The following is a 57,221-nucleotide window of genomic DNA, read 5'->3' as shown; positions in this document are numbered from 1 at the left end:
GGGCGGCGATGACGTGATCGCCAACTCGAACGGTCTCGACGTGGTCATGGGGGGCGACGGAGAGGATGTCGTTCTGGTCGGTGTGGATGCTACCGAGGTCTTTGGTGGCGAGGGTGACGACTTCATCCTTGGCGGTCTCGACCATGACTTCCTCATGGGCAATGAGGGCAGCGACTGGATCGAGGGGGGCGACGGCTTTGACGTGATTGCTGGTGACAACTCGGAGCTGTTCTTCAATTCCACCATCCTTGGTCATGACGTGATGTTTGCCGGCGCCAACGAGAACGACTTCGACGCTGAGTCCGGCGACGACATCATGGTTCAGGGCGAAAGCGTCATGCGCAACGAGGGCATGTTCGGCTTTGATTGGGCGATCCACAAGGGCAGCCCGGTCGCCGCGGATTCCGACATGCGGATTCCTATCTTCACCACCGTCGCCGACGACATTCTGCGCGACCGCTTCGACCAGACCGAAGGTCTGTCCGGATGGATCCATGATGATGTGCTGCGCGGCGACGACCGCGGTAGCACCGAGGAGATCGAGGTCGAGTTCAGCCTCGACAACCATGGCCTGACGCAGGCTGGCGTCAACCGGATCGATGGGTTGCGGGAGCTTCTTGGCATCAGCATCGAGGATGCGCCAACCGATCCAGACATCGATCTGGAAGAGGTGGTGGCCTGGGCCGAGGGCAACATGCTGCTGGGCGGCGATGGCAACGATACCTTCGAAGGGCGCGGTGCCGACGACTTCATCCATGGCGATGCCTGGTTGAACGTGCGCCTCAGCATTCGTGAGCTCGACGCCCAGGGTAATGTCGTGGAGGGGACCGAAGCCTTCACTGTCGACAGCCTCACGGACATGGTGACGCTGGGCGGCGAGACGAAAGAGCTGTCCAACTTCCTGTTGGAAGGGGGCATCAAACCGAAGCAGTTGAAGATCGTCCGCGAGATCAAGTACGACGAAAACAGTACCAATGACACCGATACGGCGATCTTCGCGGGCAACCGCGACTGGTACGAGATCACCCATGTCGGCGATCGGACCTATGTCGCACGGCGCGAGATGGAGGAGGTCGATCCGCAGATCGATGAAGGCACCGACACGCTCATCGGCATCGAGCGGATCCAGTTCGCCGACGGCATCTACACCATCCGCGAAACCGGCAACGTCGATCCTACCGGCCGCCTGGTCATCGAGGGGCTTCCGGCCCGCGAAGACCAGCCGCTGACGGTCAGTGCCGATAACATCCGGGATCTCAACAACCCGGACGGCAGCGTCGATCCGACCCAGATGACTTTCCGCTGGCAGATCGAGCGTAACGACGGAACCGGCGACTATATCGACATCCCCAATGTCAATGGTCTGACCTTCACGCCGAGTGACGAGCATGACGGCCTCCGTATCCGTGTGCTGGGCTCCTACTACGATGCGGGTGGGGTGCTGGAGATCGTCTCCTCGCAGCCGACGGACCCGGTCATCGGCGTCAACGACGAGCCGACGGGACCGCTGTTGATCAGCGACATGTCCCCGACCGAGGGGCAGGAGCTGACTGCGACCGTGGCCTTCAGTGATCCGGATGGCATGACCGATGCCTTCGAGGAAGGGCTGCTTACCTACCAGTGGCAGTTCTCCGCGGACGGTGTCAGTGGCTGGAACAATGTTCCGGCAGAGGACGGCGGCAACGATCGTAGCTTCGTTCCCGGCCCGGAGCTGGTGGGCTATCGACTGCAGATGGTGGTCGACTATTTCGATGATTTGTTGAACGAGCACCAGGTGGTCTCCGACGTCACCCAGGTGGTGGGCAACTACATCGAGACCGACGATGCGGTGGTCAATGGCACCACCGGCGGCGACGCCGAGGGCGGCGCGACTCAGGGCGATGACATCATCATCGGCGGCGCCAGTGCCAACGAGCTGAACGGCCAGGGCGGCAACGACACTCTCAACGGTGGCGATGGCGACGACCGTCTGCTCGGAGCCAATGGCGATGACACCCTGGATGGCGGCTTGGGCGATGATCAACTGATCGGCCACGCCGGCAGCGATACCGCGATCTACCGCAACGGGCACGGTAGCGACACGATCAACCTGGGGCCCGGTCAGGACCGGCTGCGGATTCTCGAAAGCACCTTCGGTGCCGACGATGTGGTCGAGGTGCAGTTGAGCGGTGGTTCGGTCAACAACGTGAACGGCACCACCACGGTAGTTAACGTCGAGGCCACTGAGCTCGATCTCGCCGGTGGCAACGACACTTTGATCTACGCGACCGCCGAGGATGTCACGCTGAATCTGCTCACCGGTGCGGCAACGGGCTTCTCCGTTACCCGCGGCGTGGAGAACATCACTGGCGGAACCGGCAACGACACGCTATCGGGCAACAGCCTCGATAACCGGCTCGATGGTCGCGACGGCAATGATTCCCTGCATGGCGGCTTCGGCAACGATACCGTCCTCGGCGGCGTCGGCGGCGACGACCTCTATGGCGAGGAAGGCGACGACATCCTCGAAGGCGGCGATGGCGACGACCGTGTCGATGGCGGTGCCGGGCGGGATACCGCCTCGTACGCCGCGGCGGCGGCGGGGGTCACGGTCTCGCTGCTCGGGCAAGCTGGACGAGCCAGTTTCGAGGAGCAGGATACGATTGGGGCGGGCACTGACCGGCTGATCGATATCGAGAACCTGGTGGGAAGTGGCCATGATGACAACCTGACCGGCAATGATGGCAACAACGTCATCGACGGCGGCGCCGGTGCGGACATGATGGACGGCGGCGCGGGCGACGACACCTTCGTGATCGATGCTGACGGCGATGTCGTGAGCGGTGGTGACGGTATCGACACGATCCGCGCCTCCATCGCGATCAACCTGCACCCCGGCCTGGACGATCAGGTCATTGGGGGGCACACCGTGGAGAATGCGGTGCTGCTCGGCAGTCAGGATCTCGATGCCCGCGGCAATGGAGTCGATAACCAGTTTACCGGTAACGCCGGTAATAACACCCTGCATGGTGCCAACGGCACGGATACGGTTGTGCTGGAGGGCTCGATCACCGATTACACCTTTGCTCCTGCCGGGAACAATCTGACGGTGACCAGTGTGGCGGGCGGCACCGACACCCTCATAGCCATCGAACGGGTGGCGGTCGAGGGCAGTACCTACAACATCGTCACGCCTCCGATGTCCGGCTCCAACGAGGCCGATCTCATGCTTGGCTTCGGCGGGAATGACAGCCTGAGCGGGGGTGCGGGAGACGACATTTTCCTGGGTGGCGGCGGCGCGGACACGATGATCGGCGGCGCTGGAAACGATACCTTCGTTGTCACCGATGACGGCGATGTCGTGAACGGAGGGGGTGGCGTCGATACGCTTCTCTCGTCCATCTCGGTGAACCTGCATCCCGGCCTGGACGATCAGGTCATCGGCGGGCACACCGTGGAGAATGCGGTGCTGCTTGGCGGCAGTGACCTCAATGCGCGGGGTAACGGCGTCGACAATCTGCTCACCGGCAATGCGGGCGACAATACCTTGGTCGGGGCCAATGGCAACGACGAGCTGATCGGCAATGGCGGTGGCGACACCCTGCGGGGTGGCAACCAGGATGATGTGCTGGATGGCGGCGAAGGCAACGACGTCCTCAACGGCGGCGGCGGCATCGATACCGCGCGTTTTGCCGGGTCGGCAGGGGACTACACCTTTGGCGTAAGCGGCGCGGGACTCTCGACCGTCACGCACCTCGAAAGCGGCGACGAGGACACGCTGATCGGTATCGAGAGGCTTCAGTTCGGCGAAGGAGAAATGCTGAACATCGTCAGCGGCGACGGTGATGTGACATCGGCGGACCCGGGGATCATCTTCGGCGGTGATGGCGACGACAGCATCGTCGGCAGCAACGGCGACGACGTCATCATCGGTGGTGCCGGCAACGATACGCTGCAGGGGCACGACCTGGGTGACGGCGACGATGACGTGGTGGAGCCACAGCTCGACGACGATACCTTCATCTGGCGCCCCGGCGACGGTATGGACAACATCAATGGCGGTGGTGAAGGTGCCGAGGGCGATACCTTCCAGGTCGTCGGTAACGCTCAGGCGGAGACCTATCGCATCTATACCTACGATGAAGCGGTGGCCCGGATCGCCTACGCCGGCAGCGACGAGAATGAGATCATCGTCACGCGGCAGGTCCAGGGTGAAGCCGAGACCATCATCGCCGAGCTCACGGAGATTGAAGAGATCGTCGTCAACGGCGGTGGAGTCAGCGATAGCGGCCAGTTCGGCGGTGACACCGTCGAGATGTACGGCAGCTTCGACGTCGCCACGAGCCTGAGGCCCGACACGATCACGATCCTGGGGTCGAATGGAGACGACACCGTCGATATTTCGTCGCTGCTCTCCGACCACCGAATCGTGTTCAAGGGCGCCGGCGGCAACGACACCATCGTTGGCACATTGCGGCCACAGGATGTGGTCGAGCTGATGCCGGGCACCACAATCGACGATTACGTCACCACCACCAACGAGGACGGCTCGACCACGATCTCGACAGAAGGCCATTCCGTGACCTTCCGCAGCAGTGGCCAGCCACCGGTCTTCGGTGCAGGCACCGAGGATGTCGAGGGTAGCGTCGCAGCACCTGAAGACGACCACCACGACAATGGCGTTGTAGCTCCTCCGGCCGAACAGACCGGTCACGATGATCAGGATGACGTTCCTGCGAATGATGCCGATCAACCGTCTGCCGACGAGGCAGAGGTCGTGGTGCCGACTCCTGCTGCAGTGGTCGCGGGTAGCGAAAGCGCTGATGCATTGGTCGGGACGGCGGACGGCGAGACGCTCATGGGGCTCGGCGGTCGGGATGTCGTCTTCGGCCATGATGGCGACGACGATATCCTTGGCGGTGCCGGCGACGACATGCTCTACGGCGATGGCGGTGATGACCGTATGCTCGGCGAAGCCGGTAGCGACTTCATCAATGCTGGTGCCGGCGACGACACGGTCTTTGGCGGCGACGGTGACGATATGCTGGTAGCCGAAGCCGGTGACGGTGACGACACCTACTACGGCGACGACATGGTGGGAGCCGATGGCAGCGACACGCTGGACATGTCGGCGATCACGGCGGCAATCACCGCGGATCTCGGCACCGGTTTCATGGGACGTGGCAGTGTCTCGAGCGCTGCAACCGGCAATGATGGGCTGTGGGGTGTCGAGAACATCGTCACGGGGTCGGGAGACGACACGGTGACGGCGAGCGGCGCGGCCAACGTAATGGATGGCGGTGCAGGCAACGACACCTTCCGCTTCCTCACCGCGGCAGATGCGAACGGCGATACCATCATGGGATTTCAGCCGGGCGACCGTATCGACCTCAGTGGCCTGGACGCGAATGGCTGTGCCTCGGGGAGCCAGAGCTTCACATTGGTGAACGAGGCCTTCACCGGCGCCGGGCAGCTCATGTTCAGCCACCAAACGCTCGATGGCGAGGACTACACCGTCGTGCAGGGCAATACGAGCGGGGACGATGATGCCGACTTTGCCATCAGCATCAAGGGTCGACATGAACTGGGAGTGAGCGACTTCAACCTCTAACGAACGACAGCGACAACAATAACGATCCCTGCGGGCCGGGTATTCCCGCCCGCAGGGATAGCCCGTTCGACTTAGGGGCAGGGGGAGTTCACATGCGTAAAAGAGACGCCAAGACGTCGGCGAAGCGCAAGAGCGCAGAACAGCTGACCAAAGGTTTCCGAGGCATCCTGGTCTTTCTGTTCAGCATGTCGGGGATCATCAACATCCTCGCATTGACCGGTGCCTTCTACATGCTGCAGATCTATGATCGGGCGCTGACTAGCGGGAGTATTTCGACGCTGATCGCCATCTCCATTCTGGCGCTCGGCCTGTATTGCTTTCAGGGAATGTTCGACATCATTCGTTCCCAGATTCTTGTACGCGTGGGTGCGCGCCTCGACAAAAGTATCGCGCCGATGGCCCATCGGGTCGCTATCGACATGCCGCGCTTCGGGTTTTCGACAGCTGAATCACTGGAGCGTGGTCGCGACGTCGATACCGTGCGCGGTTTCCTCGGCAGCCAGGGACCCATAGCATTGCTGGACCTTCCCTGGATGCCGCTGTTTTTGGTCTTCGTCTACCTGCTGCACCCCTACCTTGGCGCGTTGGTGTTTCTCGGCGGCTTTATCCTTGCCATGCTCGCGATTGCCACCGAACTGATGACCTCGAGGTTGAGTAGCGCCATGCAGCAGGCGGTTGTCACGCGCAATACCATTGCCGACTCCAATGCCCGCAATGCCGAAATCCTCAAGGCGATGGGCTTCGCCGGTCGCGCGGTGGCCCGCTTCAATCGCGCCAACGACGATCATCTGGAGTTGCAGACGCGAACCAATGATGTCAGCGGGACCCTCGGGGCCGTCTCGCGCGTTTTGCGGATGATCCTGCAGTCGGCTGTTCTCGGCCTCGGTGCCTTGCTCACGATCCAGGGGGAGCTTAGCGCCGGCGCGATCATAGCCGCTTCCATTGCCTCCGCGCGGGCGCTTGCCCCCATCGATCTGGCGATCGGCAACTGGAAGAGCGTCGTCGCTTCGCGAACCGCCTTTTCACGACTGAAGGAAACGGTCGTGGCGCTGGCGGAGGCTGATGAACCGATGGAACTGCCCAACCCTAGCTCCTCTCTCAAGATCGAGAACATCACCGTCGCCGCACCCGATTCCGGACAGGTCCTGCTCAGCGAGGTGAGCTTCGAACTGAAGGCAGGCCAGGCTATCGGGATCATCGGTCCCAGCGGGGGAGGCAAGACGACGTTGCTGCGTGCGTTGACAGGAATCTGGCCCGTGCTGCGTGGCAGCGTGCGGCTCGACGATGCGGAGCTCTCGCAGTGGCATGACGAAGATCTCGGTCAGTTCATCGGCTATCTGCCGCAGGAAGTCGCACTGCTTGATGGCACGATCGAAGAGAACATCTCGCGGTTTCAGGAAACACCGGATTCCCAGGCAATCGTGGCAGCGGCGATGGCCGCAAGCGTCCACGAGATGATCGTGCGCTTGCCAAACGGTTATCGAACGCAGCTCGGTTCGCTCGGTGCGTCTCTGTCGGGTGGCCAGCGGCAGCGGATCGGACTCGCCCGCGCACTCTTCGGCAATCCCTTCATCGTCGTTCTGGACGAACCCAATTCCAATCTCGACGCCGAAGGCGAAGCAGCGCTGACAGCGGCAATCGAAGGCGTGAGGCAGCGTGGCGGTATCGCCGTCGTGGCCGCCCATCGCCCAAGTGCTCTGGCCGCCGTCGATCTCGTGTGTGTTATTCAAAACGGCCGGTTGGCCGCTTTTGGACCGAAGGACGATGTCATCGGCAAGTCCAACGTGCGTGAAGTGCATTCTGCCAAGACGTCGCGGAAGGAGGCACTGGGACCATGATTAACGTCAAGGGTACGAAACAAGCACTGCCGGAGGATGACGCCGCTCAGCGCTACGTCCTGAAGAACGGGGACGAGGTCTCCCGGACGCCTCTGGTGGTCGTCAGTCTACTGACGGGGGTCGCGGCTTACCTGAGCTCGATCTTTTCCTGGGGCCGGGAGCGCGATCCCCAATCGCAGCCGGAAGAGCCGGACGCGTCGGCTGGCGTTGCCGCGGAGAGCGACAGTCCAGTGGACTTGGTGCACGAAACTGCTCCACCACAAGCATTCACTGATACGGCCGATGACGCCCCTCCCGGCTCCGTAGCACCAGGGGTCGTCGATGCCCCGCGGTCGATGCCTTTTCGTTACCCGGGTGAGCACGACAGCGTCTCCGTAATCGCTGGATCGGCAAGCGGCAATGCCGGCGTTGCATGGACGGATCGCGTAAGCAGCGGTGCCGGCACACCGTCTATCGATATGGCTAGTCCCGGCGGTCATCGCGCGCCACTGGGTAGCGACGGCCCCTCGGGCGGTGAGTTACCGCCGAATGAGGGCTCGTCCGCCGGAGTCGATGGCCCCACGGACGGTGGCGGCTCTCCGGATGGTGAGTCACTCGCCCCCGAAGGTGATGACGATGACGCGATTCGACCCGATGGCAACCGTGCGCCACGCGTGTCGGGCCCCGTCTATCTGTTGGACGTGGCGCCGTGTGTGGCGCTGCCGATCGCCTTCGATGCGTTGCTGAGCAAGGCAGAGGATCCCGATGGCGACGCCCTCTCGGTGCAAAACCTGGCTGTATCCTCCGGCACGCTGACACAAGCGGAAGACGGCTGGGTGTTCCAGAGCGACAGCGGGTATGCGGGGCCTGTGACCCTTTCCTATCAGATCACCGACGGCGAGCTTACGGCTGATGCAGTCGCGCGTTTCTCCGTTGTCGAGCCGCCCGCTATCCCGGGAACCGCGGCCAACGACATGCTTCTCGGCAGCCTCTATGCCGATGAGATCGATGGTGCAGGGGGCGATGACATCATTGATGGACGGGCTGGCGACGACGTCCTGACCGGAGGAAGGGGGGACGACCACATCGTCGCTGGAGGCGGTGATGACGTGGTCGTCGGCGGCGATGGCGAGGATATTATTTTCGGCGGTGCGGGAAATGACCATCTTTTTGGCGACTCCGGCGACGACAGGCTGTTCGGTGGTGACGGCGATGACGTGCTCTTCGGTAACGCCGGCGCGGACCACCTGCACGGTGGAGACGGCGACGACCTGATGTTCGGGGGCGATGGCGATGACGTGATGGCCGATGGGGTGGGTCGCGACGAGGTTTTCGGCGGCATGGGAAACGACCGGGTCGTGGCGGCACTCGACGCGGACAATGACGTGTACGACGGCGGCGCCAATTCGGACACCCTCGACTACAGCCAAGCGGAGTCAGGACTCTTGGTCGATCTCGTGAACGGCGTTGCCAACGGAGTGGAAATCGGCCATGACGCCATCAGCGGATTCGAGAAAGTGCTCGGTAGTCGAGGTGCCGATCAGTTCATCCTTGGAGGTGAGTCGATCGTGCTCACCGGCGGTACTGGTGATGATGTCTTCGCGTTTGTCAGCGGCGATGTGGATCAACCGAATGCCGTTTCGCATGCGGTCATGGACTTCGGGGTCGGAGATCGTATCCGGCTGTCTGAGTACGAAATTTTCTGGAAAGCCGACGACGAGCCACAAGGCCGTTTCGAACATATCTACCGCGATGAAGGTGGTGACGATCTGCCGATACGCTATCGCCACGATCGGGACGACGGACACGAGTGGACCGTGATCGAGACCGACTTCGAAGGCGATGAGATGTGGGTGACGGCCGTCTCGCTGCAGGGGATGTACGAGCTGTCGTGGTCAACAGAGCGTGATGATGGTCTCGAATGGCTATCATAGGAGCCTAGAATGCACACCAAGGATCATGCCGGCGGTACCGACACGTCCTCGCCGAACCCGAAAAACGCTTATCGACTCGGCCCACGCATCTGTGCGGGTGCGGCACTCGCTCTGCTTCTGCTGTTGGGAGCCGGCGGCTGGGCCGCGAGCGCTCAACTCAGGGGGGCCGTAATCGCGCAAGGGGCCGTGACGGTGGACCAGAACCTGAAGTCGATACAACATCGTGATGGCGGCATCGTCAGCGAGATAGGCATCAGGGAAGGCGACTTCGTTGAAGCGGGAGAAGTGCTGCTGCGACTCCAGGACACACAGACTAAAGCTGAGCTTTCGATCGTGCGCTCCAAGCTCGTGGAGTTGGCCATCAGGCGAGCGCGGCTGCTGGCAGAGCGAGACGGACTTGCGGCAATCGAATTCCCGCCAGACCTGGACGCCGGCGAGGCTCCGGATGTGTTCCTCGGCGAAACACGCCTCTTCGACGGCAATAGAGCGAGTCGCCAAAGCAAGCAGCAGCAGCTCGAACTCAGCGTCGAGCAAATCGAGGAAGAGATCAAGGGGCTGGAAGCGCAGCGGCAATCAAAAGACGAGGAGTTCCATCTAGTCGCGACCGAATACGAGGCGAACAAGGGACTCGTTGGAAAGGGGGTGATCGCACGAACACACCTCGTCCCGGTCGCTCGTGACAGAGCACGGCTGGCCGGTGAACGCGGTGAGATTCACGCCTCCATTGCCAGAGCCAAGACTCGCATGAGCGAAATTCGCCTCCAGATTATCGCGATCGATGAGAACGCTCGCACCGAAGCGCAGCGGGAGTTAAGTGTCGTGGAAGCAGAATTTTCGGAGCTGCGTGACCGGCGTATCGCCATCGAGGATCGGCTGGCGCGAACGGACATTCGTGCTCCGATTTCGGGAACCGTGAATGAGCTGAACATCCACACCATAGGAGGCGTGATCACGCCGGCCGAAGAGCTCGTCACGATCGTGCCGGAAGAAGCCAGACTGAAGGTCGAGGTGAAACTTGCCCCGGTAACCATTGACCAGCTCTGGGTCGGACAGCCGGTCAGGCTCCGTTTCACTGCCTTCAACCAGAGAACGACGCCGGAACTCAAAGGCGAAATCATCTATGTCTCTCCCGCGACGACACGCGACGACATGACTGGCGAGACCTACTATCTTGGCGATGTCGACGTTTCTGCAGAAGAGCTTGAGAAGCTTGGCGCCATCACGCTACTTCCCGGTATGCCAGTCGAGGTTTTCATCACGACCGAAGAGCGCACGGCACTGACGTATTTTATCAAGCCAATTACCGACCAGTTCAGCAGGGCCTTCCGGGAAGAGTGAAGGCGGATTGTTGAGTGGTGACCTGGCGTTGTCTTGTTGGTATCGGCGGACGGACCGGCGGCTCTTGTGCGAGTCCTGAGCGCCTAATTGATCAAGGCCGGCCGACCGCCCATGGTCCAGGGGCGCAATCCCGGACGCTGGATGATCTTGGCCATGCCGATGAGCCGCGTTCACGTCTGCGCCACAGGGCTGGCATCTGTCCTTCCCGGGGGCGATGTCGTAGTGTGGCGTTTTGGTCGTGTGTTCAGGAAAGCATCATGCCGTTGTCTCTCTGGTTGTCATTGGCGGCCATCTGCGCCATGGGCGCCATGTCGCCGGGCCCCAGCCTGGCCCTGGTGTTGCGTCATACCCTGGGTGGCGGGCGTGTGCCGGGTGTCATGGCGGCGCTGTCGCATGCGCTGGGGGTGGGGCTCTATGCGCTGATGACGGTCTGGGGGCTGGGGGCGCTGATCGTGCGCTTCCCGACGCTTTTCCAGTTGATCACCTGGGGCGGTGCGGCCTATCTGGCCTGGCTGGGCATCAAGGCCTGGCGGGCCGGGCGTGGCGGTGCCCTCGAGGCCGGCGCCATGGCCACGTCGAACCGTCAGGCGGCCCGCGAGGGGATGCTGGTGGCCCTGGGCAACCCCAAGCTGATTCTGTTCTTCGTGGCCCTGCTCAGCCAGTTCGTGACGCCCGACATGAGCCTGCTCGAGCGGGCCATCATCGTGCTGACGGCGATGGTCATCGATGGCGGCTGGTATGTGCTGGTGGCGCTGGGACTCTCGCATTCGCGGGTGCTGCCCTGGCTGCAGGCCCGCGCCCACTGGATCAACCGCATCACGGGGGTGCTCCTGCTGGCACTGGCGCTGCGGGTGGCGATGGGCCCCTTGATGGGCAGCTGATTCGTCCGCTTCAGGACGTCGGCTGGCGTTGGCTGTCGCGCCTGATGCGCAGGATGGTCACCACATTGGTGATGAAGATCAGGCCCTCGGCGATGCTGCCGCCGATCGAGCCGGCCAGCAGGTTGCTGATGACCCAGCAGAAGGCCGCCGCGGCGAGCATGATCCGCATGGCGATGCCGCGCAGCATGAACATGCCGTAGGTGCCCAGCAGGCCTGCCGCGAGCGCCGGTATATCGGCCGGCCCGTGCCAGGTCAGGGCGGCGATGAGCAGGGTGGCCAGCAGGATCGCGACCATGATGGCAGTATGGCCGGCATAGCGGCGTGCCAGGATGATGCGCAGGATGATCAGCGCCGAGATGCCCGAGGCCACCCAGCTCTCGAAGAGCGCGAACTGGACTGCAAAGGCCACATTGGCAAAGATCAGGATGACCAGCAGGCGGTCATCGCGCTTGCTGGAAAAGGCCACCAGACATAGTGCCAGGGCGGTCAGGCTGACGGCCTGGCCGAGCAGCCAGCGCAGACTTAGATCTTCCAGGGCAAACTCCATGACAGGCACCGTGTAGCGGGGAGGTCGGGTGGACGATGCCCACTCTATCACGTCCCGGGTGTTAGTCCTGGAGCCTGGCCAGGATGGCGTCCTCCGGGGCATCCGGGGGCAGGCTGCCGAATACCGGGCTGGCCTCGATCAGGCGCGAGCGGCAGAAGGTCTCGCCGACCTCGGCCGGCGCATGCTGCATCAGCAGGGCGCCCTGCAGGCACTGCGCCAGACTCTGGGTCAGCCGGCGGGCCTGGCGCTCCAGCGTCTCTGCCGGTGCCTCGAGCAGTTGAACGAGGGACTGCATGGCCGTGTCGAGCGCGGCCGAGGCGCCGCGTGCCTGCTCGAGCTCCTGACGCAGCGCCACCAGGGCTTCCGGGTGGCGCTGGAGCACGCGCAGCACGTCCAGGCAGATGACGTTGCCGGACCCTTCCCAGATCGAGTTGACCGGGGCTTCGCGATACAGGCGTGCCATGGGTGACTCTTCGACATAGCCGATGCCGCCCAGGCACTCCATGGCCTCGGCGAGAAAGCCCGGGGCGCGCTTGTTGTGCCAGTACTTGGCGAGTGCCGGCAGGAGCCGTGCCAGGGCCGCTTCGTGAGCATCTTGGCGCGCCGCACCGTCGAAGGCGCGTGCGCTGCGCAGGCACAGGGCCACGCCGGCCTCGACCTCCAGGGCCATGTCGGCCAGCAGGGTGCGCATCAGGGGCTGCTCGGCCAGACAGCGGCCGAAGGCCTGGCGCGTCTGCACATGCCGCCAGGCCTCGGAGAGCGCCTGACGCATCATGCCCACCGGGGCCGTGGCGGCATCCAGGCGCGTCTGCTGGACCATCGAAAGAATGGTGGCGATACCGCGTCCGGGCTCGCCGAGTGGCTCGGCCCAGGCATCGCGGTATTCGATTTCCGCGGAGGCATTGGCGCGATTGCCGCACTTGTCCTTGAGGCGCTGAATCTCGATGGCATTGCGCTCGTTATCCGGCGTGAAGCGCGGCACCAGAAAGCAACTCAGGCCTTCGTCGGTCTGCGCCAGGGTCAAGAAGGCATCCGACATGGGCGCACTGCAGAACCACTTGTGGCCATTGAGTCGCCAGCCATCTGCCGTCGTGCTGGCGTGGGTAGTATTGCTTCGCACGTCGCTGCCGCCCTGTTTCTCGGTCATGGCCATGCCGCAGGTCAGGGCGGCCTTGCGCTCGGCGGGTAACACTCGGGGGTCATGGTCCCAGCTCAGCAGGCCGGGCGACCAGCGCGCATGCAGGTCGGCCGAGTGTCGCAGTGCCGGGAAGGCCGCATGGGTCATGGTGATCGGACAGCAGAAGCCGGGCTCGGCCTGGGTCAGCAGATAGAGCGCCGCTACATGGGCCTGGTGGCCACCGCGGCCTTCTTCCTGCCAGGCGACGGCATGCCAGCCAGAATCCATGGCCAGGTGCATCAGCTCATGGTAGGCCGGGTGGTAATCGACCTCATCGAGGCGACGGCCATGGCGGTCGAAGAGTCGCAGCTCGGGCGGGTGGCGGTTGGCCGCGTCGCCGAGCCGGCGCACCGCCTCGCTGCCCGCGGCCCGGCCCAGCGGCGCCAGCCGCTCCATGACCCAGCTCGGCGCCTCGCGGGCCAGGGCGTCGCGCAGCGGCCTGTCCTGCGTCAGCAGGTCCTGGTCGCCGCTCGGCGGGGGCTGATTGTGCACCTCATGGCTGGCCAGGCGAGAGCGGGGGGCATGATCCGACATCACAGGCTCCAGTGGCGGGGTCCACTCTTCAGCATGGTGGGCGCGGACGGTGGGGTCAAAGGGCGCGGTCCGGTGTCAGTGACGGCCTGCGTGCGAGACGTTAGGCTGATAGCGTCGTCCGCGGAGAAATCGTCATGCCCCAGTATTCCGCCGGCCTGCCCGATGCACCGGCCGTTCAGCGTATTTCCGAGGAGCGCGTGCAGGTGGTCGATGCCCGCAATCGCCCCTGCGGCAGCGCCCCGCGAGCGACCATGCGGCGCTACCGGTTCTGGCATCGGGCCACCTATATCGTGGTGCGCAACGCTCGCGGTGAACTCTGTGTCCAGCGTCGCACGCTGTCCAAGGAGGTCTTTCCCGGCGGGATCGACCTGGCGGCCGGCGGCGTCGTCGGCGCCGGCGAGGCGGTCCACCGGGCGGCGCAACGCGAGCTGGCGGAGGAGCTCGGCATACATCGCGAACGCCTCAGGCACCAGCTGGAGTTCGTGCATGCGACGGGAGGCAACTTCATCTTCGGCAGTGCCTTCCTGGTCGATTACAGCGGCCCGCTGAGCCTGCAGGCCGAGGAGGTCGCCGAAGCCTTCTGGCTGCCGCCCGCGGAGGCGCTGGCGCTGGAAGGCGTAACACCGGATACCCGTCAGGTGGTCGAGGCGCTTGTCGCGGATGGCAGCTTGTATGCCGAGCCTTGAGCGCCGCGTTGTCACCTGTTGCGGGAAGGGGCTGGCGCCGGCCGGGTCGGCGTGGCATCGTGAAGTAACAGACAGCGAGCCCGAGCCATGAGCATTCACGATCATGATTGCCGCACGCACAGCGGCGAGCCCTTCAATCTAGGCGCCTTGCGTGGCCAGGTGCTGCTGGTCGTCAATGTGGCCAGCCGCTGCGGTTTTACCTCCCAGCTCGGCGAGCTGGAGCGCCTCTACCGTCGCCACCGCGACCGGGGCTTCACCATCCTGGCCTTTCCCTGCAACCAGTTCGGCCGACAGTCACCGGAATCCGCCCAGGGGTTCTGTTCCTTCGGCGAGCAGACCTACAGCGTCACCTTTCCGCTGATGGAAAAGGTGCGCGTCAATGGGCGCCATGCGCATCCTCTGTTCGTCGAACTCAAACGCGAGGCGCCCGGTGTGCTGGGTACCGGCGTCATCAAGTGGAACTTCACCAAGTTCCTGGTCGCCCGGGACGGGCGCGTGGTGCGCCGCTTTTCGCCGAAAACCCGCATCGCGGATCTGAACGAGGCGCTGGAGTCCATCCTGGATGAGCCCTGGTAGCCCGCGCATGAAGTCTGATGGGCCGTCGTTCACGGGCGTCGTGAACCCCTTGTGTAACTAGATGTCCTTGACCAGCCTGAGGGCGTCATAGATGGCGGCATGGGTGTTGCGCGACTCCACCGCATCGCCCAGGCGGAACAGCTGGAAGCCCCCTTCGGCATGGCGCACCACCGACTGCGGGTTGCCGGCGATCAGGTCGTCATAATCCACCTCGCCGCCATTCGACGCATGTTCCTTGAGCTCGAAGTACACATCGGCCATGGGCGTGATGCCGTAGTTGACCACCACCTGATCGACACGACGCTCATGATCCAGGTCCATGTAGTCACTGGTGATACGCGCCAGCAGCTCGCCATCCGCCCGTTCCACGGACTTGAGCCGGTAGGTGGGCGTGAAGGTTACATTGGGGCGTTGTAATTCGCGCATGTAGGGCACCAGGGTCATGGCCATGATCTCCGACGAGAAGGTTCGGTCGGGCGTCATGATCTCCACTTCGGCACCGGTGTGAGCGATGATCTCGGCCGCCTGCAGGGCGGCATGGTCACCGGCATCATCGAACAGCAGCACCTTGTTGCCCGGCGCAACGTGGCCCGAGAGGATATCCCAGGTGTTGACCACCAGCTGGTGGCCCTGGGTCGGCATGTTCTCGATGGGGTAGCCGCCGGTGGCCACGATCACCACGTCCGGGTTCTCCGCGAGCACTTCCTCGGCCTCGGCGAAGACGTTGTAGCGAATCGCCACGCCCAGCGCCTCGCAGCGCGACAGGCGCCAGTCGATGATACCCATCATGTCGCGTCGGCGTGGGCTCTGGGCGGTCAGGCGTATCTGGCCGCCGGCCTCGCTGGACGCCTCCAGCACCAGTACCTCGTGCCCGCGCTCTGCGGCCACTCTGGCGGCCTCCAGTCCCGCCGGACCGGCGCCGATGATGACCACCCGGCGGCGCTGATCGGCGGGTGGGATGGTATGCGGCATGGTGGTTTCACGCCCGGTGGCCGGGTTGTGAATGCAGTAGGCGGCGCCGCCCTGATAGATGCGGTCGAGGCAGTAGTTGGCACCGACACAGGGGCGAATTTCCGCCTCGCGATCTTCCGTCAGCTTCTGGACGATATGCGGGTCGGCCATGTGCGCCCGGGTCATGCCGATCATGTCGACCAGGCCGGAGGAAATGGCATGACGGGCTGTGGCGACATCCTGAATCTTGGCACCATGGAAGGTCGGGAAGTCGACCTGACGGCGGATCTCACCGGCAAAATCCAGATGGGGGGCACTGCGCATGCCCTGTACCGGGATGACATCGGTCAGGCCCGGGTCGGTATCGATGTGTCCGCGCACCACATTGAGGAAGTCGACCAGGCCACTGTCCTTGAGGCGCTGGGAGATGGTCATGCCGTCCTGCGGCGTCAGGCCACCCTCGAGCATCTCGTTGCCGGTATAGCGCAGGCCGACGATGAACGCCGGTCCCACCCGCTTGCGAATGGCCTCGAGCACTTCGAAAGTGAAGCGCAGTCGGTTGTCCAGACTGCCGCCATAAGGGCCCTCGAGGGTATTGGTCAGCGGCGACCAGAACTGATCCATCAGGTGGCCGTAGGCCTGCAGCTCGATACCGTCGAGCCCCGCCGCATGCATGCGTTCGGCGGCATCGGCGTAATCGCGGATCAGGCGTTCGATATCCCAGTCCTCGACCTGCTTGGGGTAGGCACGATGCGAGGCCTCGCGATGGTGCGAGGGCGAGACCGCCGGCAGCCAGTCACCCTTGTCCCAGCGCGTGCGCCGGCCCAGGTGGGTGAGCTGAATCATCACCGCCGTGCCGTGTTCATGGCAGGCATCCGTCAGCTCGCGCATCCAGGGCACGACCTCATCCTTGTAGGCCAGGATGTTGTTGAACACCGGCGGACTGTCCCTGGACACCGCCGCCGAACCGGCCGTCATGGTCAGGCCCAGGCCTGCCCTGGCGCGCTCGACGTGATAGGCACGATAGAGCTCCTTGGGCATGCCGTCTTCCGGGTAGGCCGGTTCATGGGACGTCATCATCAGACGGTTCTTGATGGTCAGGTTCTTGAGCTGAAACGGCTGCAGCAGCGGATCGGTGGCCACGGTCAGGCCCTCCATCTTGTTGTGTTCTTGACAACGTTAGAATCGCCTGTACATGATTGTCAATCATATGTTCATCGATGTACATAAAAGGCGTCGGAGGTGCTGCACATGCTGAAAGACCTGGTGGTTGGCGTGATTGGCGGGCAGGGCTGGGTAGGGCGATCCCTGGGGCTGGCGTTGCTCGAGCAGCGGTTGTTGGCACCCGAGCAACTGGTGGTGTCATCCCGTTCGGCACACACCGGTGCCTATGCCGATTGGCCCGGCGTGCGCTGTGTTCAGGATAACCGGCAGCTCGCTGACCTGGCGGATGTCATCGTGTTGTCGATTCGTCCACAGGATCTCGCGGATATCGACATCCCGGTCGGCGACAAGCTGGTGATATCGCTGCTGGCCATGGCCTCCCTGGATGCCGTCGCCGGCCAGCTCGGCACCCAGCGGGTGGTGCGGGCCATGCCCAATGCGGCCGCGGAAATCCAGCGTGGCTACTTTCCCTGGTATGCGTCACCGGCCATCAGTGACGGCGATCGCGGCATCGTGCAGGCGTTGCTGGAAAGCTGCGGCACGGCACGCGAGGTGTCGTCCGAAGACGCGATTGACTACCTGACGGCGGTGAGTGGTGCCGGGCCCGCCTATCCGGCCCTGCTGGCGCAGGCAATGCTGTCGCATGCTCGCCAGGCCGGGCTCGATGACGACATCGCCCGGGAAGCCGTGATGCAGACCCTGGTGGGCGGCAGCCTGTTGCTGGAACAGCAGGCGGCCGAGCCCGGCGAGATGGTCAAGCGCCTGGTGGATTATCAAGGCACCACCGCCGAGGGGCTGCGCACCATGATCGAGGGCGGCTTCGAGCGGGTCGTCCACGAGGGGCTGCAGGCGGCCTATCGAACCGCCAGGGGAGAATGCCCCGCGCGTGATGGCGAGTCCGACCACGAATGAAAGATAGCTGGGCGGCCATGCATGAAAGTCCCCGGCGGGCGAATTCATCCGGGCGGATGTCGGTCAGTCAGCTCGGGTCGGGTTGACAGCCGTGCCGGGCGTGGAAGCGTCGCAGGTCGCGGTCTTCCGGGTGATGACCAGTGAAAATCTCCACGTAGTAGGGCACGCGTTGCATGCGCAATGCCACCGACTCCTGACAGTTCATGGAGATGTAGCCGATCTGGGTCAGATAGATGCTGCGGCCGCGGACATTGGCCTCCTGGGGCGAGTAGCCGAAGCGTTCGAACATCTGCTTCAGGGCTTCGATACGTACTTCATCGGCCGCTTCAATATCCTGTGTGACGCCCGGTGACTGCAGGGCCCAACTGCGGATGGCGAATTCCAGCTGCGAGTCGAAGAGTTCAGGGTTCAGCCAGCAGTCGAAGACGTTGAGCGCGGCCTCGGTAATGGTCTCGGCATAGGCTTCTGTCTGGCCGACCAGCCCCCGCGTATTCGTCTCCCGCCAGCGCTCGATGAGGGCCTGCAGCAGCGCTTCCCGGTCCGTGAAGAACCAGTAGAAGCTGGTGCGCGAGAGCCCGAGGCGCTTGGCCAGCGGAAGAATCTTGACGCTGTCCACACCAGACTCGAGCAGTAGTTCGAAGGCGGCATTCAGCCAGGCTTCGCGTGAGCCTTTCCATTTGGTGGGACGCTGGTCGGTATCGGGCATCGAAGGGGCCTGGCGCGTTCGCAAGTGGAGAGCGTGGTCACAAGAGCCCTGCAGCCGTGCTCTGGATCAGTCGGCAAGTGTACACTGGTGTATTTTTCATGTACACGAAGAGGCCGCGAACCAGGTTTACTCCGGTGCTTCGCCCCGGGCGATCATCAGGCGCTCTATCAACTCGTTCCAGCGATGGCGGGTCATCAGGGTCGTCAGCCCGGAAAACAGCGCCCAGCTCTTGCGCCGCCAGCCCTTGAGCCGCAGGTTGTGTGCCACCAGCAGGCGCATCAACTTGTGGTCGTCGAAGTTGCGCCATTCGCTGGCCACCGACATCTGCTGGCGGGATAGCACCGGCGCGAGCTCCAGTCGAAACACCCACTCCAGCTCCCGGGTACTGAGGTCATGGCGTTCGATGACCTCGATCATGCGCGCGTAGTCGCTCTCCCTGGGCTCGCGCTCCAGCCACAGCGGCGCCAGGGCCAGCCATAATTCGCCACGTTCGTCGACGAGGGTCTGGGCATCCATGGCGGTCTCCTGCGAGGGTGATGAAGTATCGCTTCAGGACCTGCATGCTGCCCCAGCCGGCGGGCCGACTCAACCGGCGTTGCCCGGATCGTTTGACCAGGTACGCGGATGAGGGCGGACACTGCGGCCCAGTGGCGCTAGAATGGCGTGATCGAGCATTCAGCGCTGGAGCGTGCGTGGCGCGGCATCCGGCCAAACCGGCATTCAATGTAGAGGTCTGACGTGATCATCAAACCCAAGGTACGCGGTTTCATTTGCACCACCACTCACCCTGTCGGCTGCGAGCAGAACGTACGCGAACAGATCGAGGCAACTCGTGCGCGCGGTCTGGACAAGCAGGATGGCCCGAAGAAGGTCCTGGTCATCGGCGCGTCCAGTGGCTACGGGCTGGCGGCACGTATCACCGCCGCCTTCGGCTATGGCGCGGATACCCTGGGCGTGTTCTTCGAGAAGCCGGGCACCGAGAAGAAGCCGGGCACCGCAGGCTGGTACAACGCCGCGGCCTTCGACAAGTTCGCCAAGCAGGAGGGCCTCTACAGCAAGGCCATCAACGGCGATGCCTTTTCCCACGAAGCGCGCGACAAGGCCATCGAGCTGATCAAGCAGGACCTCGGCCAGGTCGATCTGGTGGTCTACTCGCTGGCCTCGCCGGTGCGCAAGCTGCCGGACAGCGGCGAGCTCAAGCGTTCGAGCCTCAAGCCGATCGGCGAGACCTACCACGCCACCGCCATCGACACCAACAAGGACGCTATCATCGAGGCAGAAGTTGAGCCGGCCACCGAGCAGGAAATCGCCGATACCCAGGCGGTGATGGGCGGTGAAGACTGGGAGCTGTGGATCGATGCGCTGGACAAGGCGGGCGTGCTGGCGCCGGGTGCCCGGTCGGTGGCCTTCAGTTACATCGGCACCGAGATCACCTGGCCGATCTACTGGCACGGTGCCCTGGGCAAGGCCAAGGAAGACCTGGATCGTGCCGCCAGCGAGATCGACAAGCGCCTCGGCGAGCAGGACGGTGGCGCCAACGTGGCGGTGCTGAAGTCCGTGGTGACCCAGGCCAGCGCGGCGATTCCGGTGATGCCGCTGTACATCGCCATGGTCTACAAGGTGATGAAGGAGCAGGGCCTGCACGAGGGCACCATCGACCAGCTCAATCGCCTGTTCGCTGAGCGCCTGTATGGCGGTGAGGCGGCGACCGATGAGGCCGGCCGCCTGCGCCTGGACGACTGGGAACTGCGCGACGACGTCCAGCAGGCCTGCAAGGCGCTGTGGGCCGAGGTCACCACCGACAACCTGTTCGACATCACCGATTACGCGGGCTACAAGCATGACTTCCTGAAGCTCTTCGGCTTCGAGCGTGACGACGTCGACTACGACGCGGACGTGGACCCGGTGCGCTCCTTCGACGTCGTCGAGCTCTGATCATTCGAGAGAGGCCAGATGATGCCCCGTATTCCGCTGAGGTCCTGTGCTGCATGGTTGCTGCCGCTTATCGCCGTGCTGCTGCTGACCGGGTGCCAGAGTGCCTATTACGGTGCCCTGGAAAAGGTCGGCATTCACAAGCGTGAGCTGATGGTGGATCGCGTCGAGGAAGGGCGCGATGCCCAGGTCGAGGCCGAACAGCAGTTCGCCTCGGCACTGGAGCAGTTCCGTGCCGTGGTGCGCGTGCCGGACAGCGAGCTGTCAGAGACCTATGAGCGCCTCGAAACCTCTCATGAGCGCAGCGAAGCCGCCGCCGAGCGCGTTCAATCGCGCATCGACGACATCGAGTCGGTCGCCGAGGCGCTGTTCGAGGAATGGGAAGACGAGCTCGACCTCTATCAGAGTGCCGAGTATCGCCGCCTCTCCGAGCAGCGCCTGCGCCAGACCCGCCAGCGATACGCGCAGATGCGCGATGCCATGCAGGAGGCCGCCGACAGCATGCAGCCGGTGCTGCTGGTCATGCGCGACAATGTCCTGCTGCTCAAGCACAACCTCAATGCCCGGGCAATCGGCGCATTGCGTGGCGAAGTCGATGGACTGGAGCGTGAAGTGGCGGCATTGCGTGAGCGCATGCAGGCGGCCATCTCGCGTTCCAATGCGTTCATCGAGACGCTGCACGATATCGATGATGGGCGTTGAGGAGGCCGGGTCTCCCTTTGCCAATGCCCTGACGCGACACGTGGGGATGGTGGTGCTGCCCGGCTTCTCGATGCTGGCCCAGGCCTGTGCCAGCGAGCCGCTGGATATCGCCAACCGGCTGGCCGGGCGGACGCTCTATCGGCTGTCGACCTTCGCCGTCGACGAGCGGCCGGTGGCCAGCGGCTCCGGCCAGACCCTGCTGCCCCAGTCGGCTGTCGGCGGTTCCGCCGCGTCTCTCGACCTGTTGCTGGTCTGCGCGCCCGGGCCGCTGGCCGGCAGTGTGCCCACCCACCTGCTCGATTGGCTGCAACGCCTGGCTGCGGCCCGCGTGGTATTGGGGGGCGTTGGGGGTGGCACGGAAGTGCTGGCACGCACCGGCGTACTGGACGGTTATCGCGCCACCTTGCCCTGGCCGCGCTTCGAGGCCTTCGCCCGGGACTATCCGCGGGTCCGGCTGTCTCAGCAGCTCTTCGAGATCGACCGCGACCGGCTGACCTGCGGTGGCGGTACCGCGGCCATGGACATGATGATGACCCTGGTCGGTCACCATCATGGCAACGAACTGGCCGAGCGCATCTCCGAGCACTTCGTGCTCGAGCGCATTCGCATGGGCGACGAGCCTCAGCAGGTGCCACTGCGCACCCGCCTGGGCCACGCGCCGCAGAGCCTGGTGGACGCCGTCTCGCTGATGGAATCCAACATCGAGGAGCCGCTGACGACCCATGAGCTGGCCGAACACCTGGGGATATCGCGGCGCCAGCTGGAGCGCCTGTTCAAGAAGTACCTGCAGGCGGTGCCGAGCCGCTATTACCTCAACCTGCGCCTGCAGAAGGCTCGGCGGTTGTTGCGCGACAGCGATCGACCGGCCGGTGACATCGCCCTGCAGACCGGCTTTTCCTCGGCGGCGCACTTCTCCACCGCCTATCGCAACCACTTCGGCATGACGCCGCGGGAAGAGCGGCTGACATGACAGCAGCCGGCAGTGGAGTGGGCCATACCCTGCCCCGGGGCCGGCTGACAAGGGCCTAATCGGAGATCCGGGATGCGTGCACTGCGACCTCATCTTTTCCTGTTGCTGGTGGTGGCGATCTTTTCCGGCAATATCCTGGTGGGCAAGGCACTGACCGAGCTGCCGCCGTTTACCATTTCGCTGGGGCGCGTCTTCATCGCCCTGCTGGTGGTGCTGCCGCTCGGCTTTCATCAGGCGCGTCGTGCCATGCCGGTCTTTCGCCGACATTGGCGGCCCCTGCTCGGGCTGGCGCTCACCGGCGTGGCCTTTTTCAATGCACTGATCTATGCCTCCCTGAAGTTCACCTCGCCGACCAATGTGGCGATTCTCGAGAGCCTGATTCCGGTGGCGACCCTGCTGTTCAGTGCCATCGTGTTCGGCGAGCGCTTTCGCTGGCTGCAATGGGGTGGCGTGGGGCTGTCCTTTGTCGGTGCCGTGCTGGTGATCATGTCGGGCAAGGCCAGCGTGGCCATGGCGGGTGGGCTCAACCCGGGGGATCTGATCATGCTGCTGTCGGTGATGATCTGGGTCGGCTACTCGATGCTCGTCAAGCGCTACATGGCACTGTTTCCGCGCTATGGCGGCCTGCTGGTGATGCTGGTCATTGCCAACCTGGCGCTGGCGCCGGTGGCCTTGCTCGAGGGCGCCTGGCAGGTATTACCCCAGCTTGCCGGCGACCAGGCACTGGGGCTTCTCTATCTGGGGATATTCCCCTCCGTGGTGGCGCTGCTGCTCTACAATCATGCGCTCGCCACCCTCGGTCCCACGGGCGCGGCGGTCTATCTGAATCTGCTGCCGGTATTCACCATGTTCGGCGCCTTCTGGTGGCTGGGTGACCCGATCCTGGCCACCGAGCTCCTGGGGGCCGTGGTGGTCGTGGTCGGTGTATGGTTCACCCTGGTGCCCCCGCGACCGGCTCGGTAGCAGCGTCCCGAAGGCCTGTCGTATTCGGCGCCAAAGGGTCTGGCGGGCCTCAAGGAACGAGTACCGGCCTGCCTTCTTTCACAATTCGTCGTCCCATTGCTGAAAGCCACCCGGCGCCGGGCTCCTTATACTCGAATGATCCATGACTCGAAGGAGCGATGCTTCATCCTTCCGAGCCTTCTCGAGCAAAAGGAGCGTGACATGACTCAGACCCCGACCCGCAGCGACTTCGACCAGTACATGGTGCCCAACTATGCGCCGCAGCAAACCATTCCGGTGCGTGGCGAGGGCAGCCGTCTGTGGGATCAGCAGGGCAAGGAGTACATTGATTTCGCCGGTGGCATCGCGGTGAACGCGTTGGGCCACTGCCATCCGGTGCTGGTCGATGCGCTCAAGACGCAGGCCGACAAGCTCTGGCATCTGGCCAATATCTACACCAATGAGCCGGCTCTCGAGCTGGCGCGCAATCTGGTCGAGCGCACCTTCGCCGACAAGGTCTATCTGTGCAGCTCCGGCGGCGAGGCCAACGAGGCCGCGCTCAAGCTGGCGCGTCGCTGGGCCCATGACCAGCATGGCGAGCACAAGAGTCGCATCGTCTCCTTCGGCAAGTCCTTCCACGGCCGCACGCTGTTTACCGTCAGCGTCGGCGGTCAGCCCAAGTATTCCCAGGGCTTCGGCCCGGTGCCCGGCGGCATCGAGCATGGCGAGTTCAACGACCTTGAAAGTGTGCGTCACCTGATCGATGACGATACCTGTGCGGTGATGGTCGAGCCGATGCAGGGCGAGGGCGGCATCATTCCCGCCGACCCGGCCTTCCTCGAGGGGCTGCGAGAACTCTGCGATGCCCACGATGCGCTGCTGATCTTCGATGAGGTGCAGACCGGCGTTGGCCGTACCGGCTCGCTGTTCGCCTACATGCAGTACGGCGTGACCCCCGACATCCTGACCAGCGCCAAGGCGCTGGGTGGCGGCTTTCCGGTGGGCGCCATGCTGACCACTGACCGCATCGCCCCGGCGCTGACGCTGGGCACCCACGGTTCTACCTATGGCGGCAATGCGCTGGCCTCGGCGGTGGCCCTGGCGGCGCTGCAGCACATCGACACGCCCGAGGTGCTCGAGGGCGTGGCGCGCAAGCATGAGCTGTTCCGCGAGCATCTGGAAACGATCAATCGCAAGTACCAGGTGTTCAAGGAAATCCGTGGCATGGGGCTGCTCATCGGCGCCGAGATGCGTCCGGAATACGAGGGGCGCGCCAAGGAAATCCTGCCTCTCGCCATCGAGGAAGGGCTGATGGCGCTGATCGCCGGCCCCAATGTGCTGCGCATGGCGCCCTCGCTGGTGATTCCCGAGGCCGACATCGCCGAGGGCATGGCGCGTCTCGAGCGAGCCATCGCGCGTCTGGTGGGCGAGCAGTGAGCCGCGCTTCCGCCATGCCGCAAGTCGACACCCGAGGAGGTCATGCCATGTTGGTGGTACGTCCTGCCCGGCCGGCGGATCTGCCGGCCCTGGAGCGCCTGGCGGGCAGCGCGACGCCGCGCCTGACCAACCTGCCGGCGCATCGTGACCGTCTGGAGGAGCGCATCGCGCGCTCCCAGCGCGCCTTCGACGCCGAAGTCGAGTTTCCCGGCGATGAGCATTACACCTTCGTGCTGGAGGACCTGGAGCGGGGCGAGGCGGTAGGCACCGCCACCATTCGCGCCCAGGCCGGTGCCCAGGAGGCTTACTACACCTATCGCCAGGAGACGCTGATCCACGCCTCGCAGCAACTCGATGTACGCCGCGAGGTGCCGACTCTGTCGTTGTCCCATGAGGTGTCGGAAGCCAGCCTGCTGTGCGCCTATTCACTGGATCCGCACTATCGCGGCACCAGTGCCGAGAGCCTGTTGCGCCGCGCACGCCTGATGTTCATCGCCCAGTATCCGGAGCGCTTCGCCGAGGTGCTGGCCATGGCCTTCCCCGGCTACCTGGACAGCGAGCAGCAGTCGCCGTTCTGGAACAGCGTGGGTCGCCACTTCTTCGTGCGCGACTTCCAGGAGATCAACTACATCGCCGGCGTGCGCTCGAAGAGCTTCATCGCCGAGGTAATGCCGCAGTTTCCGCTCTATCTGGCCCTGCTCTCGCCTCAGGCGCGGGCTGCTGTGGGTCGTGAGCACCCGGCCTATGAGTCGGCCGTGGGCGAAATGCTGGCCGAGGGCTTCCTGCGTTCGCGGCATGTCGACATCTTCGATGCCGGCCCGGTGGTCAAGGGCGAGCGCTCGCGCCTGGAGAGCTTCCGTCAAGCGGCCTGGCACCCGGTGCGCGTGCGTCCGGCCCACTCGCTGCCCGATGCCGAACCGGCCATGGTGGCCAATCAGCGCCTCGGCGATTTCCGCTGTGTGGTGGCGCGTTACGCCCTGTCGCCGACCGGCCAGCTCATGCTGTCGCCGGAGCATGCCGAGCTGCTGGGCGTCGAGGAAGGCCGTGCCGTCCTGGTCGCGCCCCTCGCCCTGGCCGGCAGTGAGCTGGATCCCGGTTACGACGAAGGAGAGCTGTAATGCGCATTCGACCGATTGCCGAGTCCGATCTAGAAGGACTGCGCGTGCTGGCCCGTGAAACCGGCGTCGGCTTCACCTCCTTGCCGGATAACACCGAATTCCTGGCGGCCAAGATCGCCACGGCGGTGAGCGCCTTCAATGGCGAGACGCCGGAGGAAAGCCGGCTGTACTTCTTCGTCCTCGAGGACGAAGTCGAGGGCAAACTGGCCGGTTGCTGCGCCATCGAGAGTCAGGTGGGGCGCGAGATTCCCTTCTACCATTATCGTGTGGGCACCCTGGCGCACTCTTCGGTGCAGCTCGATCTGCATCGCACCATCGATACGCTCTTTTTGAGTTCCGACCATACCGGGGATGCCGAGGTGGCCTCGCTGTTCCTGCGTGCCGAATATCGGGGGGCCGACCGGCGCCATGAGCGCAACGGCGCCCTGCTGTCGATGATGCGCTGGCTGTTCATGGCCGAGTTCCGCCAGACCTTTCCCGACAAGGTGCTGGCCGAGATGCGCGGTCTGTTCGACGCCGACGGCCGCAGCCCCTTCTGGGAATGCCTGGGCAGTCACTTCTTTCCCCTGGATTTCAGCGAGGCCGATCGCCTGACCGGCCTGGGGCAGAAAAGCTTCATCGGCGAGCTGATGCCCAAGTTCCCGATCTATACGCCCTTCCTCTCCGAGGAAGCCCGCGCCTGCATCGGCCAGGTCCACGATGATACCCGCCCCGCACTGGCGATGCTCAAGAAGGAAGGGCTGCGCTGGGAAGGCTTCATCGACATCTTCGATGGCGGCCCCACCGTCGAGGCCTATATCGACGATGTACGCGGGGTTCGCCTGTCGCGGCCCTGCCGGGTCGAGATCAAGGCCGGCGAGCTGGAGCAGACACCGCGTCCGCGCTGGCTGGCGGCCAACACCGTGATGGCGGATTTTCGCGCCGCCTGGGTCGGCCGTGGTCCCGATGAGCACGGCACACTCACCCTGAGCGAGGCCGAGGCCGAGCGGCTGGAAGTCAGCGCCGGCGACACTCTGCGCATTCTGGATACCGACGAGGAGGCATGATGAAGGCGACGCAACAGCTACTGATCGGCGGCCACTGGCAAACCGGCGAGGCCGCGGCAATCGTCAAGCATGACCCCGTGAGCGGCGAATCGCTGTGGTCCGGCGGCGCTGCCAGCGAGGCCCAGGTGGGCGCTGCCGTGGAGGCCGCCCGTTCCGCCATGCCCGACTGGGCGCGCATGCCCCTGGAAGAGCGCAAGGCGCTGGTCGAGCGTTTCCGCGAAGTGCTGGAAACCCATCGCGAAGACCTGGCCACGGCGATTGCCCACGAGACCGGCAAACCGCTGTGGGAGGCGCGCACCGAGGTGGGCGCCATGATCGGCAAGGTGGCGATCTCGATTCGCGCCCAGCAGGAACGCGCCGGCGAGCGCGAACGCGACCTGGGGGATGCGCGTGCCGTGCTGCGTCATCGTCCGCATGGCGTGATGGCGGTCTTCGGCCCCTACAACTTCCCCGGGCACCTGCCCAACGGCCACATCGTGCCGGCGCTGCTGGCCGGCAACAGCGTGGTCTTCAAGCCCAGCGAGCAGACGCCGCTGACCGCCGACCTGACCCTGCAGTGCTGGCGTGAGGCCGGTCTGCCGGACGGTGTCATCAACCTGGTACAGGGTGCGGCACCGGTGGGGCAGGCGTTGTCACAGCACCCGGGCATCGACGGCCTGCTGTTTACCGGCAGCGCCAAGGTCGGTGGCCTCTTGCAGCGTCAGTTTGCCGATCAGCTGGGCAAGATCCTGGCGCTGGAGCTCGGCGGCAACAACCCGCTGGTGGTCAAGGACGTGCCGGATCAGGACGCTGCCGTGCTGACCATTCTGCAGTCGGCCTTCGCCTCCGGCGGGCAGCGCTGTACCTGCGCCCGGCGCCTGATCGTGCCGCGCGGCGCGGCCGGCGACCAGCTGCTGGAGGGCCTCGCCGAGGCCATCGGCAAGCTGCGCGTGGCCAGCCAGTTCGCCGAGCCGGCGGGCTTCTACGGCGGCCTGGCCACCCTGGAGGCCGCGGATGGTCTGCTGGAAGCGCAAGCAGACCTCGAAGCGCGAGGCGGCCGCGTGCTGTCGCGCATGGCGCGTCTGGAGGAGGGCACCAGCCTGCTTTCGCCGGCGCTGATCGACGTCACCGGCGTCGAGGTGCCCGATGAAGAGCACTTCGGCCCCCTGCTCAAGGTCTATCGCAGCGCCGACTGGGACGAGGCGATCGCCATGGCCAACGATACCCGCTACGGTCTGTCCGCCGGGCTGATCGGCGGCGAGCAGGCCGACTGGGATGACTTCCTGCTGCGCATCCGCGCCGGCATCGTCAACTGGAACCGTCAGACCACCGGTGCCTCGGGCGATGCGCCCTTCGGCGGGGTGGGCGACAGCGGCAACCACCGGCCGAGCGCCTACTATGCCGCCGACTACTGCGCCTATCCGGTGGCGTCCATGGAAAGCCAGGACCTGCATCTGCCAGACCAACTGCCGCCGGGGATCACGCTATGACCGAGATGATTCAGGATGTGCGCGAAGTCAACTTCGATGGCCTGGTCGGCCTGACGCACAACTACTCCGGGCTGGCCCATGGCAACATGGCCTCGATGACCCATCAGGGGCTGATCGCCAATCCCCGCGAGGCCGCGCTGCAGGGCCTGGAAAAGATGAAGTCGCTGATGGAGGCCGGCTATGCCCAGGGCGTGCTGCCGCCTCAACAGCGGCCGGACCTCGGGGCGCTGCGCGAGCTGGGCTTCACCGGCAGCGATGCGCAGGTGCTGGCCCGGGCGGCCGACGAGGCGCCTCAGGTGCTACGCGCGGTGTGCTCGGCGTCCAGCATGTGGACCGCCAATGCGGCCACGGTCACGCCCGGCCGGGATGCCGCCGATGGTCGCGTGCACTTCACGCCGGCCAACCTGCAGTCGAGCTTCCATCGCTACCTGGAGCCGCCGACCACCGGGCGAGTGCTGGCGTCGATCTTTGCCGACTCTGCGCACTTCGCCCATCATCCGGCGCTGCCGGCCACCCCGGCCTTCTCCGATGAGGGCGCGGCCAACCATACCCGGCTGTGTGCCGAGCATGGTGAAGCCGGCGTGCATCTGTTCGTCTACGGGCGTCAGGCCTTCGGTGGTGATGGTGTCGAGCCCGCTCGCTTCCCGGCCCGGCAGACCCTCGAAGCCAGTCAGGCGGTGGCTCGTCAGCACGGCCTGAGCGAGGCGCAGACCGTCTTCGCTCAGCAGCATCCGGACGCCATCGACGCCGGCGTCTTCCACAACGACGTCATCGCCGTGGGCAATGGTCCCGTGCTGCTCTACCACGACATGGCCTTCCGGGACGAGGAAGCTACCCTGGATGCCCTGCGCGCGAAGATGCCCGAGCCGCTGATCCCGGTGCGTGTGCCCAGCGAGGCGGTCAGTCTCGAGGATGCCGTGGCCTCCTACCTGTTCAACTCGCAGCTGCTCAGCAACCCCGACGGCAGCATGACCCTGGTGGTGCCCGGCGAGTGTCAGGAGCGCGAATCGGTATGGCGCTGCATCCAGGATCACCTGCTGGCCGGTAACAACCCGATCAGCGAGGTAGTGGTCAAGGACGTCAAGCAGAGCATGCGCAATGGCGGTGGCCCCGCCTGTCTGCGCCTGCGCGTGGCCCTCTCGGCCCGCGAGCGCGCGGCGATTTCCGGCCGTGTGCTGCTCGACGACGCCCTGCATGGCGAGCTGACGACCTGGGTCCAGCGCCACTACCGCGACCGCCTGAGTCCGGCGGACCTCGCCGACCCGCAGCTCGCCGAGGAATGCCGCGTCGCCCTCGACGAACTGTCGCGACTCCTCGGGCTCGGCAATGTCTACCCCTTCCAGCTCGGCTGAGGCATGACCTCACCGGTTCTGGCCTATCAGGCCGCGCTGGAGGCGGGCTTTGTCGCCGATGAGGCTCAATGGCAGGCCGTGAGGGTGCTGGAGGAGACGCACCAGTCGCTGGCGCGGGGCGAGCCCCGGGTGCCCGGGGTCTATCTCTGGGGCACCGTGGGGCGTGGCAAGACCTGGCTGATGGATGCCTTTCAGCGCAGCCTGGGCGTGCCGGTCATTCGCCAGCATTTCCATCACTTCATGCGCTGGGTGCATCGCCGCCAGTTTCAGTTGACCGGCACGGCGGATCCGCTGGCGCGGCTGGCCGCCGAGCTGGTCGGTGAAGCCCGTGTGCTATGCCTCGATGAGCTGTTCGTCAACGATATCGCCGATGCCATGCTGCTGGGGCGCTTGCTGACCGAACTGTTCGAGCAGGGCGTAACGCTGGTCACCACCTCCAATCAGGCGCCGGCCGACCTGTATGCCGATGGCTTCAACCGCGAGCGTTTCCTGCCGGCCATCGCGGCGATCGAGCAGGGCACTCGGGTGGTGCACCTGGAGGGGGAACAGGATCATCGGCGCCATCCCGGGGCGCCGGAACCTCGCTACTGGGTCCGCGGCGAGGCCGAGTACAGCGTGCTGCCGGCCGTGTTCGAGCGGTTGAATCACGGCCGGCCCGCCAGCGACGAGGCGATCAGCCTGGGGCATCGCGCCATCCGGGTGCGTGCCCGTGGCGATGACACCCTGTGGTGTGACTATGATGCGCTCTGCGAGCGGCCGCTCTCGGCGCTGGACTTCATCGTTCTGTGCGACCGCTTTCGCCGAATCGTGCTGGGAGAGGTGCCCTGTCTGGCCGGCACGCCCCGGGCCGCGCGAATCGCGCGTGGCACCGAGGACGCCGGGCAACGCGTCGATGCCGGTGACCGCGAACTACCGCCACTCTCGCGCCAGGACGATGGCGTGCGGCGCTTCATCGCCCTGGTCGACGAATGCTACGACCGCGGCATCCCGCTGTATATCGAGGCCCGGGTGGCTATGGAGGAACTCTATCCCGCCGGGCACCTGGCCTTCCCGTTCCGGCGCACCCTGAGTCGCCTGCGCGAGATGCAACTGGCGCGCTTCGGCCCTTGAGCCGTTGCGCGCCCCGGCTCAGCCGCTGCTAGCGCCGCCCACCATGCCGCTGCGCAAGGGGGCTCGGTCGCCGCCGGCGCCGAGGTGCGAGGCCACGGCGTCTTCCGGTGAGCCGGCCAGTTCGCGGAACATGCCCATGGAGCCCAGCAGGGCGGAGGATTCGTAGGGCACGAAGACGCGCTCACCTTCCTGCGCCATCTTGGGCAGTACCTTGATGTAACTCTGGCCGAGCAGATAGCCGACCACCGTCTGCTTGTTGTCCTCGCTGTCGCCGAGGGCGTTGAGCACCAGCTTGATCGACTCCTGCTCGCCCTGGGCGCGCAGGATGGCGGATTCCTTGTCGCCCTCGGCGTTGAGAATCGCGGACTCGCGCTGGCCCTGGGCGGTGGCGATGGCCGCGGATTTCTCGCCTTCGGCCTCGGTCACGGTGGCGCGGCGCTTGCGTTCGGCGGCCATCTGCAGGCGCATGGCCGACTCGACTTCCTCGGGCATGGCAATATCCTGCACCTCGACCCGCGAGATCTTCACGCCCCACTTGGAGGCGGCTTCTTCCATGGCGGCCTGGATCTCGTTGTTGACCTCGGCACGTGACTCGAAGAGCTTGTCGAGTTCCATCTTGCCGACCACCGAACGCAGGGTGGTCTTGGCCAGCACCTCCACCGCCTGGCTCATGTTCTCGACCTCGTAGACCGCCCGCTTGGGGTCGATAATCTGGTAATACAGCGCGCCATTGATGGTCACCGTGACGTTGTCGGTGGTCACCACCGGCTGGCCGGGGAAATCCATGACGGTTTCGCGGCGATCGATGCGTGTCTCGTCGCTGGTGATGGCGTGATAGTCGTCACCGGACTTGCGGTAGCGGATCATGGTGATGGCGCGCGGCTGCTCGATGAACGGAATGATGATGTTGATGCCGCTTTCGAGCAGGCGATTGAAGGAGCCCAGCCGTTCGATGACCATCACTTCCGACTGGCGCACGACGACCAGCCCCTTGATGATGACGACGATGCCGATGACGACGATGAGCAGGCTGAGAATCAGCCCCGGGCTGATGGGTAAATCCATGGTCAGGTTTCCTTGTGGTCAGCGATCGAGACGATGGCGGTGGTGCCATCGAATTCCTTGAAGGTGACGAGCATGCCCGCCGCAAGCTGTGGTTTACTGGTCGTATCCACCGATGCCTCGAGGCGCACCCGGTAGAAGTCACCATTGACCTTGATGCCCAGGGCGCCATCGAAATCACGCTGGATGACGCGGTACGTCGAGCCCTGTTCCACCCCGGTGCCGGTGGTGCCGTAGGCGACGCCGGAGGGCGAGAACCAGGGGCGGATGAACCAGATCGTCAGCGGCAGCAGTATGCCGGAGAACGCCCCCATGGCGAGCAGTTGCCAGGGCAGGGCGAGCCCCAGGGCGGCAACGCCGGCGGTCAGGGCGGCGGCCAGGCCCAGCGCCAGCAACAGCAAGGCGCCGGATGTCAGCTCGGCAAGCCCCAGCAGCAGGCCGATGACCAGCCAGGTATAGGCAGGATTCCAGTCCATGATGTCTCCGGTTCTTGAGGCGGCGCACCAGCGGATCGCGCCGTCATGCTGCTATGATGCGGGCAGGACACGGGTGTTGTCACCGCCGGCGGTGGATTCTTTCAGCAGGCCGCCGGTTGCGGCGGCAATCCCCGGCAGGACGCGGCGCCATGCCGGGCAACAGGATACCCCAGCAGGATGATGCGGCAGAGCGGAGGTAGCAGGTGACAGGTGTGGTCTACTGGCTGGACATGATTGGCGTGATCGTCTTCGCCCTCTCGGGCGTGATCCTCGCCTGCCGGTCGCGCATGGATCCTTTCGGCATGCTGGTGCTGGCCGCCATGACGGGCATTGGCGGTGGCACCCTGCGTGACCTGGTGCTCGGGGTTCGGCCGGTATTCTGGGTCGAGGATCCGGCCTATCTGTGGGTCATCCTGGCCACGGTCGGGCTGTCCATCCTGGGCTTCCATTACATTCACCGCCTGTCGCGGGTCTTCCTGCCGGTGGCGGATGCCTTCGGCCTGGCACTGTTCACGGTGCTCGGCGCGCACAAGGCGCTGCTGCTCGAGACCTCGGGCGTCGTGGCGGTGCTGATGGGGCTGCTGACGGGGGTGGCCGGCGGCATGATGCGTGATGTGCTGGCGCGGCGGGTGCCCATGGTGCTGCGCCAGGAAATCTATGCCACGGCCTCCATCGCCGGCGGCATGGCCTTCGTCGGCCTGCAGGCCCTCGGCGCTACCCTGTTGGCTGCCATGGGCGGCGGTCTGGCCATCACCCTGGGCCTGCGTCTGGCGGCGATACGTTGGCGCCTGGCGTTGCCGGTCTTTGCCTGGGTCGAGGTCGAGCGCCCGGCACCACCCACCCGGGAAGGCGAAGCCCCGCCGCCGCGCCGTCGGCCCAAGGCGCGGGTCAAGCTGCTGCCGCCCGAACGCACGGCGCGCCGCAAGGATCGGGCATGATAGCGCTGCCGTCATGGCATATCGCCCGGCCGCGCCTGGCCTGGCTGCTCCTGCTGCTGTGGCTCGGTGGCTGTGCCGGCGGGGTGCATCACGACGCGGCAGATTACACCCGGGTGGCCGCCGAGATCCGTCAGCATTACGAGGCCATCCTGCCGGATCTGCCGATGAGTGATCGGCGTCACTATGCACAACGCCTGTATCGCATTACCGGCGAAGCGCGTTACCTGCCGCTCAATCGTGCCTATGGCGAGCAACTGGTCGAGGAACTGCGCGCGGAGATCCCGGGGCTGAGTCAGCCGGCCGTGGTGGCGCAACGCGCCGAGGACGCACGCCGGGACTACCCCGAACGTACCGCCAAGCAGCGACGCCGCAAGCAGATGCTGGCCGAGTGGGGCGATATCGCCTACGCCAAGGGGCTGGCCTTCCGGCTCACCCAGGCCCGCTACCACGGGCTGCTCAACGACTCGGACCTGCCGGGCTACCGTCAGGCACTGGACTATCTGCGCAGCCTGGACTTTCGCGCCTTCGTGACGGCTCCGGGACCGCTGGAAGTCTACGCCGCCCAGGTGGCCAATCTGGTCTATTACCTGGATGAGCTGGGCGTGGCCGATCTGCGCCAGGCCTCGATCCAGGCCTTTCGTGCCCACTATCCGCCCGAGCGTGATGCCGGTCTGTCCCGGGCTTCCTATCGCAACAAGATCTACGGCATGACGCACTTCGTGATCGCGGCCAGCGACTACTATCAGCGGCCGGTGTCGGCCGACGAGTTCGGTTGGATACTGGAGGAATTCGCCGCCGATCTGGAGCGGATCCTGCGGGATACCAAGGCCGATATCTTTACCGAGGTCGGCATCAGCTTCCTGCTGGCAGGGCGCGAGGCGCATCCGGCGGTGCGTCGACTGCGCGACGCACTGCTGGCCCGCTATGACGCCGAGGCTCGCATGGTGCCCGCCGAACAGGGTGGTCTCGACCCTGCCCAGGGCGAACACCGTAATGTGCTGGCGATCATGCTACTGGACTGGCCGGAGCGGCTCTACCCCGGGCCCGACCTGAGCCTGTGAGCGATCCCGGGCGACGACGGACAGGCACGCATCGCCCGGATCGCTTCAACCGTGCAGCGTGAAGCTGTGGCCGTTGATCCACAGGTGGGCCATGACGCTGGCGACGTAGCCCAGCGCGATCACCGGGCTCCAGCGCAGGTGCCCCATGAAGGTGTAGTTGCCACGTGCCTGGCCCATCAGCGCCACGCCGGCGGCCGAGCCCACGGACAGCAGGCTGCCGCCGACGCCGGCCGTCAGGGTGATCAGCAGCCAGTGGCCATGGGACATGTCGGGTTCCATGGTCAGCACGGCGAACATCACCGGGATGTTATCGACCACCGCCGAGACCACGCCCAGGGCGACATTGGCCCAGGTGGCATCCCACTGGGTATAGAGCACATCGGAGAGCAGCCCCAGGTAGCCCATGAAGCCCAGGCCGCCGACGCACATGACCACGCCGTAGAAGAACAGCAGCGTATCCCACTCGGCGCGTGCCACGCGGTTGAAGACATCGAAGGGCACCACACTGCCCAGCTGTTCGAGCTTCTTCCAGTCGCCACGCTGGGTGTAGCGGCTGCGCTTGCGTTCCAGCGAGCGCGGCAGGCTCTGGCGCAGGTAATAGCCGAAGAACTGCAGATAGCCCAGGCCGGTCATCATGCCGAGTACCGGGGGCAGGTGCAGCAGGGTGTGGCAGGCCACGGCGGTGGCCACGGTCAGGAAGAACAGGCAGATGATGCGCCGCGCCCCGCGCTTGAGCCAGATATCTTCCTCGACCCCGGCAGGCTTGCGGTTCTGGATGAAGCAGCTCATCACCAGGGCGGGAATCACGAAGTTGACCAGTGACGGCACCAGCAGCGCGAAGAACTCCTGGAAGTGCACCAGGCCGGCCTGCCAGACCATCAGCGTGGTGATGTCGCCGAAGGGACTGAAGGCGCCGCCGGCATTGGCCGCCACCACGATGTTCACGCAGGCCAGGTTGATGAAGCGCTTGTCGCCTTCGGCCACCTTGGTGATCACGGCACACATCAGCAGGGCGGTGGTCAGGTTGTCGGCGATCGGCGAGATGACGAAGGCCAGCACCCCGGTGAGCCAGAACAGCATGCGATAGCTGAAGCCCTTGCGGACCATCCAGGAGCGCAACGCATCGAAGACATTGCGCTCTTCCATGGCGTTGATGTAAGTCATCGCCACCAGCAGGAAGAGCATGAGCTCACTGAATTCGAGCAGGGTCTCGCGAAAGGCATGCTCCGACTCGCTGGGCATGCCGGCCTTGACGTAGACCCAGCCGATCAGGGCCCAGATGATGCCGGCGGCGACCAGTACCGGCTTGGACTTGCGCATGTGCAGCTTTTCTTCGGCCATGACCAGCGCATAGGCCAGCACGAAGACGGCGACCGCCAGAAAGCCGACGAAGGAGGTGGTCAGGTCGAGCCCGCCACTGGCGGCGAAGGCCGGAAGCGTCGGAAACAGGGTCAGCAAGGCGACGCAGGCCAGCATCAGCCGGGGCGTGAGAAGGGGGCCACGTCGTGATCTGTGTGCGGGGCGACAGAAACTTTGCAGCATCATTATTAACCTGGTTGTTAAATGGCCGGAAAAGGACGAAAAATCCCGTAAATCTTACCATTTTGTCAGCGTTGACATGGTGGTTTGGCCTGCCCCTTTGGTAGGAGATAGCGATATGCTTGACAGTCGGCGCAACATGCCGGGAGATGGCCCGGGGCCCAGACGGGCGCCCCGTGAGGGGATTTTTATGGCATCATCTGCAGGTGCCGGCCGGGATGCCGGATGAGTTCAGCAACGCCAATGACACAGGCAGACTTCGACGCATGTTTCTCGACGATTATCACTCGCGCACGGGCTCGCGCATCCACATAACCGCCGATCAAGCGAGCCGCTTCGCCAAGCGTGTGGCCGGTGACTACAACCCTATCCACAATGCGGATGCGCGGCGTTTCTGCGTCCCGGGAGACCTCTTGTTCGCGCTGGTGCTGGCGCACTTCGGACTGTCACAGAACATGACCTTCCGTTTCCTGAGCATGGTCGGCGACAGTGTGCCGCTGACCTTCAGCGAGGGCGAGGACGGCGTGATCCGGGTGCTGGACGATGCCGACAAGTGTTATCTCGAGGTGTGTCGGGATGGCGAGGTCACTCACGACGAAGCCGTGGTGGAGGCCTTCACGCGCTGTTATGTGGCGTTTTCCGGCAAGAATTTTCCGCATTACCTCAAGCCGCTGATGGAAGACCATGGCGTCATGTTCAACCCGCGTCGTCCGCTGGTGATCTACGACAGCATGGGATTCTCGCTGAACCGCCTGGATGGGGACGACCCCGGCCTGGAGCTGCTGGCGTCGTCACTGGACGTGGCCGGCAAGCGCGGCGACGTGCAGCTGGACTTCCGCATCGTCGCCGGTGGCGAGGAGATCGGCAGTGGCGCCAAGAAGCTGGTCGTCAGCGGCCTGTGTGACTATGACGCCGGCGCCATGGATGACATCGTCGATGAATTCTATCGACTGAAGGCCGACTACGAGGCCAGCTGGTAAGGACCTTCCGTCTCGCCAGGTTGCCGACGATGATGCGGCTGGCGCCGTGTCAGCCAGGCACCAGGTTCAGCACCACTCCACCCAGGCCGCATACCAGCACGGCCATCCAGGCCGGCTGTCGCCAGACGGCCAGCAGCGTGAAGCCGACCAGCGCCAGCGCGAATTCGCGGGGCCCGAGGATCGCGCTGGTCCACACCGGCTGATACAGCGTGGCCACCAGCAACCCCACCACGGCGGCATTGGCGCCGCGCATCAGCGCCTGGATGGTGGTGCGCTCGCGCAGGCTGTTCCAGAACGGCAGAGCCGCCATCAACAGCAGCATGCCCGGCAGGAAGATGGCCACCAGGGCCAGTCCCGCCCCGATCAGGCCCCCGGGCACCGTATCGGCCGCCATGCCCAGATAGGCCGAGAAGGTGAAGAGCGGGCCGGGTACCGCCTGGGCCGCCCCATAGCCGGCCAGGAAGTCGTCGGCACTCACCCAGCCGGGCTGGACGACGGCTGCATCGAGCAGTGGCAACACCACATGCCCTCCACCGAATACCAGGGCGCCGGCGCGGTAGAAGGCATCGAACAGGGCCAGGCCCGACCCCGTCGCCGCCAGCATCGGCAGGCCCAGCAGCAGGGCCAGGAACAGGCCCAGGCAGAGCAGGCCGCCGCGGCGGGAAATGCCGATGCCCGGCACCGGTGGCCGTGCCTCGGTGCTGCCACGGCAGAACAGCAGGCCGGCCAGTCCGCCGAGCACGATGGTCACGACCTGACCCAAGGTGCCCCCCAGCGCCGTGACCAGCAGCGTGGCGGCGACGGCGATGGCGGCTCGCTGGCTATCCGGGCAGAGGTTGCGTGCCATGCCCCAGACCGCATGGGCGACGATGGCCACGGCCACCACCTTGAGGCCCTGCAGCAGGCCGTTGCCGACCACACCGTCGAGGCTGCCGGCTCCCATGGCGAACAGCATCAGCAGCAGGGCCGAAGGCAGGGTGAAGGCCGTCCAGGCCGCCAGGCCGCCCAGTGGGCCGGCCCGCATCATCCCGAGGGCGAATCCCACCTGGCTGCTCGCCGGGCCGGGCAGGAACTGACACAGCGCCACCAGATCCGCGTAGGCATGTTCATCGAGCCATTGGCGACGCTTGACGAATGCCTCGCGGAAATAGCCCAGGTGGGCCACCGGGCCGCCGAAGGCGGTCAGTCCGAGCAACAGAAAGGCGCGAAACACTTCCCTGGCAGGGCGGCTTTCAGGCGATGACGACATGATGAGGGTCAATCCGTGCAGTGCGATGGATGGTGGCCCGCGGCCTGTGATCCGGCCCGGCCGAGCCTCGGCAGAACCCATGAGGTATGGTCCGGCCCACAGGCCATGGCGTATTTTGGCATATCAGATTATCACCGAGAGATGACAAGACGATGATTCGTACCCTGCTGCTCGATACGCAAGGCCAGGCGACGCCCGGCGGCGAAGAACAGATCGCGACCTGGCGCGACTCGCCCGAGAGCCGCATCTGGATCGACCTGCAGGGCGAGGATGCCGACAGCAAACGCGCGCTGCTCGAGGCCTTCGATTGCCATCCCATGGCCGTCGACGATGCCCTGCGGGACCTGCACCCGCCCAAGATCGAGGAATTCGACCACCACACACTGATTCTCTACCGCGGCATTTCGGCCTTCGACAGCGAGCTGGATTATGTCCCTCAGCAGATGGTGTTCGTGCTCGGCGAGCGCTTCCTGATCAGTCTGCATCCGGGGAGGGCCATGAGCATCGACCGCTTGTTCGAGCGTGAGGGTGCTCGTCTGCTCGAGCGCTCACCGGAGTATGTGGCGCTGCGCGTCATGTATACCTCGGCCGGCTTCTATCTGGATAGCCTGCTGGAGTTCGACACCCAGCTCAGCGGTATCGAGGACGCGCTGGTCAATGACGGCAGCGATGCCCTGATGCGCCGCGTGATCGCCTATCGTTCGCGGCTGGTGAAGATGCGCCGTATCTTCAACTATCACGTCGGCATTACCCAGGAACTGCTCGGCTCGGATTACCAGCATCTGTCGCGGTCCAAGGAGGAAACGCTGCACGCCATCAATGATGTGCATGAGCGTTTCGATCGTCTGCTGACGCTGACCCAGATGTACTACGACATCTGCGGCGATCTGGTGGACGGCTATCTCTCGCTGTCCTCCCACCAGCTCAACAGCACCATGCGCATCCTGACGGTGATTACCGCCATCTTCGTGCCGCTGAGTTTCCTGGCCGGGCTGTATGGCATGAACTTCGCCCACATGCCCGAGCTTGGGTGGCGCTATGGCTACTTCCTGCTGCTTGGCGTCATGCTGGCGCTGGTGGCCGGCATGCTGTATCTGTTCCGACGCAAGCGCTGGCTGTAACAGGCTGCCGAGGCAACAACAGCATGTGCGAGATGCCCGCCATACCCGGTGCGGCGCGATATGCATGCTGGCGGCAGGACCGACCCGGTCGCATCGTGAGGGGCCACACATCGAGGAGCGGGGTGCCGAGACTCCCTGACAGGACGACCAGCACCCTCGCTCGAGGCCGGGAGGTCACATATCCCGCTGCGGGCGGCGGATGGCCCTCAGCCGGCCGCTGGGTCCGCCGCCGCAGAAGAAGCGGTCGGCCCCGTCGGACTCGAGGCCCGAGACGCCGGTGTCGCCCGGCAGGTCTAGGCTCTGCTGGACCTCGCCCGTATGCGGGTCGATCCGCCGTACATCGCTCTCGCCGTTTTCCCAGGTGCCGTGCCAGAGTTCGCCGTCGACCCAGGTGACCCCGGTGACCATGCGGTTGGATTCGAGGGTGCGCAGCACCTCGCCGGTGCTGGGGTCGACCTGAATAATCTTGCGCCCATGGTGCTGCCCCACCCAGAGGGTGCCTTCGGCCCAGGCCAGTCCCGAGTCATCCTCACCGTTGGGCGAGGGTATCGTCGCGAGCACGTCCCCCGTTTCCGGGTCGATGCGCTGGATGCGTTTGCCGGCGATCTGGAACAGGTGCTGGCCATCGAAGGCCGTGCCGGCGGTTGCGGCGGCATCCACCGCACGCCCTGTGTGGCCGCTGCCCGGATCGAGGGTGGTCAGCGTCTCGCCGGTCGCCAGCCAGATGGAGCGGCCATCGAATGACACGCCATGCACGCAGTCGATGCCGGGAAAGGGGCCGTACTCGCGGATCACTTCGGCTGAATGTCGTTGCATTGTCTTCTCCTGGGTTGTCGGTTACCTGGCTAAGGCTAGCCGCTCGGCAGTGGACCGGGGAGTAACAAGGTTGTCGTGAATCCGGGGATGGTGCCTGCCATCCAGCGTCGTGCCCGTCCGCGGCCATACGCCTGTACCTTGCCGGTCGTCGCCAGCGCATCGAGCGAGCGCTGAGCGGTGCGTTGGCTGACTCCCAGAGCGAATGCCAGGGCCGAACTCGACCAGGCCTCGCCGTCGGCGAGCAGTGCCAGCACATCGGCATGCGGGGTATCGTCGGGAGGCGCCAGCACGACGACCTCGTGAGCGTCATCGGGTACCAGCGAGAAGCCGCGGCGCGTCGCGTTCACCGAGGCCAGCGAGCGTAGCACCGTGCGCAGCCGACCGATCTCGACCCGCAATCGCGCGCGATGCGTTTCATCGACGTAGCGCGTGCGGAAGGCGCGCTTGATGAGGGTTTCCCGCGGTACGTCGACGGGCCACGCCTCGCCCAGGATACGCACGAGCGCGAACAGCACCGGCCGCCGGGTCAGCGATACCAGGGTGTCGGTGTGGCGCACGACATGACGACACGCATCCACCACGAAGGCCTGTGATGCCAGGAGGGCCTCGACATCCGCAAGCAGGAGCGGGCGCTCGTTGCCACGCGTCATCTGGCGCGCCGCGGGGGTGTGCAGCACCCGGGTAGCGGCTTCGATCTCCGCCAGCAGGGCCGGAATGCCGGCGGCACGCGCGGCCTGCTCGGCCCTGGCGAGTGCGGCATGGACCCGGCCGGTCTTGAGGCGTCGTGTCGCGACCCCCGCCAGCACGAGCTCGTGGGCGGCCCGCAAGGCAGGTGGCAGGGCAGCGGGATCGATGGCGGCGAGCATCTGGTCGGCAGCGTCGAGGCGACCGCGCAGCAGCAGGTGGCGGGCCTCGAGGTGGCGGGCATGCGAGGCATTCACGAGATCGCCGTGTGCCTCGAGGGTGGTACGGGCGTCGCCGAGGGCGGGCGCGGACCAGCCGAGATCACGCGAGACGAGCGCGATCTCGGCCTCGGCGACGACGCATCGCGCTCGGGCCACCACCGCCCGCGAGCCGAAGGCGCGTGTGGCATCACGCAGGCGCTCCCGGGCCAGCGCGAGATCGCCGAGCTGCGCCAGGGCAATGCCTCTCAGGGCGAGGGCCGACGCGTCCTCGCGCAAGGCGATTCGGTTCAGTGCGTCGAGCGGGTCGCCCTTCGCGAGCGCGCGTCCCGCAGCCGCGATCAGGGCATCCATCGCAGTGTCGTCATCATGGCCATTCCCGATCCTGCCACTATACCCCATGGCGCGGAACTCGCGAGCATCCACGCGCCCGAAGGGGGCATGCCACGAGGGTGGGGCATGGAGAACGCGCGAGGAAGTGGCTGGCGGAGCGGATCGAGCAGCCCGGCGTCAGACGATGTGGCTCGGGTCCTTCTCGGTTTCGGGGGCGGCTTCCTCGGCGTCTTCTTCCTGCCAGGCACCGCTGATCATGCGGTACACCACGGCGCCCAGCAAGGCGCCGGTCATGGGTGCGATCCAGAACAGCCACAGCTGATCCATGGCCCAGTCACCGACAAACATCGCCGCGCTGGTGCTGCGTGCTGGATTGATCGAGCCATTGGTGATCGGCACGCTGATCAGGTAGATCATCGTCAGGCACAGGCCGGCGGCGAAGGGTGCGACCCTTGCGGGGGCACGCTTGTCGGTGGCGCCGAGCATGACGAAGACGTAGATCATGGTCATGAGCGTTTCGGTCAGCAGGGCGGAGATGACATCGTAGCCACCCGGGGAATGCTCGCCATAACCATTGGCACCGAAACCCTGCGAGAAATCGAAGCCGGGCTTGCCTGAGGCGATGAGGTACAGCATGCCCGCGGCAATCAGGGCCCCCATGAGCTGTGAAGCGATGTAGTAGGGCAGTTCATTGCCGGGGAAGCGGCCACCCGCCCATAGGCCGATGGAAACGGCGGGATTGAGGTGGCAGCCGGAGATATGGCTGATGGCCAATGCCATGGTCAGCATGGTCAGGCCAAAGGCCAGGGCAATACCCAGGAGCCCTATGCCCAGCGACGGAAAACTCGCGCTGAGCACTATGCTGCCGCAACCGAACAAGACCAGACAGAGAGTGCCGATGAACTCGGCGATATATCTTTCCATGTCCATGTCCCTCCAAGACATTGCGTCGATCAAAGCTCTCTCGACGTGGAAGAGTCTTGGGTCGCTGGGACGAACGACCATTTTCAGTCTGAGTCGGCAGCACAGATTATGACAAAGCAACAAATGTAAAATAATGTATAATTATTATCTAATATATAGACGGTGGAACTGCCCGGATAGGCACCGTCGCCTTGGCCGTGGCGGGTCCCTCCCGAGCGGTGCGGGTCTTACAGCTTGACCTTGCCGCGCAGCGCCTTGGTTCTGCCCTTGTTGACCTTCTTGTCGACCCGGCGGCGCTGCGAGCCCTTGGTCGGTTTGGTCGGCTTGCGGGTCTTGCGCTGCTTGACGGCGTCCTGGATCAGCTGACGCAGCCGCTCCAGGGCATCCTGTCTGTTGAGCTCCAGAGTGCGATGATTCTGCGCCTTGATGACGACCACGCCGTCCTTGCTGATGCGCTGATCGTGCAGCGTCATCAAGCGCTCCTTGTAGAAGGCGGGGAGCGTCGAATGAGGGATGTCGAACCGCAGATGAACCGCCGACGCCACCTTGTTGACCTTCTGGCCGCCCGCGCCCTGGGCGCGAATCTGGGAGATCTCGAGCTCCTGTTCGGTCAGCTCGACCGTATTGGAAATGCGTAGCATAGGGTCCTTGAAAGCGCGCTCATGTTGGCGATGACTGTCGAAGGGGCTCGAGCAGATGGCCGAGACCATTATGATCGATTTCATGCATGAGATGCAGCAGCCGGCCGATCTCCCCGGAGGGGAAGCCTTCCCGGGCAAACCAGTTGAGGTAGGGGCCGGGCAGGTCGGCGATGAGTGTGCCCTCATACTTGCCGAACGGCATCTTCAGGGTCAGCAGTCGTTCCAGGTCCTCGGGGTTCACGGTTGGGCTCCTTGCATGATGATCCTGACATCTTGCGAGAAGACGGCGGTCGAGTCACGTCGCGTCATGATCCGCTCGACCTTGAATAGTGGCCCGGTGGCCCGCACTGACGGAAGAGCATTCCCATCCAAGGAGGCAGCATGACGACATTGGTAATCGGTGCCAACGGGCAGATCGGCCGCCAGTTCTGCGAGCTGGCCAGGGCGGCCGGCGAGCCGATCAAGGCCATGGTGCGTAGTGAGGATCAGCAGGCCTGGTTCGACGAGCACGGCATCGACAGCGTGATCGGCGATCTGGAGGGCGACTTCCGCCATGCCTTCGCGGGCTGCGATCAGGTGGTCTTCACCGCCGGCTCCGGTCCGCATACCGGCCCCGACAAGACGCTGTTGATCGATCTGTACGGCGCGATCCGGTCGGCCGACCTAGCCAGCGAGCTGGGCATGTCGCGTTATCTGATGGTCAGCGCCATGCGTGCCGAAGACCCCTTGACCGCGCCGGAGAAACTGCGCCCCTACATGGCCGCCAAGTTCGCCGCCGATGCCCACCTGCGCCACGTCAGCGTGCCGCACGTCATCCTCAAACCGGGCCGTCTGACGGACGAGGCCGCGACCGGCAAGCTGGCCACTTCGCTCGAAGAGGCCAATGGCGAGAATCGCATTTCCCGCGCCAATGTGGCTCATGCCCTGCTGCACGCGGTGCAGGCCCGCTCGCTGGTCGATCGCGACCTGGTTCTGCTCGATGGGCAGCGCGACATCGGCGACGCCCTGTCGTGACGGAGTCTCGTATGCCATCGCCGGAAGCGCGTGACCTGGCCGACCGGGTGCGCCAGGTGCTGGAAAACGCCCCCGAAGCGGCATTGCCGTTGACCTATCGGCGCCTGGCCGAGGTGCTGGCGCTGACGCCGCCGCGTACCATCCAGCGCGTCACCACGGCGCTGGAGATACTGATGCGCGACGATGTCCAGCAGGGACGGCCCATGATCGCCGCGCTGGTGATCAGCCAGCGCGGTGAAGGGCTGCCGGCCGCCGGCTTCTTCGAACTGGCCGCCGAGCTGGGGCGCCTGCCCGCCGACCCGGCGCTCCAGGCCGAAGCCTATCGCGCCGAATACCAGCGAGCCCTGGCGGCTCGCGCCTGAATGCCCGCCTTAGAGGGTGTTTACAAAAGTCACGAGCGACGGCCAGACCAGGCGAAATCAGCCGAAAAAGCGGAGTTTACGAGTTGGTAAATGAGCATTTTGAGGCTGATTTCAACGCCGCATGGGCGAGCGCAGTAGTTTGTAAACACCCTCTCAGCCGGCGCCGACGATCAGCCCCAATATACTGACCACAATCAGCACCCCGCCGAGCACCCGGAAGAAGAATTCGCCGCCCGCGTCGAGCATGAAGCGGTGGGCGCGCTCGCCGAGCAGGTGGCCGAGCAGGGCACAGGGCAGCAGCCACAGCTGATGGACCAGCTGCAGGTCCACGCCGGCGATGAGAAAGGAGACCATCTTGATCGCCACCAGGATGAACCACAGCACGAACAGCGTGTCGCGCAGCTGGTGTTTCGCCACGTGGCTGGCGAACACCGCGACGATCAGCGGCGCCCCGATCAAGGAAGTACCGCTGACATAGCCTCCCAATCCCAGCAAGGTGCAGTCGACGACCTTGCCGCGGCTGCGAAACGGCTTGTTGAGCAGATAGCTGGTGCCGTAGATGAGCACGATGGCGAAGATGATGATCGACATGATGTTGCCCGGCAGCGTCAGGAGCCCCACCACGCCGATCAGCTTGGGCACGATCATGACCTTCAGCGCCCGCCACAGATAGCGCCAGTCGATGTTGCCATCAGCGCGCTGTGCATCGTTCTCGGCCGCACGCGCCTGACGATGGCCGCGCCAGGCGATCCAGCTGGAGAAGATCAGCAACTGAATGGCGATGATCGGCAGGAAGACCACCGGCTCATCGAGGATCAGCAACAGGAAGGGCAGCGACAGCACCGCACCGCCGAAGCCAAGGCTGGTGCGGACGAAGCCGCTCCAGGTGAAGATCAGGCCGATCAGGGCATACTGATACCACAAGAGGTCGGCCATGGCTCAGACCACCTCCCTGGCCTGGCAGACGTCTACCCATTCGGCATCGACCAGCTCGGCCAGACGCTCCGGAGCCAGGCGCACCGCGCTGTTGAACGCCCCGGCGGCCGGCAGCACCTCGTCATGGGCCTTGAGCGAGGCATCGCAATACACGGGCACGGGCGTGGCCAGGCCGAACGGGCAGACGCCGCCCACGGGATGTCCGGTCAGGGCCAGCACGGTCTCGGCATCGAGCATCCTGGCCTTGCCCTGAAAGGTGTCACGCATCTTGCGGTTATCGAAGCGTGCATCGCCACCGGCCACGATCAGTACCTGCCGCTCGCCGATGCGAAAGGCCAGGGTCTTGGCGATCTGCCCCGGGGCCACGCCATGTGCCTCGGCCGCCTCGGCCACGGTGGCCGTGCTGGTCTCGAGTTCCAGGATCTCGATGTCGGGGGCGTGCTCGGCGAGAAAAAGACGTACGGTGTCGAGGCTCATGAGCGGCTCCTTGAATCATCCCTGCCCGCGTGAGTGGTTAACAGGCTCATGATGATAGCGAATCCGGCCATGACGTGCAGGTATCAGTCCGCGGCAGGGATCCGTCCCTGAATCGACTCGAGAAAGGCCTGAATGCGGGCGGCATTGGTGCCGAGGTCGCTGCGGCCGAGGCGTGACGCGGAGCGCATGTCGACGCGAACCCCCTCCGGGGTCTCGCTCAGCCGCACCACGATGTCATCCTCGAAGCCGAACCAGCGGGTGGTGGCGGTGGCCTCCAGGCGGGTTGCCGTGGCTTCGGCGATCTCCCAGCCCTGCTCCCTGGCGGCGGCTTCCACGGCGCTCATGACCTGGCTGACGGAAGCATCGAGCAGCAGCGGCGCCAGCTCCGGGTAGGCGGCGCGTTGCTGGTCGGCGGTGGCGTCACCCGGATACGCCAGCGCATTGGGTGCTTCGCGCCGCGCCTCGGCCAGGGCCTGGAAAGCCGGCGGCTCGGTCATGTCGGTGGTGATGTCGTGAATCGGTGGCACGCTGCGGGCCAGTTGCATCTTGTGGGCGGGCAGGGCGACAGCCGCGGCCACTGTCAGGATGACCAGCATGCCCGCCAGTGCCGGCCGCCAGCGACGACACAGCCCGGCCACCATGAAGGTCAGCAGCCCCAGCACTCCCGCGCCCACGGCCAGATGAGCGCCCTTGCGCAGCAGGTTGAACGAGTCGGCGAGCGACAGCCATTCCAGGCGGTAGGCCGGCCCCGCCATGGCCATCATGATCAGCGCCACCACCAGCAGCAACACACCCAGCCAGGCAAACATCACCGGCCAGCGGCCACCCCGCGGGCGAGGCTTGAAACTCAGGGACGACATATCCGCTTCTCCTGCTCGACATCACAAGCCCCAGCATAGGCCCCCGACCCCCGGTTTGCCGACCCGCTCGCGGGAAATCGCGACCTGGCCCGCTGGCATGGGGCTTGTCCGCGCCAAGAGTCTACTGCCTGTGCGCCGCTGGCGCAGCGACATGGCTCAGGGTGAGTGGGCCTGGAAAACCTTGAGTCGATAGCCAACGCCGGCTTCGGTCTGCAGCAGCGTTGGTGATTGCGGGTCATCGCCCAGTTTCTGGCGTAGCTTGCTGATCACGATACGCAGGTAGTGGCTATCGCGGGCATGCCCGGGGCCCCAGACGCCACGCAGCAGCTGTGTCTGTGTCACCACGTGGCCGGCCTGCCTGGTCAGTGTCTCGAGCACCGCAAATTCCTTTGGCGTCAGGTGTACAGCCGCACCATTCAGGGTGACCCAGTGGGCGGCCAGGTCGATGGTCAATCCAGCATGAGGGGCGTGGTAGACGGAGGTTGTCACATCCATTGGCCGCTGCTGCCGCAACAGCGAGCGCACGCGAGCCAGCAGCTCCTGGATACCGAACGGTTTGGTGACATAGTCATTGGCGCCCTGGTCAAGGGCACGCACCTTCTCGGCTTCCTGGCCACGCACCGAGACAATGATGACAGGGACCTTACTCCAAGTGCGCAATTCCTGAAGTACTTGCTGACCATCCATGTCGGGCAGCCCCAGATCGAGGAGGACAATCTCCGGTAATGTTTCACGCGCTCTGAAGAGGCCGCTTGAACCGGTGTCGGCCTCGACCACCTTGAACCCCTGGGACACGAGACTGATGCGCAGGAAGCGTCGGATCTGAGGCTCATCGTCGATCACCAGCACCGTGTCGCGTTCAGTCGGCATGCTGAGACTCCCGGCATTGCGGATGCTGCATATCGGGCAATGGCAAGTAGAGCGTAATCATTGTTCCAACCCCATGCGGCCCCAGGCGCGCATTCACGCTTCCGCCATGGGCAGCGACCATGCCTTTGCAGATGGCCAGTCCCAACCCGCTGCCATATCGGCTGCGGTCGCCATCACTGCCGGTCTGAAACATGTCGAACACCACTTCACGCCTGTCAGGAGGAATCCCGGGCCCCTGGTCCACGACACGTATTTCGAGCTGTTGACAGTCGGCATCGAGCCGTCCCTGAATCCACACTAGGCCGCCCGGAGGAGAAAAGCGCGCGGCATTGTCGAGGACATTCAGCAAGGCTTGCTCGATCAAGGCAGGATGGACATGCAGTAGTGGCAGGTTCATTGCCCAGTCACGCTGTAGTTCGATGCTGTCACGCTCAGGTCCAAGACGCTGCACGGCGGCCGAGACCAGGTCATCCAGCGAGACCCAGTCACGCTCGATCCTGAGCGTGCCGTGTCCTAGCCGGGTCATGTCCAGAAGGTTCTGAATGTAGCGGTCAAGACGCTCGCTCTCGCTGAGAACGCCGGCCAGCAGTTCCTTTTTGTCTTGCGTACTCAGTTGCGACTCAAGGTCGCGCAATGAACTCGCCGAGCCGATGATGGATGCCAAAGGAGTGCGCAGATCATGGGAGACGGACGATAGAAGCGCTGAGCGCAAGCGTTCATTCTCCTCGGAGATTTTCGTGCTCTCCAGTTCGCTGACCAGGCGGGTGCGTTCCAGCGCCATGGCCATCTGGCTGGTAAAGGATTCCAGCAGGGCTTCATGTTCGGGGTCGAGCGGGGTGTGGCGTTCGCCCAGCTTTATAGCGACCAGGCCGATACTACGGCCTCGCGATATTAGTGGCAGCATACGCCAGTTCGGGGCGATCTCGTCGACCTGGCCGGTGCCCACTCCGCTGGGGCGTTGATGTTGCCAGCTCCAGCTGGCGTCGCTCAGGGCAGAGGCGTCGAGCACGGTACCCTGAGGAATGGCCTGTTGAATGCGGGGCTGGCTGGCGTCCGGCTCAACCTCCAGAAAGGCGACCGGAGTATGCAGCCATCGCTCAATAGTGGAGAGGCTGATGGTGCAGACCTGGTCCCGGTCGGTGGCTGCGGCAAGAGAGCGTGAGTAGGCCAGTAAACGTTGTGACTGTTCCCGACTATGGCGAAGGGCATACAGGCGTCGCCGTCCGGTGCCGGCCAACTGACCTACGACCGCCGCCACCAGCAGAAAGAAGCTGACCGTCAGCAACTGCTCAGTTTCGAGAATCACCAGTGTGAAGCGTGGCTGAGTAAAGAAGAAATTGAAGAACAGAAAGCCCAGCAGAACACTCAGCATGGCCGCCCTGGTCCCGGCCAGAGCGGCACTCGCCAGTACGGCGGCGAGAAATACCAGTGACAGGTTGGCCAGCTCCAGCCAGGTCTGCAGCAGGCCGGCTGCCGCCAGTGCCAGCAGAGAACTCGATCCTGCGATCAATAGCTCACGCAGCTGTGGCCGTGCCCAGGTGCGATGTGGTGTGAACCGAGGGCGCTTGCGTGTCTCGGCGATCATGACCAGATCGAAGGAGCCGCCCCCGCGGAGCAGTCGCTCGTTCAGCGAGCGGCGCCAGAAGCGCCACCCGTAAGGGCGCGGGTGGCCTACCAGCAGGGTCGCGACACGTTTTTCCTCAGCAAAGTGCAGCAATTCCGCCTGGCGGTTCTGCCCCTGGATCCAGTGCATATCGCCCCCCAGGAGCGCGACTCGTGACGCTCCCTGCTCAAGGGCGAGGCGACGGTCGGCATCGTTGTCACCCTTGTCCACATGAACGGCTCCCCAGGGCAGTTGATCGCGCTCGGCCAAACGGTGTGCCGAGCGAATCAAGGCGGCATCCTCGCTGCCGCCACTCAGGGCCGCGAGTATTTGCGGGCCGTACATTGAAGTGTGGGAAAGTCGCGTCATGGCAGGGTCCTGTCAATCCAGTACAGTTTCACGTACCGGCTATTGTCGCCAGAACATCGGGGTCAACAGAACCAGGACCGTGAGGATCTCCAGGCGTCCCATGAGCATGCCGACACAGAGCAACCACTTGGCAGCATCCGGCAGGGGCGCAAAATTGCCGGCTGGACCGATGGTCTCGCCCAGCCCCGGGCCGACGTTGGCAACCGCCGTGGCCGCACCGGACAGCGATGTGGTGAAGTCCAGGCCCATAAGGCTCAGCCCCAGCGCCAGCCCGGCTATTGTCAGGAAAAAGAAAAACGAAAAGGCGACAACCCCACGGGTGATATCGTCTGTCAGCGCCTGTTGATTGTAGCGTGAGACGAAGACACCACTGGCATGAATCAGGTAACGCAACTGATCGCGCAGCAACAGCATGGCTACCTGGAAGCGAAAAATCTTCATGCCGCCGCTGGTTGAGCCGCTGCAGCCACCCACGAAGGTGAGATAGAAAAACGCGACGAAGGCCGTCGCGCCCCAGGCACTGTAATCGTCCGAGGCATAGCCCGTGGTGGTGACCACGGAAATGACATTGAAGGTCACATGAGTCAGTGAAGCAAATGCCGGGGTGCCCTGACTGATACGCCAGGCCGTGAGTGTCAGAATGACGACCAGCAGCAGAAGTACCAGCCCCTGTACCTGCTGGTCACGCACCAATGCCATGCGCGAGCCGCGCAGGAAGCGGATATAGAGCACGAAAGGCAAACCGCCGCACAGCATGAAAAAGCTTGCCATCCAGAGGATATGGGGCTGCTCGGCATAAGCGCCGAAGGAGGCATCGGAATTGGCGAAGCCTCCGGTGGCCATGGACGTCATGGCATGCACGATGGCGTCGAGTGGGGGCATGCCACCCAGATAGTAGGCCGCGGCGGCCAGCGAGGTAAAACTACAGTAGATCCCCAAGGTTGCCTTGGCAATGCCGCCTGTACGCGGCATCACCTTGTCGGACCAGTCAGAGGATTCGGTATGAAACAGGCGCATGCCACCGACCTTGAGAAATGGCAGGATGGCGATACCCATGACGATGATGCCGATACCGCCGAGCCATTGCATGATGCCCCGCCACAGCTTGAGACCATCCGACAGTGACTCGATATCGACCAGTATCGTTGACCCGGTGGTGGTGATCGCCGATACGGATTCGAACACGGCATTGGTCAATGACAACTGCGGCGCTCCCAGAGCCAGCGGCAAACTGGCGAAGCTACTGATGGAGACCCAGGAAGTCGTTGTCAGGACGAACATCTGCCACGGCTTGAGACTGAGTGGAATCCGCCAGGTTAATAGCCAGGACAGGCACGTGGCCGCCAGCACGATGCCCACCGAGAGGGCGAAGGCCCCTGCATCAGGGTCTTCCTCGATGATCAGTACCAGCAGCGGCACCGTCATGAAGATGGCCAGCACCAGCCATAATACGGCGAGCACCTTGAGAATGGGTGCCCACCGGCGCAACGTCTCCGTGACCCTTGGGGCGTAAGGCATGGAAGGCCCCCTTTTCATCCGCCTCACTGACTGAGATGGGTATGAAATCATGGGTCGCTGTAAAAAGTCCGTAAATTTACCCGGACTAATGGCAATCAGGCATGGCTCTCCTGGCGCTGTGGCCATGGCGAGGTTCTGGCGTGGCATGCACCGAGCTTACCTATAGGTCGCCCGGTCGGCCCGGGTGTCGTTCAGGCGCTGCTCCTCGAGTGTGATGCCCAGCCCCGGCGCGTCGGAGAGGGTCAGCCAGCCGGCCCCGTCGGTCATAAGCGGTGTGGCGAGCGGGAAGTCGCGTGCCTCGGGCGTCCACTCCGGCGGATCGAAGGGGAACTCGAGGTAGGGGCAACCTTCGGGACCCACGCTGCCGGCGGTCAGGTGCAGGTTGGCGATCACGCCGATGCCGTTGCCCCAGGTATGCGGGGTGAACCATTTGCCCTGTTCGGTGACGTCCTGCGCCAGCCGTGACAGCCCCAGCATGCCGATTGAGCAGACGGCATCGGGCTGGTAGACGTCCAGGCAGTCGCGGCGCAGCATTTCGTGGAACTCGTAGGGCTCGCGGGTCATTTCGCCGCCGGCGATCTTCAGCTGATCGCCGGTGTGCGCGTTGAGCGCCGCCATGCCGGGATAGTCGCCCCGGTAGAGCGGTTCCTCCATCCACAGCACCCGGTGACGGATCAGTTCCTCGGCTACCTCGGTGGCCTTGGCCAGGTCCCAGGGCGCCTGCACGTCCCAGGGCATGCGCCAGCCCTGATTGCAGTCGACCATCAGGGTGAAGGACTCGCCGAGCGTCCGGCGTACCGCCGCCAGGGCCGCCAGGTCGTCTTCGATGCGAGGACGCCCGAAGCGTAGCTTCATGGCCGGAAAGCCGGCGTCGCGCACCTGCTCGGCGAGGGCGACCAGTTGCTCGAGGGGGCGGTGGGTGCCGCTGGAGGCATAGGCGCGCAGGCGATTCGAGGTGCCGCCGAGCATGCGCCAGACCGGCTCGCCGCGGATCTTGCCGGCGAGGTCCCAGAGCGCGACCTCCAGCGGCCAGCAGCGGCCGGCGTGAAAGCCGATGTTGTCGATCACCCCACTGTGGCGTTCCAGGTCCAGCGGATCGCGGCCGATGAACAGCGCACGAAAGTCCTCGAAGCCGTACATGACATCGCCGGAGCCGATGCCTTCGCGCCCCTCGCTGTCGGTCACCCGCACCAGGGTCGCCGGAAACAATCGACGCGGCTGGCTATCCCAGGCCGCCGGGAAGGGCGGCTCGAGCGGTTGCTGGTGGTGGCTGATGTCGATGCGTTCGATGACACTCATGCCGTCTCCTCCCGGACGGTGTCGAGGGCGGCTCGGCGGCGCTCGAACAGCGCCACCGTGGCTTCGGCGAGACTGCGCCAGTCGTCGCGGTCCGGCTGTCGGGCGGCGTTGTTGGCCATGGGAGCGTTCTCCTCGGCCTGCATGGTCGTAGCGAGGGCCTCGGCATCCATCTCGAGATCGGTGAAGGGCGCCAGCGCCGCGTCGAAGCGGGCGGCATCGACCAGGGCGCTGAAGCGGTCAGGCAGGTCACCGGCCGAGTCGTCACCCGCCAGGGCCGCGGCCGCCGGGGCGAAAACGGCCTCGCGTCCCGCTATCGTCCAGGCCAGGGTGGCCTCCACGCCGAGCGTCACGGCGATGCCATGCGGCAGGTGATAGAGCGAGCCGAGCGCATGGCCGATGTTGTGCCCCAGGCCCGTGCCGCCGTTGTCGATGGCCTGGCCGGCGAGGCAGGCGGCAACCTGCATCTGTTGGCGCGCCTCCAGGTCGTCGGGGGTGGTCACCGCACGCGGCAGGGCCTGCTCGATCAGGCGCATCGCCTGCAGCGCGCTGGCCTCGATGATGACGTGGCGGCCCTGGCCACTGGTCGCCTCGAGGGCGTGCACGAAGGCGTCCAGGCCGGTGGCGGCGGTCAGCGGCGCCGGCAGGGTGCGCGTCAGTTCGGGGTCGAGCAGCACCGCATCGGGCAGCAGCTCGTCGCCCCAGGCCCACTGCTTGCGGCCCTGGTCGTCGGCGACGATCGAGGTGCGAGTGACCTCCGAGCCGGTACCCGAAGTGGTGGGGATCATCACCGCCGGTAGGCGGCCCCACCAGGGCCGGCGGGCGAGCAGGTAATCGGCCATGGTGCCGGGGCTCGTCGCCAGGGCGGCGACCAGCTTGGCGATGTCCAGCGCCGTGCCGCCGCCCAGCCCGATCACCAGCGGGGAAGCGAGCTTGCGGGCGGCCTCGGTGCCGGCGTCGACCGTGGCCAGGGTCGGCTCGCCGGCGGGCGCGATGTAGCGCCTTACCGGCAGCGTATCGTCCAGCAGCGAGACCAGCCGATCGACCAGGTCGGTGGCGTCGATGCCGGCATCGGTGACGATCAGGGCGCTGCTGGCGCCATGGGCCTGGCACAGTTCGGGCAGCCGCGACAGCACGCCGGCGCCGGCCATCAAGGGCACCTGTCGGCCGGTGGTGAAGTTCATCGACATGTCAGTCATCCAGCTCGATCCAGGTGGTCTTGAGTTCGGTGTATTTGTCAAAGGCGTGCAGCGACTTGTCGCGGCCCTGGCCGGATTGCTTGAAGCCGCCGAAGGGGGCGTTGATGGAGGTGTGGTCGTAGCAGTTGACCCAGACGGTGCCGGCGCGCAGCGCGCGGGCAGCGCGATGACCGTCGTTGAGGCGGTTGGTCCAGATCGCCGCACCGAGGCCGTAGTCGGTGTCGTTGGCGACTTCGAGTGCCTCGTCGAGACCATCGACCGGGATCACCACCAGCACGGGCCCGAAGATTTCCTCGCGGGCGATGCGCATGTCATTGGTGACGTCGTCGAAGATCGCCGGAGTGATGAAGTCGCCGCCGCTGTCCCGGCGCACGCGCTCGCCGCCGAACAGCAGTCGGGCGCCCTCGTCGCGGCCCTGCTGGAGATAGTCCATGACCTTGTCGGCGTGTTCGGGCTCGATCATCGCGCCCATCTGGCTTTCGGGGTCGAGGGGATCGCCGGGCTGGAGCTTGTCGGCCCACTGTCGCACCCGGGCCAGCAGGTCGTCCTTGATGCTGCGATCGACGATCAGCCGGGTACCGGCGTGGCAGGTTTCGCCCTGGTTGTACCAGACGCCGTAGGCGACATACATGGCGATGCGGTCGAGGTCGTCGACGTCGCGGGTGACGATGTGCGGGCTCTTGCCGCCGCACTCCAGGCCGATGCGCTTCATGTTGGAGTGTGCGGAATACTCCAGGAACTTCTTGCCGATCTCGGTGGAGCCGGTGAAGCCGATGGCGTCGATGTCGGGATGAAGCCCCAGCGCCTGGCCTGCCTCGTGGCCCAGGCCGGTGATCACCTGCAGGGCGCCGGCGGGGATGCCGGCGTGCCGCGCCAGTTCGGCGACGCGCAGGGTGGCCAGCGTCGACTGCTCGGCGGGCTTGAGGATCACCGAATTGCCGGCCCCCAGGGCCGGGCCGAGCTTCCAGCCGGCGATGATCAGCGGATAATTCCAGGGCACCACTGCGGCGACCACGCCGACCGGTTCGCGATCGATCAGGCACACGCTGGAGGCGCCATTGGGCGCGGTCTCGCCGTACAGCTTGTCGAGTGCCTCGGCATACCAGCGCAGCCCGCCTACTAGCCCGGGCACATCCACACTGGTGGTCTGGCCGATCGGCTTGCCGGTCTCCAGGGTCTCGAGCAGGGCGATCTCGTCGGCGTGGGTGGTGATGGCATCGGCCCAGGCGAGCATGCACGCCTTGCGCTCGGTGGGCGGCAGGTCGCGCCATTCAGCGTCTTCGAAGGTGCGGCGCGCGACCGTCACGGCCCGCTCGACATCGGCGGCGTCGCAGGCCGCTACCTCGACCAGAGGCTCGCCGTTGGCCGGGTTGCGGGCGGTGAAGGTGCGGCCGGAGGCGGCATTCTGCCATTCGCCGTCGAGATAGGCGTGGCGAGGCAGCGGCAGCCGCGTGACCAGCTTCTGCCAGCCCGCCAGGTCGCGTGTGCGGGGCGTCAATATCACGGTGTCGTCGGCCATGGTGCTCGATTCCAGAACTGAGGGTTGAAGCGTGCGCCGCTCAGTCTGGGCAGCAGCGTATAGGGCGACAAACGAGGATTTGGTACCCTTGGCATGAGAAAAACGCATGGCATGCCGTTTCACCCTGCGTGGTGGGGTGTCATATCCCGATCAAAACGCATGAGAACCCTTGCCCATGAGTCGTCATCTGCCACCACTCAATGCCCTCAAGGCCTTCGAGGCCGCGGCGCAGTGCCAGAACTTCACCCAGGCCGCGCAACGACTGCACGTGACGCAGAGCGCGATCAGCCGTCAGGTGAGACATCTGGAAGAGCAGCTCGGTGTGACCCTGTTCGAGCGCCGGCCCGGGCAGTTGCGACTGACCGAGGCGGGGCGACGCCTGCTGCCGGCGCTGAGTACCTCCTTCGACCGCATCGCCCTGACGGTGCGTGACCTGGCCTCGCCGACGGATCTCACCCGCCTGCGCCTCAATGTGCCGCCGACCCTGGCCAGTCGCTGGCTGGTACCGCGTCTGGAAGATCTGCGCCGACGCTATCCGTCCCTGTCGCTGACCCTGACGACACGCGAGGCGGATGACCTGACCGCCGACAGCACTCTGGATGCCGCCATTCGCTTCGGTGACGGCGACTGGTCCGATGTCGAACCGCATTTCCTGATGCAGGAGACCCATATCGCGGTCTGTTCACCGCGCCTGCTGCGTGGCGGTCGACCGTTGGACCTGCGCGAGCAGACGCTGCTGCATGTGATGCGCACTGCCGAGGATCGTTTTCCGACCTGGCAGCACTGGCTGGATGCGGCGGGTATCGAAGGCGTCGATACCGAGGAGGGGCTGGAATTCGACCTGCTGGATCTGTCGATCCGCGCTGCCCTGGAGGGTCTGGGCATCACCATCGCCGACCGTGCCATGGTCGCCCGGGAACTCGCCAAGGGGGCGCTGGTTCAGCCGCTGGCGGCGTCGATGCCGGGCCATCAATCCTATTGGTTCGTCACCCGGCCGGGGCAGGGCGACGCGCCGATGCTGACACTGCTGCGTGATTGGCTGCAGGGCGCCGTGTCCAGCGACGGCCACTGACGCGGGGCGGTCAGGACGTCACGCCAGCGGCCTCCGCCATCACGTCGTGCAACTGGTTCACGAAGGTCTGAAAGGCCGGATGCGTCAGGCTGGGCGAGCGATGGATCTCCAGCTCGGCAGCGGGCAGGGGCGGCAGGCCCTCCTGTTCCCCGAGGACCCGCCAGTTCGCGGGTATCGAGCGCAGCTCGCAGGGCGTTAGCGCCCGGGCGCGGTCGATGATGACGCGCAGGCCACTGGGGCTCTGGCTGGTGGAGTCGACCTGCCAGGCCAGGCCGCGCTCGGTCAGGGCCTGCAGGGCGCGCCGCCGATAGATGCACTGTTCGGGAAACACCGCGAGCGGCAGTGGGCGTTGCAGGTCGAGATGAAAGTCGCGATGCGCGGCCCAGACCACGCTTTCCTCGCCCACCACCTCGCCGCCACTGCCGGCGGCATGACGTACCGCCAGTACCAGGTCCAGTGAGCCGTCATCGAGCTGTTCGAGCAGTTCGGTGGACATGCGGCAGTGGATATGCACCCGCACTTCCGGGTGCGCCGCCGAAAATCGCTCGAGCAGGGCGGGCAGCCAGGTATCGGCGTAGTCCTCGGGAATCCCGAAACGCAGGGTGATCGGCTCGCTCGACACGCTCAGGGCTCCCAGTGCCTCGCGCTGCAGCTGCAACAGGCGTCGCGCATAGACCAGGAAGGTCTGGCCGTCCGCCGTCAACGCCAGGTGTCGGCTGGTGCGATTCAGCAGTCGAGTACCCAGGCGCTCCTCCAGGGTGCTGACCCGCAGGCTGATGGTCGACTGTGTCTTGTGCAGATAGCGCGCGGCTGCCGTGAAGCCGCCGCTGTCGGCCACCGTGACGAAAGCCAGCAGCAGATCGCTGTCGAGGGCCGGCAGGCGCGATCGATCGGAATCGCCGATTGAATCCATCGGAATGACTCGTTTCTCGAATGGCTGTGGGGCGTCCAGCATAAGCCTATCCAAGGGTAACCGACACCCAACACCCAAGGAGGCTACCGATGAGCGCCGCCGACCCTGGCCTGGCCGACGCCGAGGCCCTGGACCTTTCCGACATCGTCGATACCGAGCGTTATCCCCTTCACCGGCCCGATGATCCGCGGCTGCTCGAGACCATCGAGCTGGCGCGCTCGCATCTCGACCATGAGGGCTGCGCCGTACTGCGTGGCTTCCTGCGCGAAGACCGCCTCGA

50 protein-coding genes (2 of these 50 running past the window's edge) are annotated in these 57,221 nt (G+C 65.0%); 26 read left to right on the top strand and 24 right to left on the bottom strand.

Going from position 1 to position 57,221, the window contains the following annotated elements; all coding sequences use genetic code 11:
• The 5 genes from QWY79_RS05605 to QWY79_RS05585 all read left to right on the top strand — a co-directional run.
• Positions 1-5,590, top strand: partial view of a peroxidase family protein gene (locus tag QWY79_RS05605; RefSeq protein ID WP_290270720.1) — the 3' portion only. It extends 3,647 nt beyond the left edge of the window; the window shows 5,590 of its 9,237 coding nt (coding positions 3,648-9,237); its start codon lies off the left edge, out of view; its stop codon occupies positions 5,588-5,590.
• Between the two features lie 92 nt (positions 5,591-5,682).
• Positions 5,683-7,428, top strand: a complete 1,746-nt coding sequence (locus QWY79_RS05600) for a type I secretion system permease/ATPase (RefSeq protein ID WP_290270717.1) — start codon at positions 5,683-5,685, stop codon at positions 7,426-7,428.
• On the top strand, positions 7,425-9,341 hold the full coding sequence (locus QWY79_RS05595; RefSeq protein WP_290270715.1) for a calcium-binding protein: 1,917 nt from the start codon (positions 7,425-7,427) through the stop codon (positions 9,339-9,341). The genes QWY79_RS05600 and QWY79_RS05595 overlap by 4 nt, the downstream gene beginning before the upstream one ends.
• 9 nt (positions 9,342-9,350) lie before the next feature.
• Entirely contained in the window at positions 9,351-10,679 is a 1,329-nt protein-coding gene (locus QWY79_RS05590; protein ID WP_290270713.1) for an HlyD family type I secretion periplasmic adaptor subunit, read from the top strand.
• 257 nt (positions 10,680-10,936) lie between these two features.
• Complete coding sequence (locus QWY79_RS05585; protein ID WP_290270711.1) at positions 10,937-11,560, top strand: LysE family translocator; 624 nt, start codon at positions 10,937-10,939, stop codon at positions 11,558-11,560.
• Positions 11,561-11,570: 10 nt separating this feature from the next.
• Here QWY79_RS05585 and QWY79_RS05580 read toward each other — a convergent pair whose 3' ends face one another.
• The gene (locus QWY79_RS05580) at positions 11,571-12,107 is read right to left on the bottom strand and encodes a YgjV family protein (protein WP_290270709.1); all 537 of its coding nucleotides are present in this window, start codon (positions 12,105-12,107) and stop codon (positions 11,571-11,573) included.
• Between the two features lie 61 nt (positions 12,108-12,168).
• The gene (locus QWY79_RS05575) at positions 12,169-13,818 is read right to left on the bottom strand and encodes an acyl-CoA dehydrogenase family protein (protein WP_290270707.1); all 1,650 of its coding nucleotides are present in this window, start codon (positions 13,816-13,818) and stop codon (positions 12,169-12,171) included.
• Positions 13,819-13,952: 134 nt separating this feature from the next.
• Between QWY79_RS05575 and QWY79_RS05570 the strand changes: the two genes are divergently transcribed.
• Both QWY79_RS05570 and QWY79_RS05565 read left to right on the top strand, forming a co-directional pair.
• On the top strand, positions 13,953-14,504 hold the full coding sequence (locus QWY79_RS05570) for an NUDIX hydrolase (RefSeq protein ID WP_290270705.1): 552 nt from the start codon (positions 13,953-13,955) through the stop codon (positions 14,502-14,504).
• Between the two features lie 87 nt (positions 14,505-14,591).
• Entirely contained in the window at positions 14,592-15,080 is a 489-nt protein-coding gene (locus tag QWY79_RS05565; RefSeq protein WP_290270703.1) for a glutathione peroxidase, read from the top strand.
• Positions 15,081-15,137: 57 nt separating this feature from the next.
• On the opposite strand, the gene QWY79_RS05560 is transcribed toward QWY79_RS05565, so the two are convergent.
• Entirely contained in the window at positions 15,138-17,174 is a 2,037-nt protein-coding gene (locus QWY79_RS05560; protein ID WP_290270853.1) for an NADH:flavin oxidoreductase, read from the bottom strand.
• 108 nt (positions 17,175-17,282) lie between these two features.
• On the opposite strand from QWY79_RS05560, the gene QWY79_RS05555 reads away from it, so the two are divergent.
• Entirely contained in the window at positions 17,283-18,107 is an 825-nt protein-coding gene (locus QWY79_RS05555) for a pyrroline-5-carboxylate reductase family protein (protein ID WP_290270701.1), read from the top strand.
• A 67-nt stretch (positions 18,108-18,174) separates the two neighbouring features.
• Here QWY79_RS05555 and QWY79_RS05550 read toward each other — a convergent pair whose 3' ends face one another.
• Together QWY79_RS05550 and QWY79_RS05545 are read right to left on the bottom strand one after the other, a co-directional pair.
• On the bottom strand, positions 18,175-18,813 hold the full coding sequence (locus QWY79_RS05550; RefSeq protein WP_290270699.1) for a TetR/AcrR family transcriptional regulator: 639 nt from the start codon (positions 18,811-18,813) through the stop codon (positions 18,175-18,177).
• Positions 18,814-18,939: 126 nt separating this feature from the next.
• On the bottom strand, positions 18,940-19,329 hold the full coding sequence (locus QWY79_RS05545; RefSeq protein ID WP_290270697.1) for a DUF7079 family protein: 390 nt from the start codon (positions 19,327-19,329) through the stop codon (positions 18,940-18,942).
• 222 nt (positions 19,330-19,551) lie between these two features.
• Here QWY79_RS05545 and fabV point away from each other — a divergent pair, with 222 nt between their 5' ends.
• The 10 genes from fabV to zapE all read left to right on the top strand — a co-directional run bounded on the left by fabV (position 19,552) and on the right by zapE (position 30,891).
• Entirely contained in the window at positions 19,552-20,748 is a 1,197-nt protein-coding gene (gene fabV / locus QWY79_RS05540; protein ID WP_290270695.1) for an enoyl-ACP reductase FabV, read from the top strand.
• Between the two features lie 18 nt (positions 20,749-20,766).
• Positions 20,767-21,447 (top strand): DUF2959 domain-containing protein, encoded by a 681-nt coding sequence (locus QWY79_RS05535; protein ID WP_290270693.1) that lies wholly within the window; start codon positions 20,767-20,769, stop codon positions 21,445-21,447.
• Positions 21,437-22,417 carry a GlxA family transcriptional regulator gene (locus QWY79_RS05530; protein ID WP_290270851.1) on the top strand — a complete coding sequence of 327 codons (981 nt, stop codon included), beginning with the start codon at positions 21,437-21,439 and terminating at the stop codon, positions 22,415-22,417. The genes QWY79_RS05535 and QWY79_RS05530 overlap by 11 nt, the downstream gene beginning before the upstream one ends.
• A gap of 72 nt (positions 22,418-22,489) precedes the next feature.
• The gene (locus QWY79_RS05525) at positions 22,490-23,380 is read left to right on the top strand and encodes a DMT family transporter (protein WP_290270691.1); all 891 of its coding nucleotides are present in this window, start codon (positions 22,490-22,492) and stop codon (positions 23,378-23,380) included.
• A gap of 201 nt (positions 23,381-23,581) precedes the next feature.
• Entirely contained in the window at positions 23,582-24,796 is a 1,215-nt protein-coding gene (locus tag QWY79_RS05520; protein ID WP_290270689.1) for an aspartate aminotransferase family protein, read from the top strand.
• Between the two features lie 47 nt (positions 24,797-24,843).
• Complete coding sequence (locus tag QWY79_RS05515) at positions 24,844-25,914, top strand: arginine N-succinyltransferase (RefSeq protein WP_290270687.1); 1,071 nt, start codon at positions 24,844-24,846, stop codon at positions 25,912-25,914.
• Entirely contained in the window at positions 25,914-26,960 is a 1,047-nt protein-coding gene (astA, locus tag QWY79_RS05510; protein WP_290270685.1) for an arginine N-succinyltransferase, read from the top strand. Before QWY79_RS05515 ends, astA begins: the two co-directional genes overlap by 1 nt.
• The gene (gene astD / locus QWY79_RS05505; RefSeq protein ID WP_290270849.1) at positions 26,960-28,429 is read left to right on the top strand and encodes a succinylglutamate-semialdehyde dehydrogenase; all 1,470 of its coding nucleotides are present in this window, start codon (positions 26,960-26,962) and stop codon (positions 28,427-28,429) included. The genes astA and astD overlap by 1 nt, the downstream gene beginning before the upstream one ends.
• A gap of 5 nt (positions 28,430-28,434) precedes the next feature.
• On the top strand, positions 28,435-29,781 hold the full coding sequence (gene astB, locus QWY79_RS05500) for an N-succinylarginine dihydrolase (RefSeq protein WP_435389763.1): 1,347 nt from the start codon (positions 28,435-28,437) through the stop codon (positions 29,779-29,781).
• A gap of 3 nt (positions 29,782-29,784) precedes the next feature.
• Complete coding sequence (gene zapE / locus QWY79_RS05495) at positions 29,785-30,891, top strand: cell division protein ZapE (RefSeq protein ID WP_290270681.1); 1,107 nt, start codon at positions 29,785-29,787, stop codon at positions 30,889-30,891.
• 18 nt (positions 30,892-30,909) lie between these two features.
• Here zapE and QWY79_RS05490 read toward each other — a convergent pair whose 3' ends face one another.
• A complete protein-coding gene (locus QWY79_RS05490) occupies positions 30,910-31,956 on the bottom strand; it encodes an SPFH domain-containing protein (protein WP_290270679.1) in 1,047 nt (348 codons plus the stop codon).
• A gap of 2 nt (positions 31,957-31,958) precedes the next feature.
• Positions 31,959-32,429, bottom strand: coding sequence for an NfeD family protein (locus QWY79_RS05485; RefSeq protein ID WP_290270677.1), 471 nt, complete (start codon positions 32,427-32,429; stop codon positions 31,959-31,961).
• A 203-nt stretch (positions 32,430-32,632) separates the two neighbouring features.
• On the opposite strand from QWY79_RS05485, the gene QWY79_RS05480 reads away from it, so the two are divergent.
• Complete coding sequence (locus tag QWY79_RS05480; protein ID WP_290270675.1) at positions 32,633-33,367, top strand: trimeric intracellular cation channel family protein; 735 nt, start codon at positions 32,633-32,635, stop codon at positions 33,365-33,367.
• Entirely contained in the window at positions 33,364-34,428 is a 1,065-nt protein-coding gene (locus tag QWY79_RS05475; protein ID WP_290270674.1) for a DUF3541 domain-containing protein, read from the top strand. The genes QWY79_RS05480 and QWY79_RS05475 overlap by 4 nt, the downstream gene beginning before the upstream one ends.
• A gap of 45 nt (positions 34,429-34,473) precedes the next feature.
• On the opposite strand, the gene nhaD is transcribed toward QWY79_RS05475, so the two are convergent.
• Positions 34,474-35,904, bottom strand: a complete 1,431-nt coding sequence (nhaD, locus tag QWY79_RS05470) for a sodium:proton antiporter NhaD (protein WP_290270672.1) — start codon at positions 35,902-35,904, stop codon at positions 34,474-34,476.
• 329 nt (positions 35,905-36,233) lie between these two features.
• Here nhaD and QWY79_RS05465 point away from each other — a divergent pair, with 329 nt between their 5' ends.
• Positions 36,234-36,947 carry a DUF3581 family protein gene (locus tag QWY79_RS05465; RefSeq protein WP_290270671.1) on the top strand — a complete coding sequence of 238 codons (714 nt, stop codon included), beginning with the start codon at positions 36,234-36,236 and terminating at the stop codon, positions 36,945-36,947.
• 49 nt (positions 36,948-36,996) lie between these two features.
• Here the strand turns inward: QWY79_RS05465 and chrA are convergent, their stop codons facing one another.
• A complete protein-coding gene (gene chrA, locus QWY79_RS05460; protein ID WP_290270669.1) occupies positions 36,997-38,196 on the bottom strand; it encodes a chromate efflux transporter in 1,200 nt (399 codons plus the stop codon).
• Between the two features lie 152 nt (positions 38,197-38,348).
• Here chrA and QWY79_RS05455 point away from each other — a divergent pair, with 152 nt between their 5' ends.
• Positions 38,349-39,317 carry a magnesium transporter CorA family protein gene (locus QWY79_RS05455; protein ID WP_141318836.1) on the top strand — a complete coding sequence of 323 codons (969 nt, stop codon included), beginning with the start codon at positions 38,349-38,351 and terminating at the stop codon, positions 39,315-39,317.
• A gap of 174 nt (positions 39,318-39,491) precedes the next feature.
• Here QWY79_RS05455 and QWY79_RS05450 read toward each other — a convergent pair whose 3' ends face one another.
• The 5 genes from QWY79_RS05450 to QWY79_RS05430 form a co-directional block, all read right to left on the bottom strand.
• Positions 39,492-40,133 carry an NHL repeat-containing protein gene (locus QWY79_RS05450; RefSeq protein ID WP_290270666.1) on the bottom strand — a complete coding sequence of 214 codons (642 nt, stop codon included), beginning with the start codon at positions 40,131-40,133 and terminating at the stop codon, positions 39,492-39,494.
• A 35-nt stretch (positions 40,134-40,168) separates the two neighbouring features.
• Positions 40,169-41,437, bottom strand: a complete 1,269-nt coding sequence (locus tag QWY79_RS05445; protein WP_290270664.1) for a helix-turn-helix domain-containing protein — start codon at positions 41,435-41,437, stop codon at positions 40,169-40,171.
• A gap of 108 nt (positions 41,438-41,545) precedes the next feature.
• A complete protein-coding gene (gene aqpZ, locus QWY79_RS05440; RefSeq protein ID WP_290270662.1) occupies positions 41,546-42,292 on the bottom strand; it encodes an aquaporin Z in 747 nt (248 codons plus the stop codon).
• Positions 42,293-42,519: 227 nt separating this feature from the next.
• Positions 42,520-42,933 (bottom strand): alternative ribosome rescue aminoacyl-tRNA hydrolase ArfB, encoded by a 414-nt coding sequence (gene arfB / locus QWY79_RS05435; protein ID WP_290270660.1) that lies wholly within the window; start codon positions 42,931-42,933, stop codon positions 42,520-42,522.
• 19 nt (positions 42,934-42,952) lie between these two features.
• The gene (locus tag QWY79_RS05430) at positions 42,953-43,174 is read right to left on the bottom strand and encodes a DUF3820 family protein (RefSeq protein ID WP_290270658.1); all 222 of its coding nucleotides are present in this window, start codon (positions 43,172-43,174) and stop codon (positions 42,953-42,955) included.
• A 140-nt stretch (positions 43,175-43,314) separates the two neighbouring features.
• Between QWY79_RS05430 and QWY79_RS05425 the strand changes: the two genes are divergently transcribed.
• Positions 43,315-43,947, top strand: a complete 633-nt coding sequence (locus QWY79_RS05425) for an NAD(P)H-binding protein (RefSeq protein ID WP_290270655.1) — start codon at positions 43,315-43,317, stop codon at positions 43,945-43,947.
• Between the two features lie 11 nt (positions 43,948-43,958).
• Positions 43,959-44,309 carry a hypothetical protein gene (locus tag QWY79_RS05420; RefSeq protein ID WP_290270653.1) on the top strand — a complete coding sequence of 117 codons (351 nt, stop codon included), beginning with the start codon at positions 43,959-43,961 and terminating at the stop codon, positions 44,307-44,309.
• A gap of 153 nt (positions 44,310-44,462) precedes the next feature.
• Here QWY79_RS05420 and QWY79_RS05415 read toward each other — a convergent pair whose 3' ends face one another.
• From QWY79_RS05415 to QWY79_RS05375, 9 genes are all read right to left on the bottom strand, one after another.
• Positions 44,463-45,245, bottom strand: a complete 783-nt coding sequence (locus QWY79_RS05415) for a sulfite exporter TauE/SafE family protein (protein ID WP_290270651.1) — start codon at positions 45,243-45,245, stop codon at positions 44,463-44,465.
• 3 nt (positions 45,246-45,248) lie between these two features.
• Positions 45,249-45,722: a YbaK/EbsC family protein gene (locus tag QWY79_RS05410; protein WP_290270649.1), complete on the bottom strand. Its 474-nt coding sequence runs from the start codon at positions 45,720-45,722 to the stop codon at positions 45,249-45,251.
• 83 nt (positions 45,723-45,805) lie between these two features.
• Positions 45,806-46,582: a DUF1499 domain-containing protein gene (locus tag QWY79_RS05405; protein WP_290270647.1), complete on the bottom strand. Its 777-nt coding sequence runs from the start codon at positions 46,580-46,582 to the stop codon at positions 45,806-45,808.
• Between the two features lie 156 nt (positions 46,583-46,738).
• Positions 46,739-47,452, bottom strand: coding sequence for a response regulator (locus QWY79_RS05400; RefSeq protein WP_290270645.1), 714 nt, complete (start codon positions 47,450-47,452; stop codon positions 46,739-46,741).
• Complete coding sequence (locus QWY79_RS05395; RefSeq protein WP_290270643.1) at positions 47,442-49,424, bottom strand: ATP-binding protein; 1,983 nt, start codon at positions 49,422-49,424, stop codon at positions 47,442-47,444. The genes QWY79_RS05400 and QWY79_RS05395 overlap by 11 nt, the downstream gene beginning before the upstream one ends.
• A 39-nt stretch (positions 49,425-49,463) precedes the next feature.
• Positions 49,464-50,942, bottom strand: a complete 1,479-nt coding sequence (gene trkI, locus QWY79_RS05390) for a Trk system potassium transporter TrkI (protein WP_290270641.1) — start codon at positions 50,940-50,942, stop codon at positions 49,464-49,466.
• A gap of 156 nt (positions 50,943-51,098) precedes the next feature.
• Positions 51,099-52,241: a mandelate racemase/muconate lactonizing enzyme family protein gene (locus QWY79_RS05385; RefSeq protein WP_290270639.1), complete on the bottom strand. Its 1,143-nt coding sequence runs from the start codon at positions 52,239-52,241 to the stop codon at positions 51,099-51,101.
• The gene (locus tag QWY79_RS05380) at positions 52,238-53,428 is read right to left on the bottom strand and encodes an iron-containing alcohol dehydrogenase (protein WP_290270637.1); all 1,191 of its coding nucleotides are present in this window, start codon (positions 53,426-53,428) and stop codon (positions 52,238-52,240) included. Before QWY79_RS05380 ends, QWY79_RS05385 begins: the two co-directional genes overlap by 4 nt.
• 1 nt (position 53,429) lies before the next feature.
• Entirely contained in the window at positions 53,430-54,956 is a 1,527-nt protein-coding gene (locus QWY79_RS05375) for an aldehyde dehydrogenase (RefSeq protein ID WP_290270635.1), read from the bottom strand.
• Positions 54,957-55,131: 175 nt separating this feature from the next.
• Between QWY79_RS05375 and QWY79_RS05370 the strand changes: the two genes are divergently transcribed.
• On the top strand, positions 55,132-56,028 hold the full coding sequence (locus QWY79_RS05370; RefSeq protein WP_290270634.1) for a LysR substrate-binding domain-containing protein: 897 nt from the start codon (positions 55,132-55,134) through the stop codon (positions 56,026-56,028).
• A 10-nt stretch (positions 56,029-56,038) separates the two neighbouring features.
• Here QWY79_RS05370 and QWY79_RS05365 read toward each other — a convergent pair whose 3' ends face one another.
• Positions 56,039-56,941 (bottom strand): LysR substrate-binding domain-containing protein, encoded by a 903-nt coding sequence (locus QWY79_RS05365; RefSeq protein WP_290270631.1) that lies wholly within the window; start codon positions 56,939-56,941, stop codon positions 56,039-56,041.
• 89 nt (positions 56,942-57,030) lie between these two features.
• Between QWY79_RS05365 and QWY79_RS05360 the strand changes: the two genes are divergently transcribed.
• Positions 57,031-57,221: the 5' end (the start) of a HalD/BesD family halogenase gene (locus QWY79_RS05360; protein WP_290270630.1), read on the top strand. Its footprint extends 703 nt past the window's final position; 191 of the gene's 894 nt are visible here — the first part of the coding sequence; it begins with the start codon at positions 57,031-57,033; the stop codon falls past the right edge of the window.

Origin of the sequence: Halomonas sabkhae (assembly GCF_030409265.1) — a bacterium.
GTDB classification, from domain to species: domain Bacteria; phylum Pseudomonadota; class Gammaproteobacteria; order Pseudomonadales; family Halomonadaceae; genus Halomonas; species Halomonas halmophila.
The sequence above is the reverse complement of the archived record's forward strand: the minus strand, read 5'-3'. Positions and strand labels throughout refer to the sequence as shown.

Bases quoted from the DNA above. Each gene is read 5' to 3' on its own strand.
- QWY79_RS05415 (WP_290270651.1), bottom strand. From the start codon at position 45,245: ATGGCCGACCTCTTGTGGTATCAGTATGCCCTGATCGGCCTGATCTTC.
- QWY79_RS05490 (WP_290270679.1), bottom strand. From the start codon at position 31,956: ATGGATTTACCCATCAGCCCGGGGCTGATTCTCAGCCTGCTCATCGTC.
- QWY79_RS05400 (WP_290270645.1), bottom strand. From the start codon at position 47,452: ATGCCGACTGAACGCGACACGGTGCTGGTGATCGACGATGAGCCTCAG.
- QWY79_RS05475 (WP_290270674.1), top strand. From the start codon at position 33,364: ATGATAGCGCTGCCGTCATGGCATATCGCCCGGCCGCGCCTGGCCTGG.
- QWY79_RS05520 (WP_290270689.1), top strand. From the start codon at position 23,582: ATGACTCAGACCCCGACCCGCAGCGACTTCGACCAGTACATGGTGCCC.
- astA (WP_290270685.1), top strand. From the start codon at position 25,914: ATGCGCATTCGACCGATTGCCGAGTCCGATCTAGAAGGACTGCGCGTG.
- arfB (WP_290270660.1), bottom strand. From the start codon at position 42,933: ATGCTACGCATTTCCAATACGGTCGAGCTGACCGAACAGGAGCTCGAG.
- QWY79_RS05420 (WP_290270653.1), top strand. From the start codon at position 43,959: ATGCCATCGCCGGAAGCGCGTGACCTGGCCGACCGGGTGCGCCAGGTG.
- zapE (WP_290270681.1), top strand. From the start codon at position 29,785: ATGACCTCACCGGTTCTGGCCTATCAGGCCGCGCTGGAGGCGGGCTTT.
- QWY79_RS05555 (WP_290270701.1), top strand. From the start codon at position 17,283: ATGCTGAAAGACCTGGTGGTTGGCGTGATTGGCGGGCAGGGCTGGGTA.
- QWY79_RS05550 (WP_290270699.1), bottom strand. From the start codon at position 18,813: ATGCCCGATACCGACCAGCGTCCCACCAAATGGAAAGGCTCACGCGAA.
- QWY79_RS05585 (WP_290270711.1), top strand. From the start codon at position 10,937: ATGCCGTTGTCTCTCTGGTTGTCATTGGCGGCCATCTGCGCCATGGGC.
- QWY79_RS05405 (WP_290270647.1), bottom strand. From the start codon at position 46,582: ATGTCGTCCCTGAGTTTCAAGCCTCGCCCGCGGGGTGGCCGCTGGCCG.
- QWY79_RS05450 (WP_290270666.1), bottom strand. From the start codon at position 40,133: ATGCAACGACATTCAGCCGAAGTGATCCGCGAGTACGGCCCCTTTCCC.
- QWY79_RS05385 (WP_290270639.1), bottom strand. From the start codon at position 52,241: ATGAGTGTCATCGAACGCATCGACATCAGCCACCACCAGCAACCGCTC.
- QWY79_RS05600 (WP_290270717.1), top strand. From the start codon at position 5,683: ATGCGTAAAAGAGACGCCAAGACGTCGGCGAAGCGCAAGAGCGCAGAA.
- nhaD (WP_290270672.1), bottom strand. From the start codon at position 35,904: ATGCTGGCCTGCGTCGCCTTGCTGACCCTGTTTCCGACGCTTCCGGCC.
- QWY79_RS05425 (WP_290270655.1), top strand. From the start codon at position 43,315: ATGACGACATTGGTAATCGGTGCCAACGGGCAGATCGGCCGCCAGTTC.
- QWY79_RS05465 (WP_290270671.1), top strand. From the start codon at position 36,234: ATGTTTCTCGACGATTATCACTCGCGCACGGGCTCGCGCATCCACATA.
- QWY79_RS05445 (WP_290270664.1), bottom strand. From the start codon at position 41,437: ATGGGGTATAGTGGCAGGATCGGGAATGGCCATGATGACGACACTGCG.
- QWY79_RS05365 (WP_290270631.1), bottom strand. From the start codon at position 56,941: ATGGATTCAATCGGCGATTCCGATCGATCGCGCCTGCCGGCCCTCGAC.
- QWY79_RS05575 (WP_290270707.1), bottom strand. From the start codon at position 13,818: ATGTCGGATCATGCCCCCCGCTCTCGCCTGGCCAGCCATGAGGTGCAC.
- trkI (WP_290270641.1), bottom strand. From the start codon at position 50,942: ATGCCTTACGCCCCAAGGGTCACGGAGACGTTGCGCCGGTGGGCACCC.
- QWY79_RS05410 (WP_290270649.1), bottom strand. From the start codon at position 45,722: ATGAGCCTCGACACCGTACGTCTTTTTCTCGCCGAGCACGCCCCCGAC.
- QWY79_RS05455 (WP_141318836.1), top strand. From the start codon at position 38,349: ATGATTCGTACCCTGCTGCTCGATACGCAAGGCCAGGCGACGCCCGGC.
- QWY79_RS05545 (WP_290270697.1), bottom strand. From the start codon at position 19,329: ATGGATGCCCAGACCCTCGTCGACGAACGTGGCGAATTATGGCTGGCC.
- astD (WP_290270849.1), top strand. From the start codon at position 26,960: ATGAAGGCGACGCAACAGCTACTGATCGGCGGCCACTGGCAAACCGGC.
- QWY79_RS05485 (WP_290270677.1), bottom strand. From the start codon at position 32,429: ATGGACTGGAATCCTGCCTATACCTGGCTGGTCATCGGCCTGCTGCTG.
- astB (WP_435389763.1), top strand. From the start codon at position 28,435: ATGATTCAGGATGTGCGCGAAGTCAACTTCGATGGCCTGGTCGGCCTG.
- QWY79_RS05525 (WP_290270691.1), top strand. From the start codon at position 22,490: ATGCGTGCACTGCGACCTCATCTTTTCCTGTTGCTGGTGGTGGCGATC.
- QWY79_RS05595 (WP_290270715.1), top strand. From the start codon at position 7,425: ATGATTAACGTCAAGGGTACGAAACAAGCACTGCCGGAGGATGACGCC.
- QWY79_RS05570 (WP_290270705.1), top strand. From the start codon at position 13,953: ATGCCCCAGTATTCCGCCGGCCTGCCCGATGCACCGGCCGTTCAGCGT.
- QWY79_RS05565 (WP_290270703.1), top strand. From the start codon at position 14,592: ATGAGCATTCACGATCATGATTGCCGCACGCACAGCGGCGAGCCCTTC.
- QWY79_RS05530 (WP_290270851.1), top strand. From the start codon at position 21,437: ATGGGCGTTGAGGAGGCCGGGTCTCCCTTTGCCAATGCCCTGACGCGA.
- QWY79_RS05515 (WP_290270687.1), top strand. From the start codon at position 24,844: ATGTTGGTGGTACGTCCTGCCCGGCCGGCGGATCTGCCGGCCCTGGAG.
- chrA (WP_290270669.1), bottom strand. From the start codon at position 38,196: ATGTCGTCATCGCCTGAAAGCCGCCCTGCCAGGGAAGTGTTTCGCGCC.
- QWY79_RS05370 (WP_290270634.1), top strand. From the start codon at position 55,132: ATGAGTCGTCATCTGCCACCACTCAATGCCCTCAAGGCCTTCGAGGCC.
- aqpZ (WP_290270662.1), bottom strand. From the start codon at position 42,292: ATGGAAAGATATATCGCCGAGTTCATCGGCACTCTCTGTCTGGTCTTG.
- QWY79_RS05535 (WP_290270693.1), top strand. From the start codon at position 20,767: ATGATGCCCCGTATTCCGCTGAGGTCCTGTGCTGCATGGTTGCTGCCG.
- QWY79_RS05590 (WP_290270713.1), top strand. From the start codon at position 9,351: ATGCACACCAAGGATCATGCCGGCGGTACCGACACGTCCTCGCCGAAC.
- QWY79_RS05380 (WP_290270637.1), bottom strand. From the start codon at position 53,428: ATGTCGATGAACTTCACCACCGGCCGACAGGTGCCCTTGATGGCCGGC.
- QWY79_RS05580 (WP_290270709.1), bottom strand. From the start codon at position 12,107: ATGGAGTTTGCCCTGGAAGATCTAAGTCTGCGCTGGCTGCTCGGCCAG.
- QWY79_RS05375 (WP_290270635.1), bottom strand. From the start codon at position 54,956: ATGGCCGACGACACCGTGATATTGACGCCCCGCACACGCGACCTGGCG.
- QWY79_RS05395 (WP_290270643.1), bottom strand. From the start codon at position 49,424: ATGACGCGACTTTCCCACACTTCAATGTACGGCCCGCAAATACTCGCG.